Source organism: Chitinophagales bacterium (assembly GCA_016787225.1).
Taxonomy (GTDB): Bacteria; Bacteroidota; Bacteroidia; order Chitinophagales; family JADJOU01; genus CHPMRC01.
On the sequence record JAEUUY010000022.1, the window covers coordinates 1 to 57671 of the forward strand.

Annotated in this window: 36 protein-coding genes (1 of these 36 running past the window's edge); 29 read left to right on the top strand and 7 right to left on the bottom strand. The window is 37.6% G+C overall.

Annotated features, from left to right (window positions below):
* Positions 1–166 precede the first annotated feature (166 nt).
* From pheT to JNL75_07950, 8 genes are all read left to right on the top strand, one after another.
* Positions 167–2587: a phenylalanine--tRNA ligase subunit beta gene (pheT, locus tag JNL75_07915; protein MBL7789733.1), complete on the top strand. Its 2421-nt coding sequence runs from the start codon at positions 167–169 to the stop codon at positions 2585–2587.
* A gap of 116 nt (positions 2588–2703) precedes the next feature.
* Complete coding sequence (locus JNL75_07920) at positions 2704–5007, top strand: OmpA family protein (GenBank protein MBL7789734.1); 2304 nt, start codon at positions 2704–2706, stop codon at positions 5005–5007.
* Entirely contained in the window at positions 5008–5973 is a 966-nt protein-coding gene (locus JNL75_07925) for a Gfo/Idh/MocA family oxidoreductase (protein MBL7789735.1), read from the top strand.
* Between the two features lie 75 nt (positions 5974–6048).
* Positions 6049–7041: a type IX secretion system membrane protein PorP/SprF gene (locus JNL75_07930; protein ID MBL7789736.1), complete on the top strand. Its 993-nt coding sequence runs from the start codon at positions 6049–6051 to the stop codon at positions 7039–7041.
* Between the two features lie 42 nt (positions 7042–7083).
* Positions 7084–9315: an OmpA family protein gene (locus tag JNL75_07935; GenBank protein ID MBL7789737.1), complete on the top strand. Its 2232-nt coding sequence runs from the start codon at positions 7084–7086 to the stop codon at positions 9313–9315.
* Positions 9316–9404: 89 nt separating this feature from the next.
* Entirely contained in the window at positions 9405–10019 is a 615-nt protein-coding gene (gene recR, locus JNL75_07940) for a recombination protein RecR (GenBank protein MBL7789738.1), read from the top strand.
* 59 nt (positions 10020–10078) lie between these two features.
* The gene (locus JNL75_07945; protein MBL7789739.1) at positions 10079–11794 is read left to right on the top strand and encodes a glycosyltransferase; all 1716 of its coding nucleotides are present in this window, start codon (positions 10079–10081) and stop codon (positions 11792–11794) included.
* Between the two features lie 68 nt (positions 11795–11862).
* Positions 11863–14436: a DNA gyrase/topoisomerase IV subunit A gene (locus tag JNL75_07950; protein ID MBL7789740.1), complete on the top strand. Its 2574-nt coding sequence runs from the start codon at positions 11863–11865 to the stop codon at positions 14434–14436.
* 283 nt (positions 14437–14719) lie between these two features.
* Here JNL75_07950 and JNL75_07955 read toward each other — a convergent pair whose 3' ends face one another.
* The gene (locus tag JNL75_07955) at positions 14720–21970 is read right to left on the bottom strand and encodes a T9SS type A sorting domain-containing protein (protein MBL7789741.1); all 7251 of its coding nucleotides are present in this window, start codon (positions 21968–21970) and stop codon (positions 14720–14722) included.
* 270 nt (positions 21971–22240) lie between these two features.
* Entirely contained in the window at positions 22241–24205 is a 1965-nt protein-coding gene (locus JNL75_07960; protein ID MBL7789742.1) for a T9SS type A sorting domain-containing protein, read from the bottom strand.
* A 167-nt stretch (positions 24206–24372) separates the two neighbouring features.
* Here JNL75_07960 and lpdA point away from each other — a divergent pair, with 167 nt between their 5' ends.
* The 8 genes from lpdA to JNL75_08000 all read left to right on the top strand — a co-directional run bounded on the left by lpdA (position 24373) and on the right by JNL75_08000 (position 33648).
* A complete protein-coding gene (gene lpdA, locus JNL75_07965; protein ID MBL7789743.1) occupies positions 24373–25761 on the top strand; it encodes a dihydrolipoyl dehydrogenase in 1389 nt (462 codons plus the stop codon).
* A gap of 118 nt (positions 25762–25879) precedes the next feature.
* On the top strand, positions 25880–26611 hold the full coding sequence (locus JNL75_07970; protein ID MBL7789744.1) for a hypothetical protein: 732 nt from the start codon (positions 25880–25882) through the stop codon (positions 26609–26611).
* A gap of 88 nt (positions 26612–26699) precedes the next feature.
* Positions 26700–30074 (top strand): isoleucine--tRNA ligase, encoded by a 3375-nt coding sequence (locus tag JNL75_07975; protein MBL7789745.1) that lies wholly within the window; start codon positions 26700–26702, stop codon positions 30072–30074.
* An 893-nt stretch (positions 30075–30967) separates the two neighbouring features.
* Positions 30968–31342, top strand: coding sequence for a TraR/DksA family transcriptional regulator (locus JNL75_07980; GenBank protein ID MBL7789746.1), 375 nt, complete (start codon positions 30968–30970; stop codon positions 31340–31342).
* Positions 31343–31422: 80 nt separating this feature from the next.
* Positions 31423–32046, top strand: coding sequence for a lipoprotein signal peptidase (locus tag JNL75_07985; GenBank protein MBL7789747.1), 624 nt, complete (start codon positions 31423–31425; stop codon positions 32044–32046).
* 74 nt (positions 32047–32120) lie between these two features.
* On the top strand, positions 32121–32417 hold the full coding sequence (locus tag JNL75_07990) for a hypothetical protein (protein ID MBL7789748.1): 297 nt from the start codon (positions 32121–32123) through the stop codon (positions 32415–32417).
* A gap of 43 nt (positions 32418–32460) precedes the next feature.
* A complete protein-coding gene (locus tag JNL75_07995; protein MBL7789749.1) occupies positions 32461–32781 on the top strand; it encodes a hypothetical protein in 321 nt (106 codons plus the stop codon).
* A 273-nt stretch (positions 32782–33054) separates the two neighbouring features.
* Positions 33055–33648, top strand: a complete 594-nt coding sequence (locus JNL75_08000; protein ID MBL7789750.1) for a hypothetical protein — start codon at positions 33055–33057, stop codon at positions 33646–33648.
* A 265-nt stretch (positions 33649–33913) separates the two neighbouring features.
* On the opposite strand, the gene JNL75_08005 is transcribed toward JNL75_08000, so the two are convergent.
* From JNL75_08005 to JNL75_08025, 5 genes are read right to left on the bottom strand one after another with little or no spacing between them, the layout of a single operon-like run.
* Positions 33914–40927, bottom strand: coding sequence for a gliding motility-associated C-terminal domain-containing protein (locus JNL75_08005; GenBank protein ID MBL7789751.1), 7014 nt, complete (start codon positions 40925–40927; stop codon positions 33914–33916).
* Positions 40924–41163 (bottom strand): hypothetical protein, encoded by a 240-nt coding sequence (locus JNL75_08010; GenBank protein MBL7789752.1) that lies wholly within the window; start codon positions 41161–41163, stop codon positions 40924–40926. The genes JNL75_08005 and JNL75_08010 overlap by 4 nt, the downstream gene beginning before the upstream one ends.
* Positions 41164–41214: 51 nt before the next feature.
* Complete coding sequence (locus tag JNL75_08015; GenBank protein MBL7789753.1) at positions 41215–41991, bottom strand: (Fe-S)-binding protein; 777 nt, start codon at positions 41989–41991, stop codon at positions 41215–41217.
* A gap of 19 nt (positions 41992–42010) precedes the next feature.
* On the bottom strand, positions 42011–43315 hold the full coding sequence (locus tag JNL75_08020; protein MBL7789754.1) for a (Fe-S)-binding protein: 1305 nt from the start codon (positions 43313–43315) through the stop codon (positions 42011–42013).
* Positions 43316–43317: 2 nt separating this feature from the next.
* On the bottom strand, positions 43318–44352 hold the full coding sequence (locus JNL75_08025) for a fatty acid desaturase (GenBank protein ID MBL7789755.1): 1035 nt from the start codon (positions 44350–44352) through the stop codon (positions 43318–43320).
* A 147-nt stretch (positions 44353–44499) separates the two neighbouring features.
* Here JNL75_08025 and JNL75_08030 point away from each other — a divergent pair, with 147 nt between their 5' ends.
* The 13 genes from JNL75_08030 to JNL75_08090 form a co-directional block, all read left to right on the top strand.
* Entirely contained in the window at positions 44500–47973 is a 3474-nt protein-coding gene (locus JNL75_08030; protein ID MBL7789756.1) for a T9SS type A sorting domain-containing protein, read from the top strand.
* A gap of 47 nt (positions 47974–48020) precedes the next feature.
* On the top strand, positions 48021–48722 hold the full coding sequence (locus tag JNL75_08035; GenBank protein ID MBL7789757.1) for a hypothetical protein: 702 nt from the start codon (positions 48021–48023) through the stop codon (positions 48720–48722).
* Between the two features lie 393 nt (positions 48723–49115).
* On the top strand, positions 49116–50183 hold the full coding sequence (gene queA / locus JNL75_08040; protein ID MBL7789758.1) for a tRNA preQ1(34) S-adenosylmethionine ribosyltransferase-isomerase QueA: 1068 nt from the start codon (positions 49116–49118) through the stop codon (positions 50181–50183).
* A gap of 20 nt (positions 50184–50203) precedes the next feature.
* Positions 50204–50590 (top strand): hypothetical protein, encoded by a 387-nt coding sequence (locus JNL75_08045; protein ID MBL7789759.1) that lies wholly within the window; start codon positions 50204–50206, stop codon positions 50588–50590.
* Between the two features lie 49 nt (positions 50591–50639).
* On the top strand, positions 50640–50948 hold the full coding sequence (locus tag JNL75_08050) for a DUF4286 family protein (GenBank protein MBL7789760.1): 309 nt from the start codon (positions 50640–50642) through the stop codon (positions 50946–50948).
* A gap of 1 nt (position 50949) precedes the next feature.
* Positions 50950–51393 (top strand): YhcH/YjgK/YiaL family protein, encoded by a 444-nt coding sequence (locus tag JNL75_08055; protein MBL7789761.1) that lies wholly within the window; start codon positions 50950–50952, stop codon positions 51391–51393.
* A 167-nt stretch (positions 51394–51560) separates the two neighbouring features.
* Positions 51561–52037: a UpxY family transcription antiterminator gene (locus JNL75_08060; GenBank protein MBL7789762.1), complete on the top strand. Its 477-nt coding sequence runs from the start codon at positions 51561–51563 to the stop codon at positions 52035–52037.
* Between the two features lie 22 nt (positions 52038–52059).
* Positions 52060–53406 (top strand): putative DNA binding domain-containing protein, encoded by a 1347-nt coding sequence (locus tag JNL75_08065; protein MBL7789763.1) that lies wholly within the window; start codon positions 52060–52062, stop codon positions 53404–53406.
* A 39-nt stretch (positions 53407–53445) separates the two neighbouring features.
* Positions 53446–54327 carry an ABC transporter permease gene (locus JNL75_08070; GenBank protein ID MBL7789764.1) on the top strand — a complete coding sequence of 294 codons (882 nt, stop codon included), beginning with the start codon at positions 53446–53448 and terminating at the stop codon, positions 54325–54327.
* 1 nt (position 54328) lies between these two features.
* The gene (locus JNL75_08075) at positions 54329–55576 is read left to right on the top strand and encodes an ABC transporter ATP-binding protein (protein ID MBL7789765.1); all 1248 of its coding nucleotides are present in this window, start codon (positions 54329–54331) and stop codon (positions 55574–55576) included.
* Between the two features lies 1 nt (position 55577).
* A complete protein-coding gene (locus JNL75_08080) occupies positions 55578–56402 on the top strand; it encodes a TylF/MycF family methyltransferase (protein ID MBL7789766.1) in 825 nt (274 codons plus the stop codon).
* A gap of 79 nt (positions 56403–56481) precedes the next feature.
* The gene (locus tag JNL75_08085; protein ID MBL7789767.1) at positions 56482–57183 is read left to right on the top strand and encodes a class I SAM-dependent methyltransferase; all 702 of its coding nucleotides are present in this window, start codon (positions 56482–56484) and stop codon (positions 57181–57183) included.
* Between the two features lie 2 nt (positions 57184–57185).
* On the top strand, positions 57186–57671 hold the 5' portion of the coding sequence (locus JNL75_08090) for a glycosyltransferase (GenBank protein ID MBL7789768.1). It continues 438 nt past the right edge of the window; only the first 486 of its 924 coding nucleotides appear in the window; it begins with the start codon at positions 57186–57188; its stop codon lies off the right edge, out of view.

Here is a 57671-nt window from a genome sequence, read left to right on the forward strand (position 1 = left end):
ATGGTGTTTACTACTACTTACTAGAGCTAGAAGATGAGTTCAAGACGACCAAGACAGGTTTCATTGAAATCATGAGACAGTAAAACAAGTTTAAAATTAAACAAAATAAAGAAAGACCTCCATTTGGAGGTCTTTTTTTTACATTTGCCATTTATATATAAGGATCATGAAAATATCATGGAATTGGCTCAATGAATATATTGACTGTTCAAGTTTATCTGTGCAACAGGCTGCTGAAGTATTGACCTCTATAGGTTTGGAAGTAGAAGGTATAGAGAAATTTGAATCTATTCGAGGGGGACTAGCTAATTTTTTTGTAGGGGAAGTGATTTCATGCAGCAAACATCCTAATGCAGACAAGCTGAGCCTTACGCAAGTAAATTTAGGAGAAACTCTAGGTATTAAAAAAATAGTGTGTGGAGCACCCAATGTAGCAGCAGGCCAGAAAGTGGTAGTAGCCACTGAAGGTGCTGTAGTTTATTTACCTAACGGAGAATCATTTACCATTAAAAATTCTAAGATACGTGGAGAAGAAAGTCAAGGCATGATATGTGCAGAAGACGAATTGAGCTTAGGGCATAATCACGATGGAATATTAGTGCTTGAAAGTAGCGCACAAATAGGTACACCAGCAGCTGATTATTTTCACATATCGAATGATTTCATTTTTGAAATTGGCTTGACCCCAAATAGAACAGATGCCATGTGTCATAGGGGAGTAGCTAGAGATTTAGCTGCTGCTATGAATGCGAGAGGTGGTCAATGTATCTTTCATTCGGACGGGAAGACGACTATGCCAACTCATTGTACTCCAATTGATGAAAAATTAAAAATAAATATTCTTACGGAGAAATCTCCTAAGTTCGGAGGCATAGTTATCCGTGATATAGAGAATTTGACTTCACCAGCTTGGTTAAAAAATCGCTTAAGTGCCATCGGAGAGTCTTCGAAAAATTTATTAGTAGACGTGACCAATTATATTTTACATGATTTAGGTCAGCCTTTACATGCTTATGATTTAGACAAGTTACAAGGGAACGAAATAGTAATAGATGAGCTATCTGATGAACAAAATTTCACAGCCTTGAATGGCAGTGAATTGAAACTAAAGTCAGGAGATATTATCATAAAAAATAGTGGAAATACTATTGGTATAGCTGGCGTTATGGGTTCGATGTCCTCATGCATAGATGAGCGTACAAAGTCTATCTTTTTAGAAGGAGCTTTTTTCCATTCAACTGCTGTCAGACAGACCAGTCAGCGTTTGCTATTGCGGTCAGAAGCTGCTATCAAATTTGAAAAAGGAGTTGATCCAAATGGAACAGAATATGCTTTAGAAAAAGCGAGAAACATAATTATTTCTGCGAGTGAAAAATTAAAAGTGGGGCCTCTGGTTATGGAATCTAAATCGGACTTTCCATTTTGGCAGGTTTCTTTGACTAGGGCCAAACTCGATTTGTACAGCAATACTTCGATAGAAAAGAGCAAGGTAGATTTTATATTAAAGGCACTGGGCATTGAGATAGTAAGCAGCGATAACCAAAGTTGGCAACTCAGTATCCCCCGATTTAAAGAGGATGTAAAAAGGGAAGAAGATGTGATAGAAGAGGTATTGCGTATTTATGGGTATAACTTATTGCCTTACCCTAAATTTTTAAAATCAAATCTGAGTTTCAGTGAAGGTCTCATTTATGCGCAGTTTGAAGAGAATATTTCAGGATTATTGACAGGTCAGGGTTATCAAGAGATATTAACCAATTCAATTTCGCAATCGAAATATTTTAAAGATTCTACACCGGTACGGCTACTTAATTCTATGACCAGTGAGCTGGATTGTTTGCGATCGTCAATGATTCCTGGTTTCCTAGAAGTCATCGAATATAATCTCAATAGAGATCAAAAAGACTTGAATCTTTATGAATTCGGACATGAATACTTCATGGATAAGTCAGGAAAATTTAGACAAAGAAAGAGGCTTATTTTAGCATGTACAGGTATGCATACTAGTCCTAATTGGCAACAAATAAAAGGAAGTCCGAATGATTATTATCAATTAAAGGCCGCAGTAGAGAACCTTTTTAAAGTATTGAAATTAGAATTAAAATTCAAGGAAGCAGAGCATCCTCATTTTTCCTTTGGATTAAACCTACTTATAGGGCAGCGTGACATTGGATATTTAGGTGAGCTCAAATGGAATAAAAAGATGTTTGATATCAAACAAAGAATATTTTTAGCAGATTTAGATATTGAATATTTATATACTCTGAAGGCTAAAGAAAAAATTGAATACAAAGAAGTTTCAAAGTTTCCCACAGTTCGCAGGGATTTAGCGCTTATTCTTACTAGTGAAGTGCGATTTGATCAGATTGAAGTTATTGCAAGGAAAACTTTAGGTAAATTATTGACAGATATTATTCTATTCGATGTTTTCAAAGACAAGTCGCTAGGTGAAGACAAAAAATCCTATGCGGTAAGGTTTATTTTAAATAGTACAGATAAGACCCTTTCAGATAAGGAAATAGATGAAATGATTCAAAAACTCATCAAAGTGTATCAGAAGGAGTTATCTGCCGAGATACGTTCATAGCTGCATTTAAGTAAAGATAATGAGTTATTCAAATACAGCGCAAGTTAAAAAAAAGGCATACAAACATTTCTTTTACATAAATTTGTGCTTCTTTATTAAGAATTATTCAACATAATATGCGATTAGCAATTGCTTTAATTTTTCTCACCTTAGTTTCTAAACTATCGTCGCAGATGAATTTTGGGGAGTTTAATACTCCATATTCAGGTGTGCATGGGCTAAGTTTTAATCCAGCAGAAATCGTAGATAGTAGATATCGTTTTCATATGAACTTAATGGGATTCGGATTGAGAACGGCAAATAATTTTATCGGTGCTAGTTCGGATATGATTTCATTTTCCCCTCCGAATTTAAATGATAGCACAAAAAAAATATTCTTACCTAGGAATCTCAATGGCTCTCCCAAACATATTTTTTTGCAAGCAGATTTGATAGGACCAAGTTTTATGCTCTCTGTTGGGAGGAAAAATAAATTTAGTATCGGATTAAGTAGTAATTTTAAGACCCTCATTACGGCGAATAATGTAAGTGAGCGGTTGGCAAATTATATGTTTGATAATAAGGATACGAATAACTGGAAAGAATCTACTAGCAAGGATCTCATGGCTAATGCTTCTATGTGGGTAAATTTCGGATTAACAGTAGGAGCAGTCATTCTAGATAAACCAGGATATTCTTTGAAGGGTGCAGTTACACCTAAAATAAATGTGGGACTGATAAACACCTATCTGCAGTCCCGAGAATTGAAGGTGGAATTTGCGGGTCAAAATGCAATAAGAAATGCTAACGGTATTCTAGATAATCAAATATCTGTACCTTTTATTGTGAACAATGAATACCGAGGTGATAGCGTAAAATTCTTTGAAAATATGGGTTTCGGTGCTGATATAGGAATTATTTTCGAAAAGAAGAAAAAGCAGGATTTTACCTATGAAATGGATTGTCGGACGGATAATGTGAGACGGGATTTAAATAAATATGTTTATAGAATCGGTCTGAGCTTGATAGATTATGGATTTATTCAGTGGAAAGGAAAAGCACCTATAAGACGAATGGCTATAGATGAGAATGCTTTTACGACGGATATAGAAAACAATCAATTTAGTAAGTTTCCAGATGTCCAAGAACATACCCAACGGGTATCAGGATTGAGCGGCAATGGTGTTACTTTAGATACCTCTCGAGCAGATTATTTCATGTGGACACCTACCAAGTTAAATGCATTTATAGATGTCAATCTTTATAAAGGGATAAGTCTAGCTGCCAATGGCACTTACGGATTTGTTATCAATAATTTTGCTTCATCTATGACACAAAACATTCAATTTTCTATTATCCCAAGAGTGGAAAATAAATTGTTTGGATTATATCTACCGGTAACTTACAGTATGCTGGCTCAGGAGGTCAATTCTGGTATCGGATTTAGACTGTTATTTTTCAATTTTGCACTCTATGATTGGATGGGTATTGCGGGTGTAAAATCTCAGACAAGGAATGCTGCATTTAATTTCAGTTTCAATATTCCTTTCCATCAAAAGGCAAAACCAAAAGATAATGATGGCGACCTCATGTCTAATAAGAAGGATAAATGTCCTAATGACGCTGGAGACTGCAATGGCGATGGTTGTCCTGAGGCTGACGATGATGGTGATGGAATAGGAAATTCTATCGATAAATGTCCTAATCAGAAAGGAGTAAAGGCATTTGATGGCTGTCCTGATACGGATGAAGATGGTGTGCCTGATCAGCTAGATCGATGCCCTAAGAAGAAAGGCCTGAAAGAATTAGGTGGCTGTCCTGACAAGGATGGTGATGGTCTACCGGATCATGAAGATAAGTGTCCAAACGATAGAGGATTGAAAAAGTTTGATGGTTGCCCAGATTCGGATAATGATGGTGTACCAGATATTGCAGATGACTGTCCTACTGTCGTGGGAGTTTATGAAAATAGAGGTTGTCCGCCTATAATACCTCCAAAAGATACAGATGAAGATGGGTTGATTGACTCATTAGATAAGTGTCCATTTGAAAAAGGTCCAAAATCTAATAAAGGTTGCCCTATTACAGCAGAGGCCATCTCTATCGTCAAGGTAGCTATGGAAAAATTGGAATTTGAAACTGGAAGTGCTGTCATAAAGAAGGAATCTCATCAATCCCTTACGACCTTGGCATATTACTTGGTTCGAAATCCGGATTTGAAAGTGAACTTAAAAGGTCATACAGATAATGTAGGCGCCTCAGAAAAGAATTTGAAATTGTCCATTGACAGAGCTAATGCAGTCAAAAAATTCCTGGAAGATAAGGGCGTGGCGGTCACACGCATGGAGTCCGAAGGCTTTGGTATGCAATACCCAATAGCAGACAATAGAACACCCGCAGGTAGAGCAGCCAATAGACGCGTAGATATTCTTATCAAGTAAATGCATACATTAGGCATTGTAGGCTTAGGGCATTTAGGTGAGATTCACCTCAAGCAGTGGCTCGAGATCTTACCCAAAACATCGATTAGCTGTTTTGATAATGATGAGGAAAAACTCAAAGTAATTTCTGAGAAGTATCAAGTAAATTCTACAGTGAGTTACGATGAGTTGCTCCGACAAAGCACAATTATTGACGTAGTGACCCCTACTGATTCGCACCATTATTATGCTGCATTAGCTTTAAAACATCAGAAACATGTGTTTATAGAAAAACCTGTCTGCACTAATATGGCTGAAGTTGAAGATTTGATAGCATTGCAAAATGAATCAAAAACCATCGTGCAAATAGGTCATGTAGAACGATACAATCCAGCATTTCAATCGGTGAAGGATGTGATAAAAAACCCAAAGTTTTTCGAGGTCCATCGTTTAGCTCCTTTTGTTGCTAGAGGAACAGAGGTTTCTGTCATTATGGATCTCATGATTCATGATCTCGATATAATTTTAAGTTTAGTGGATTCTCCCATCAAAGATATTGCAGCCAAAGGTGTAGCTATTTTGAGCCGGACCCCAGATATAGCCAATGTACGATTAGAATTCGAGAATGGTTGTGTCGCTAATCTGACGGCAAGTCGTATTTCCATGAAAAAAATGCGCAAGATGAGAGTATTTTCAGATGATGGTTATACCGCAATCGATTTTTTAGATAAAAGTGCGGAGAAAATGATTATTAGCGAGCTAGGTGAGGGCATTCCTTTCATTACCAATGAGGGTAAAGAAAAGCGATTAGAACTAAAATCGTATGATAAATTGGACAAAAATGCCATCTTTGAAGAGTTAGATGAATTTTACAAAATCATAAAACAAGGGGCTACTAGCCCTACGATTGACCTGTTAAGTGCTTCAAAAACAATGAATTTAGCAATTAGAATCCAAGAATCCTTAGGCTTAACGGATAGTAATTAAAAAAAATACTAAAAAATATTCAAACATTATTCCAAACTCCATTAGATTTGCCCTCGAATTTTAATAAACTTATATATGAAGAAAAGGTTTTTACTATTTATGATTATGATTGCGCTAGGTAAGTCCGCTCAGGCACAGCAAGATTTATCGTTTAGTATGTACAATTTTAATCCGCTTTTTGCGAATCCAGCGACTGCTGGCTACCAAGATAAACAGTGGTTGTCTGCATTGGGCAGATATCAGTGGGTAGGAATTGAAGGAGCTCCGAAGTCTGCGGTCGTTTCTTTTCAGACCCCATTTAAAAATGAAAATTTAGCTATTGGTGCTTTATTCAAGTACGATGCTATAGGGCTAATGAAAAACATGGGTTTAGACCTTAGTTTTGCCTATAGAATTCGTTTAGACGAAAAAACTAGGTTGAGTCTGGGTTTAATGGCTTCTATGTTTCACTACAATGACCAAAGAAGAGATGCCCAGGGAGTCGCATTAAACGATCCTACCCTTAGCAATGTGACTGCATGGATTCCAAATTTCGGTGGTGGTTTATATTTATATAGCGATAGATATTTCATTGGAGCTTCAGCTCCGCATTTATTGAATTTAAGAATAACTGATCCTCAAGCTAACGTTGTAGGTGCAACTTTAAGCAGAATATACAATCACTATTTTGCTAGTGCGGGTTATGTTTTCGGTAAGGAAGGCGGGGTTAAATTTAAGCCTACCACTTTTGTAAAGTTTTCTGAAAACTCATCTCTTAATGTAGATATCAATGGAAACATTTTATTACAAGATCGTTTTTGGTTTGGTCTAGGGTATAGAAGTGGAGGAGACGTTATCAGCGAAGCTGGTGAGTTTAAACAATTCCAAGGTCTGCGCGGAGAATCTGTCATAGCTACTTTTAAAATGATGGCCACTAATTTCTTAGAGGTTGGTTATTCCTACGATTATCCTTTATCCAGATTAAACGTCAACACCTCAGGTTCTCATGAGATTTATATCGGTATGGAGCTAGGTAAGAGATCTGGTGGAATGAGATACGTATCTCCACGATATGTAAATTACTTCTAAATTTTAAATAACCTAAAATCTAAAAACTTAAAGAAGAACGATATGAAAAAGTTTCAGATATTAATTGTAGCGGTTTTGTTTGCCTTTTCAGCAATCGCCCAAGGAACGGATGTTACAGAAATGCTAAAGAAAGGAGAATCAGCCTTAGCAGGTTATGATTTAGATAAAGCAATAAAAATTTATACAGAGGTACTAACCGCCAATGCAGATAATACCGAAGCCAAGGAAAAATTGGGATATATTTATTCAGCACCAGGACCTAAGCAAGATCTTAATAGTGCAGATAAGTATTTCGGAGAAGCTTTTGCCTCAGGCTTCATGTCCCCATCTGCCATGCTGCGTTATGCTAACCTATTGCAAATGCAGAACAATTATGATAAAGCACGCTCAGTATATAACTTCTATTCTAATAGAGGTTATTCATCTAACTCATTAATTCGTAGTATCAATCCAGGGTATTTCTCCAAATTAGCAGAGCCGAATACTGGTATTGTCGTAAAAAATGTTGAGGACATAAATACTGCCAATTCAGATTTCTCTCCTTCTTATTATAGAAATGGTATTACCTATGTATCTACCAGAAAAAATAGAACTAAGACTGGATATAGATCAGATGATGAAATTGTAAAAAGTTTTACAGATATTTTTAAAGCGACACAAAAAGAGAAAGTAAAGGGTACCTTCAATGAGTCAGAACTATTGCTTAAGTCAAATGAGAAATATATGCAAGGTCCAATGACATTCTCAGAGGATTTTGGTGTTGCATATATTACAAGGTCAACAACTAAGGATGGTCGTTCCTTTGCCAAGGATGACAAAAGAACAGTATTGATGGAAATCTGCAAGGTAAATTATTCTAATGGCGATGTAGAAAATTGGGATGATGTAACTTCTGTAGTTCTAAATAGAGGAGAAGGATATCAGAATTTTTCTTATGCTCACCCTGCTTTTATTAATGGAAAAGGAGATGAAATGATTTTTGCAAGTAATATGCCAGGTGGCCTTGGTGGTAATGATTTATGGTATTCAAAATTAGTAGGATCGGAATGGTCTACCCCTGTGAACCTAGGTCCTGAGGTGAATACTTCTGGAGATGAGCTCTTCCCTTTTGTATCTAAAGATGGCAGTTTATTTTATGCATCAAACGGACTTCCAGGTATGGGTGGTTTAGATTTATACAGAGCTGCTAAATTAGAGGATATGAAATACGGACAAGTAGAAAATATGGGTGCACCATATAACTCAAAATATGATGATTTTGGCTACATAGCAAATGAAACAGGTAGAGAGGGTTACTTTACTTCTAATCGAATGGGTGGCAAAGGTCTTGATGATATCTATTCTTGGAGAACAGATGAGACTCAACTATGTATTAAAGTTTACGAACTAGTGTCAAAAAATCCTATTAAGAATTCAGCAGTTAAGATTCCATGTTTAGGTAGTAAGACATATTACACAGATGCTAATGGCCTAGCTTGTGTTACTGTTACCGCATTGAAAAATTGTGATGTAAAAGCTAGTGCAGATGGTTATAAAAATAATTCTATTACCATCAAAAATCTTCAATCAAACAAAATAGTTGAGATTCCTTTAGACAAGGATTTAGAAGACCGTTGCAAGTTTGTAATTGTAGTTTTAGACAAAGAGACTAACCAACCGATATCTGGAGCTAATGTAAATATCCGTCAAACTTCAACTAATGAGGAAATTGAGGGATCAACAAAGGCGGATGGCTCTATTAGAGTAAAAGGCATCAGTATGAATGAATTCTATGAGGTAAATGCCTCAAAGACATTACCTGATGGTACTCGTTATATCGGACTACCTGAAAGTGCTATCTGTAAAGGATTACGAAATGGCGATTCAATAGTAAAGACAGTTTATGTAAGAAAAATGGGAGCTGGTCTAGCTTTTGAAATTGAAAATATTCTATATGACCTTAATAAGTGGAATATACGTCCTGACGCAGCAGCGGAATTAGATAAAGTAGTTTCTTTACTACGCCAATATCCTTCTATGGAAATAGAAATGGGTTCGCATACAGACTGTAGAGCTACAGTGAAGTATAATGAGTCACTTTCATCTAAGAGGGCTGCAGCTTGTGTAGAATATTTGATAAGCAAAGGTATAGCACCTTCCAGACTGACATCAAGAGGTTATGGCGAGTCACAATTAAAAAATGGTTGCGCTTGTGAAGGTAAGGTAAAATCTAACTGCTCCGACAAAGACCATCAAGCTAATAGAAGAACTGAAATTAAGATCGTTAAGTTTTAATTTTTCTTTCCTATATTTATAAAAGGTCGAGGTTTTTCTCGACCTTTTTTTTTGGTTTCGCATCATTAGAATTGATTTATTTTTGATGCATGTATTTATCAAAATCTATCGAGGAATTAGTCAATGAATTTTCAAAACTACCAGGGGTAGGTAAAAAGACTGCATTTAGATACGCACTTCATTTTTTAAATGCTACAAGGGAAGAAAACGATCGGTTTTCAAAAACCCTGACTCAACTGAAAGAGAATATAAAATTCTGCAAAGTATGCCATACTCCAAATGACGATGAAGTATGTACTATTTGCTCCAATCCAGTAAGAATAAAAAATCTTATCTGTGTGGTAGAGACCTACAAAGATCTAGTCGCTATAGAAAATACCAATCAATTTTTTGGACAATATCACGTTTTAGGTGGCGTTATTAGTCCAATTGACGGTATTGGTCCTGATAAGCTGACGATTCATTCGCTTGTGAAACGAGTAAGCGAACTGGGTGAGGCAGAACTTATAATGGCACTAAATCCTACCATAGAAGGGGATACCACCATTTACTATATGACCAATTTGATAAAGCAATATCCGGTAAAGATAACAACGATTTCACGTGGGATATCTTTCGGTGGAGAGTTAGAGTATACGGATGATCTCACATTGGGTAGAAGTATACAGGCTAGACAACCTTATGAATTACTAATAAATAAATAAGCATTCATATCAAACCTATACTCAGTGTCATTATTGTTAGTTATAATGCTAAATATTATTTGCATTTGACACTATCTACCTTACAGAAGATAAAAGCGAAAATGAACATAGAAGTTATTGTCGTAGATAATAACTCTAGTGCAGATACGCTTGCTTATGTTAAACCACGTTTCCCTGAAGTTATTTTTATATCCAGTGACATCAATCTTGGTTTTTCAAAGGCTAATAATTTAGGAGTTAATCATGCCAACTCAGATAATATTCTTATTCTAAATCCCGATACCATCATCTCAGAAGAAGTTATTCAAAGAGCATTAGAATTATTAAAAGCGGATAACGATACTGGTGCTGTCGCAGTGAAAATGTTAGATGGTCAAGGAAATTTTTTGCCTGAGAGTGCAAGAGGTTTCCCAGACTTAAAGTCTAGTTTTTTTAAAATACTTGGCTTTAAAAAATGGTCGAGTTATTATAAGACTCAAGATAGCAATGACAAAATAGAAGTCATGTCAGGGGCATGTATGTTTTTTCAAAAAGAAATCTATCAAAAATTAGGTGGACTCGACGAACGTTATTTTATGTATGGTGAAGATATCGACATCTCCTATCAGTTACATAAAAATGGATTACATATTAAGTATATCCATGACCTGGAAATCGTGCATTTTAAAGGAAGAAGCTCCGTGAAATCAAATTGGCGGTATCAAACGGCTTTTTATAATGCGATGAAACTCTATTGGCAGAAAAATTTTCAATGGGGTCAGCACTCCGTCTTAAATTTTTTTCTTAGCCTAGCCTTATGGGGATTGAAATTTATCTCAGCTATGCGCCATGGACTAAAGCAAGTATTTTTCCCATTAGCTGATTTTATTGGTATCATGGCAGTATCTTCTATGTTTACCTATTTCTGGTCAATATGGATTAAAAACGATCTAGGTTTTTTACCTCCATTTTTCTACTATTTGGTTCTACCTATTTATACCTTAGTAGCTATTGTATCTATGCTTTTTGCCAAATTTTATTTGAATGAAATCGATATCTCTAAACTTGTAAAAGCATCTATTGCTAATCTCGCTTTGTTTCTAACGATATATTTTATCCTACCTATAGACTTTAAATACTCAAGGGCGGTAATTATCATCTTATGGTTCATTAGTTTTTTCGTCCCCTTAGTTTTTCGTTGGAGCTATTCTAAATATAGACAGATACCGCTTTTATTTAATGACGCCCGATATCTAGAATCAGAAATAGTCCCAGATAACCGCAATGAAACAAGCATAGCAAAGTTATTATCCAACTATTCCAATTACCGACTATTGAAGAGTCAAAAGCCTGCAGTTTCCTTTATTGTAGATATGGATAATTCGACGAATTCAGAAACTATTCAGTGGATAGGAAATTCGAATCACAAGTATCATGTTTGGATATATTCGGAAAGTGGTGATTACCTCATAAAATCTCATGGCAAGGATGAAAATGGATACATTATAGCTGCAGACGAGAACTTTACGTTTTTTGAATGGACAAATATGTTAAGAAAGCGAATTTTAGATGTGGGGCTGACTTGTCTAGCCTTACCGCTGTCGATATTCTCCAAACAAACTGTATCTGAAATATTTAGTGCTAGTAAGCGGGTGCTTTTCAACGGCTACTCATGGGTTCATTTCAATGAAAATGCAATCTATCGCCTACCTGACGACATCGTAGAGGATTATAAGAGAAATTATAGCCTTAAAGCGGATGTTTATTATTTTTTTAGGTATATGTTTATATCCTAATACTCATTTTTAATTCAAATTGAGTTTATTTGTCTTTTATAATTTTCAGAAGAGAATAGAATCTATTTATGTCCGATCCGAATAAAACCCTTCATGTCGACGACCTTTATGAAAAATGGTTTCTCGAGTATGCCTCCTATGTCAATCTGGACAGGGCTATTCCGCATATACAGGATGGGTTAAAACCTGTGCAGCGCAGAATTCTGCATGCTATGAAGGAGCAGGATGATGGACGATATACCAAAGTAGCCAACCTCATAGGTCAAACCATGCAGTACCACCCTCATGGTGATGCTAGTATAGGCGATGCTTTGGTCAAAATAGGTCAGAAGGAGTTGATGATCGATACACAGGGAAACTGGGGAGATGTGCGCACAGGTGATGTGGCGGCTGCCCCTCGATATATCGAAGCTCGATTGACACCGTTTGCTCTTTTCACAGCATTTCACGACGAAAATACAGAATGGCAACTGAGCTATGACGGTCGAAAGCGAGAACCTGTGAAATTGCCGATAAAGTTTCCATTATTGCTAGCTCATGGCGCAGAAGGTATAGGTGTGGGCTTGCGTTCTTATATTCTACCGCATAATTATATCGAACTCTGCAATGCCTCTATTGCGGCTATCAAAGGAAAAAAATTCGAATTGTATCCCGATTTTCAAACGGGCGGTTATATCGATGTAAGCAATTACCAGCAAGGTCTCCAAGGGGGCAAAGTGAAGTGTAGAGCCAAAATTGAAAAAGATGGCAAAAATCTCGTTATTACATCCGTTCCATTTTCTGAAACCACGGGAAGTCTTATAGATAGTATTTTAGCAGAGAATGAAAAAGGAAGAATCAAGATAAAAAAAGTAATAGACAATACCTCGAGTGAAGTAGAAATCTTGCTCGAATTGCAGCCAGGAGTATCGCCTGACCTTACTATAGATGCTCTCTATGCTTTTACGAAATGTGAAATTTCACTCAGCCCACTAGGCTGCTGTATAGTAGGAGATAAGCCTACCTTTCTCGGAGTAGATGAAATGCTGCGCCTATCTACTGAAAATACGGTGCAATTATTACTCCAAGAATTACAAATAAAAAAGCAAGAGCTAGAGAATAGGTGGCATTACCTTTCCTTAGAGAAAATATTTTTTGAAGAAAAAATCTATAAAGAGTTAGAGAAAAAACATAGTGATTGGGAGACTGTTCTCAAAGCTATAGAGAGAGCATTCAAGCCATTTTTGAAGAACCTTAAGCGTGAAGTAACAAATGAAGACTATGAAAAGTTAACCGAAAAACCTGTACGCAGAATCTACAAACTAGATATTGATGAGCTTCAGGATAAAATTAAAAAACTTGAGGGCGAACTCAAAGAGGTCAAGCATCATATTGCGAATATCGATGACTATGCGGTAGAATATTTTAAGACATTGATTTCTAAATTCGGCAAAGGAAAAGAGCGAAAATCAGAGATTCGAAAGTTCGAACAAATCGAAGTGAAAAATGTAGCTGTCAATAATCAAAAGCTCTACGCTAATTTCAAAGAAGGATTCATCGGACATGGATTGAAAAAAGAAGAATTTATCTGTGACTGCACGGATATGGATGATATTATCGTGATACGCAAAGACGGCAAAATGCTGGTCACTAGAATATCAGATAAAAAGTTTGTAGGTAAAGATATCCTTCATGTCGGAGTCTGGAAAAAAGATGATGAGCGCACGATATACAATTTAATCTATGCAGAAGCGAAGTCCAATAAAAACTTCGTGAAGCGGTTTAATGTTACTGGAATTACGCGTGACAAAGAGTACGAGATAGCCAAAGGAGAAAAGTGCAAGGTCATTTACCTAACTGTCAATCCTAATGGTGAGGCGGAAGTCGTTACGATTAAACTAAAAGATGATAGCAAAGCGCGTATCAAGATTTTTGATTTTGACTTTGCAAGTGTGATTGTCAAAGGTAGAAGCAGTCTAGGCAATATTCTTTCTACCTATCCTATTCACAAGATAGAATTGAAAAAAGCGGGAACATCTACCCTAGGAGGTGTCAAACTATGGCTAGATAAAGATGTAGGACGTATCAATAAAAATAGATATGGACAGTACCTTGGCGAATTTTTCGCAGAGGATTTGATATTGACCTTGCAGAAAAATGGAACATATGCCTTACAGAGTTATGAAAACATTGTGAGGGTAGATATGGATTTATTATTGGCTATCGAAAAATTCGACGCAGATAAACCTATATCAGCAGTCTATTATGATGGCAATAGCAAGAATTACTATGTCAAAAGATTCTTAATAGAAACCAAAGAGGATGGTAAAGTGCATAGCTTCATATCTGATCATAAAGATAGCAAATTAGTGTTTGCCTCTACTTCTGCCAATCCTTTGATACAAGTCGAAATTTTTAAAGGTAAAGCCAAGGTCAAGGAAATACTCGATATAGATCTTGTAGAGTTTATAGATATAAAGGGTTGGAAAGCATTAGGCAATAGACTCACACAGTTCGATTTCAAAGGAAAGCTTAAGGACTTTAGCACTTACGAGACACCAGTAGAGACTGAAATTATCGAAGAAAAAAAAGATGAAAAAACAAACTTCGACAATTTGCCTAAGCCCACTTTTAAAGATGGTGTGCAGGGAACCTTGTTTTAGTAGCTGGTTACAAGTTACTAGTTATACCAATAGCGGTTTTAAAATGGTCCAACCCATTTTAAAACCTTGCTATGGTTAATGCCGTAGCTGTATTTGTTTAGTGTAATGAGCCATGCGACATTGGACTATTACTAATACGCTAACGGTATTACTAGCGACTGACTTCTGCCCACTGACAAATGCTTACTGACAACTGCCCACTCTCAATTTATTGCCACAAAGGCGCTAAGGAAAGTAATTCTGAGCCAACAGTAGCTAGTCACTGGTTACTAGTTACTAGTAACTAGTACCTATTCACCCTAAACACTTCCTTACCTTGTCCGTTTTGGACTTCGATAAAGTAAACTCCTGGCGCAAGAGGACTCATATCAAAAGATTCTTCAATATACTCTGTGCTAGGTGTGAAGTTTAGATTTCGTATCACCTTACCAGTAATATCCGACATAGATATATGCATAGAGCTTTTATCAATTCCTTTCACCGATACATTTACGATATTATCATTCTCCATAGGGATAGGGTACACCTTAACGACAAAGCTAGGTCCTTCACTGCGCTTGGCTAGTTTTATCACAGAATACTCAAACTGCCCATCGAGATCCACCTGCTTGATACGATAATAAATGAAAGGTGTAAAATCACTATGCGTATAAGTATAGGTTCTTAAATCCGCACTATTTCCTGCTGCTGGTATCTGACCACTAATGATTGACCACTGTAGTGCATCGTAGCTATATTCTACTTGAAAATAGTCTGTATTTTTCTCGGAGGCAGTCTTCCATGTGAGTTCATTTCCTATCTCCTTGGTCTCTATCTCAAAGCCTGCCCAGGTTACAGGGAGACCTACGCCACCTCCTCCTGCGCCACTAGGGCCGAAACCAGCACCACCTGTACCGCCAGAGAAGGAAGATACAGCAAATTCAACATAGCGTATTCCGTTCTGATTACCATAGCCCAGCGGAGTCAATATATCATAAGTACCCGCAGTAAATTGATTACCTCTTACATTGGTAGAACGCCATGCGGTATAAGCTGTGTTTTTTGACTTAAACCATGTAAATGGTGTATTTCTTAACAAGGAATTCGGGTTTGACCCTTTGAGAGTGACGGAGTCCGCATCACGCGCTGCCACGACATCAGAGCTATCGGTAGCATCGTAGAAAAAGCGCACATTTACAGGAGGAGTAAACCCTGGTGTAGCCGTAACATCCCAGCTGCGTTTCATAAATATACTCTTATGCTCCTGATTAGCACCATTCGATGAGGAATTACTAAAATTAGTGCCATCTACAGTTATAGAAACGGATTCACCCGTCAAGCCTGAAGAACCCTTTTGAATAGCAAAAATCAATTTATCAGGATTTGCCGCTGTACCATAATAGGTCCAGCCCCCATCGGTGCACTGCGCTATCGCACTAGATGTGGTTGCACCTACCAAGGTCACCATATTCGCAGCCGTATTCGCACTGTCTATGATGCTGTCTCTGACGATACAGTTACCTAGCTGCGACTGTGCATAATACTTGGTAGTAGATGTATTTTTGGTATAAAGTTTAGCAGCATGACCAGATGAATATGGAACCGTGGCAGCACTATTGGTAAATAGGCCTGAAGTAGGAGACCAAGTAACATTCGGCACAGAATATGTTAATCGCAGATTCGGTCTGTTTGTGGTTGTTGTAGGTGCTGTAGTATTGGTACATACGGTTGCATTGTTATCTTGTGACAAGTAAAGATTTAATCCACTCGCTACAGTAGTTGACTCTACGGAAATATTATTAGAACTAACACCTCCGCCATCATTATTATTAAAGCACGAAGCTACAAGAAGATGGGAGCTACCATCCCATGTGAGTGGTGTCGAAAGAGCAAAGTCTAAATTGCCTATTCCAGTGGAAGGAACATAACTAGAAGCTGAAAAAACAGTATTGTTATCTCCTGTAATAAATGCCGCTCCAAGAGTAGCAGCAGTTACAAATCCTGCTGTTATGCTAAAATTAGTGGTGCTACCCATAGCAGCAGGTGTACCTGAAAGTGCTACCCAACCTATCGAAGAAATTATGCTGCCATTTACTAACCCTAGCGCAGTCAATTCAGCAGGTGTATATAATGCTTGAGACCTACTTCCACCAAACCATCTCCTAAAAGGTGTAGACGAAGTATTAGTGGCGGTTCCTGAACCGATTTTACCAGACTGAGTTACAAACCCCCCACTCACCATCAAACTATCAATTCGCTCACTACAATTTGTCTTAGACATGCCTTGTGAAAGTGTAAGGCGACTAGGAGTATCTGCTGAGGTTATGGTAATAGAAGCCGTTCTGCTACAGGTGCCATCTGTACCGCTTAAGGTATAAGCTGTAGTGGCCGTAGGAGTGAATGTCGTACTCGATGAATTCGGACTAGTAACACCAGTAGTAGGGCTCCATGAGTAGGTCGTATAATTACCTACAGTAGTAGATGTAGCACTAACTGTCGCAGAGGTAGCTCCTTTACAGACTGAGAAATTAGGAGAATCTAAAGCCAAAGCAGGTGGGGTGTTTAAGGTAGCGGTAACTGGCACACGAGTGCCAGTACACCCAGTTTGGATACTTAAATTGTGAAAATAATTATATGAGGTATTCACTGCTCCATCGTATCCCGCCACTATCTGACCTACAGACCCTAAAGCAAATGGATAAGTAACTACACCTGTTCCATGTCTGCTGACAGAAATAGTCGAAAATGCAGCCAATAGTCTATAACTACCGACAGGAATATTCCAATCTAGATTCATCGTGTACCATGCTGAGGCGGCACCATGGGTCATATTAATTGTTTTGGTATATATCTGTGTTCCTGTGGTACTATCTAATAGGCGAACCGTTACTGACCCAGATGTACTCGTGACTGTGGAATAGTATTGAGCGGAAACTAATCGAAATGCAGATGTTGCGCGTATGATTATACCTCTTTCCGCAGATGCACCTGTCGTAACAGGAGTTGAGGTGTTCCCTAATCCTGCTGTTAAACCCGATCTTTCTTCTACATAATAAGTCGTTGTAGAGCTAATACTTGGTGTTGTATAGTTAGCTCCTGTGGCCAAAATTGTATCTGAAGTATTTGACGCATACCATAGCAGAGAGTCACCTGCCGTAGCCACCGTTGCTCCTAGAGTAAATGTCGTTGCACCCGAGCACTTTGTCTGCGGAGTTACACTAGGGGTAGGATTATTCACAGTAATGGCTATGCTCTGGGTAATAGAGGTGCCTGCATTATCTGTTACGGTCACATTATAAGTGCCTGTGACACTGGCAGATAGTGTAGCACTAGTGCCCGAAGCTCCACCTGGTCCTGACCAACTATAGGTGTAAGGAGTACAACCTCCACTAGCATTGGTCGATAATGTTGTAGGTGCATCGCTGGCACAGAAGCTAGCCCCTTTGCTCGAACTCACTGTAGTAAATGCAAAAGCAGGTACACTATTATTTATGGTCACTGTGTTTGATACCACTGGGCAATTATTGATAATGACCGAATCTTTGTAACCATTAGAACCAGCTGCTACAGAGAATGTATATGGATGTGCAGTAGATACCACTGTCGTATTATTCTGAATCCAGTTGTGAGAGGTAGGGGTAGGTAATAATCGTATCATAAGACTATCTATTAGCCAACCATAGTAATTACTGCTTCCATCTGTCGTCATTCTGAATCTAATTTTAAACTGTGAGCTAGATAGTGCAGCGGCTGGTATATTGATAGTTTCCTTCTTCCAAAGGGAAGTAGCCGGCCCTGTCCCTGGCGTGGAAGCAACTGCTGTAAACTGAGTATTCCAATCTGCGTAACTAGACTTGTCAAAGCTAACCACAGAATTCTTTAACGTACCAGTGCCAGCATAGCTCGTGGTTGGGAATGAGGTCCAGCTACTACCATTATTCGTAGAATACTGCACATATCCATAATCCCAGCCTGCTTCAGTAGCACAGATATGATAAAAAGTTAACTGCGCACTTGCTGGACTACCCATATTGATACTATTAGTCTGAGTGAATTGAACATCTGCGCTTGTACTCGCTGTATTAAACAATACTGAACTAGCTCCCTCGGAAAAGTAGGTACTATTCTGTGTCGCACTTCCAGTGCCAGCAGTATTGATTAGAGAAAATTGAGTGGTAGGGGAACTATTAAAAAGATCTGTAAAAGGTATGGAAACTAATACCACTCTCAACGTATCTGGACTACCCGCACAAGCCGAAGTAGCCGTAGCAGATGCGGTGGCGGTAATGCCTGTATTGGGTTCATCCGAATAAGATGTACCCGAAAATGTAGTGCTAAGGCTAGCAGAATTTACAGCCTTGACCGACCATGCTACAATAGCAGTGGTAGGCGAGGCTACAGGGATGGTATATTGGAAAGTATCCGGCGATATGAAAGTGCCGGCAGGAACTGCTGTAGTAGCTCCTCCATTATAGCTATAAAATAGTGTATCTGCAGTGATAGTTGTAGGGGATGGCGTGGTAATTCGTACTTTGATCGTACGCGCCGTTGCAGCGCACTGACTAGTCAGCGACGGTGATGCTGTGGCGAAACTAATAGAAGGTGCCGGTGATATACCATTAAATTCGATAGCGCCGACATCGTAGGCTGTACCTGGTGAAACTGGGCGTGTAGCTCCACTATAATCCGATGAGGTAAGCGCGATCGTTTCTCCCCCACTCTCTGCTTGGGTGGTCGTACCAAAAGCAGGTTTTAAAAATGTATCGTGCGCTCCTGTAGTAGATGCAAAATAGGTAGCAGGAGTCACCGTAGCTACAAATGAATTTGCCTCTCTTGTACTACCCACAGCTGTAAAGTAGGTACCATAGGTTTGATAAAAGTTTGTGCCATCAGTCATGATAGTCCTGTTAGCAGCCGCAGTTCCAGCGAAATACATATTTCGGTTGGAGGTTGTAGCAAAATTGGTTAATGCAGTGGAACTTCTCCTCAGTGTCGTGACAACTCCTGTCGATCCTGGAGAGGAGGTATTGATTACCATATTATTTCTCAGGTCTAGAGCGGCTGTAGTAGCTGTACCACTAGTTGCATGAAAAATACCCGTAGTGCCGAATGCAGAACCAGAAGAAGAAGCATTTAGATATACTGTATTGTTATATAATCGATAGTTCGATGTAGTTCCTGTAGCTGTAACAGATAAACCTCGTATAGCATCTGCTGAGTTGGCTGCGGCAGCTCGTAAATCTCCAATAACATTGTTATATACCTGCGCAGTAACTGATGATGTAGTTCCTGATAAAACAATACCATTCACGCCTGGTGTAGTAGTAAATGCCCCAGTAGTAGATAAATCATATATTTTATTTCTATAAATATTAACTGCAGTACCTCCAGTCACCATTATCCCATTCGTGACTCCAGAGGTAGTTCCCGTGCAGGAAAGTGTATTAATCGTATTCTGAAAAATATTGGCGGATGCACTTGTAGAGATTCCTGCTACTGTAGCTGTGGTACTGGTAGAGGACAAATTATTAATCGTATTGGCATTGATATTTGTAGTGGTGGCTGGTGAGGTATTACTGATACCAGTTACTGCCCCTCCAGAGCCAGTTGAAGATAAACCTGTAATTGTATTGGATCCAATAGTGAGAGTTGTTATTGTTCCACTTGACCCTTGTAAATAACCTGTAATAGAGCCAGTTCCTGATATATTCGTTATTGTATTGGAAGAAGCATTGGTAGTTCCACCAAAATTACTCTGCAGAACATTCACAGCACTTGAACCACAAGTCCAGTTATTAAAAGTATTTCCCGTTATAGTTTTTTGTGGAGTCGACCCTGTACCATCATTATTAAACCAACCTGTAATTGTAGTAGCACCTGTCACAGTAATATTTGAAAAGTCATTATTGTTGTTTTGGACAGGTGTGGTGCATGTAGAAATTCCTCCATCGGTATATAAAGCAACAGTTCCACCTGCTCCCGCTTTATTAAATGCAGTCATTATCCTATTGTTATTAATAATTTTTGAACCTGCTGCAGGCGCATTTACACTATTTGATATAAAAGTAACAGAACCCGTAGTATTTACATTCAGGTTCGTAAAAGTATCGAAGCTAATATTTTGAGATAAAGTTGTAGCTGTATTTCTAAAATATGTATGAGATGATGAGCCTGCCACAGAATGGGTAATACCTCTAATGTTATTATTAGAGATTGACAAAGCACAAGTACTAGCCCCTCCATCATTCGTAATGCCTAAAAGAGTACCTGAGGTAGCGGCACTAAAAGTGATAAAATTTCCACTAGAATTACCTAACTGGTTATTGTTCAAATTGATAGCTGTTACTATTGCCCCAGTGTTAGAAATTCCCGTAATACCACCTGTAGTAGCGGTAGAGGTGAGTCCTCGTAAAATGTTATTATTTATATTTAATGTTCCCCATGCTGAAGAGTTTACTATTCCTACTATGGTGGTGCTCGATGAAGCCCCTCCCATTGAAGAATTGAGTATAGTATTATTGTTTAGATTGCACGTAGATGTATTAGCCACAGTTCCTTGAGTACGAATATGTTCAAAAGTGCCGGAAATAAAATTGTCTGTAATCGTGATCGTATTATTAGTTATACTCGTAGTGCCCACAAGTGTTGCTGCTGTTCCATAGTCTTTAAAAATACCTCTCAGTGTGACACTAGTTCCTGAAATTGTGGCACTAGTTATTGTATTGTACGAAACGTTTTCACCCACTTGATGATTGAGGTAGATACAATATGATGTGCCAGAATTAGAAATATAAGAACTACTAGCTGCAGCTCCACCCCAGTTTGTAATCGTGTTTCCAGTAGTGGTAGATGTACCTCCTATATCATTTCCAATATCTTGATTAGCTGCGGTGGAGGTTCCTATGAATGCAATACCCATATTTACATTGCTAATTGTATTCCCATATATTTTGTTACCACTTGCAGGTCCAGTAGTGTTATTTGTTACACTTTCTGTAGTGCCTATGACTGTGGCACTATGATTGTTATTTGAATAGATACCAAAAGTATTCAGATTAGTTTTATTTAGAGTTATTGTATTATTTTGAATCGTATTATTTTGCGATCCATTTGTTGTCGATGCGTGTAGAAGAGCTACTCCCCATTCTACTTGTTGGGTAGAAGTTGTATTGCTCCCAGATTCTTGCATAGTGAAATTTTGAAGTGTAATGTAATCAGCACCTACTAATTTAAATATAGCATCGGTTGTTGTAGAAGTACCTACTCCTGCAGTAATCGTACTACCGCTACCCTGAATTATAATGGTATTCGTACTTGTGCCCTGCGCCGTGATAGAATACCCACCAGCTGGAGCCGTTTCATTGCCAGTCAGGGTGATCACTACAGGAGATGTAATCGACGCCGCATTGAGTGCTGTAATGGCATTGGCTAAGCTGGTATATGTAGCTGCCAATCCAGAGCCACTATTGGTGGTTACCTGCCCCCACACATTCCCCCACATTAGGGTAGTTATAGCAGTAACTGCCAACAAATTTTTGAAGTAAATTTTCTTCATACAAATAATTATTTTTTTGTTTATACCTCTCAGTTTACAGTGTATAATCTACACACGATTTTGTCAAGAGAAAAATCGGCTACCTTATTTTATTGTAAAATGAACAAACAAAGATAACTATTTAGTAATATTTAAAGAAAATTATTTGAATTGTGAAGAAGCTTGAAGAACTAGATTGTTTCTTTTAGCCACAAAGGCACTCTAGCAGTCGCTAGCAACTAGTAACTAGTAACTTGCGACTGTCAACTGACCACAGACATATGACTTCTATTACCTACTCACCTTAAACACTTCTCTACCTTGTCCATTCTGGACTTCGATAAAGTAGATACCTGGTGTGAGAGGGCTCATATCAAAGGATTCTCCGACAATCTCAGAGCTTGGTTTGAAGTTGATATTGCGTATTACCTTGCCTGTCATATCCTTCATAGAAATATTCATTGGACTCTTGTCGATTCCTTTGACCGATACATTTACAATATTATCATTCTCCATAGGAATAGGATATACCTTGACGACAAAGCTAGGTCCTGCGCTGCGCTTGGCTAGTTTTATCCCCGAATAATCAAACTTTCCATCGAGGTCTACCTGCTTGATGCGATAGTAAACAAAAGGCTCAAAATTGCTGTGTGTATAATTATACATTCTCGAGTCGGCACTATTGCCTGCTGCTGCTATCCGATCACTGACCACGGACCATTGTTTACTGTCATAAGAATATTCCACTTGGAAAAAGTCCGTATTTTGCTCAGAAGCAGTTTTCCATATCAATTCATTACCTGCCTCTGTGGTCACTACGTCAAAGCCTGCCCAGGTTACAGGGAGGCCTACACCACTAGAACCACCACCAGCACCAGGTCCAAATCCTACACCGCCAGAACCACCTGAAAATGAGGTAATACCTGAAAATTCTACATATCTCACCCCATTCTGGCTACCATAGGTGGGAGTCAAGATATCATAAGTACCCGCCGTAAAATGATTTCCTCTCACATTGGCGGAGCGCCATGTGGTATAGGCAGCATTTTTTGACTTAAACCATGTAAATGGCGTATTCCTTAGGTGCGAGCTCGGGTTAGCTGTTTTTTTAGCTATAGAATCCGTATTCCTAGCTGCTACGGCATCCGCACTGTCTGTGGACTCATAGTAAAATCTGACCTTAGCAGCACCTGTAAAGGCAGGAGCGGTCACATCCCAGCCGCGTTTCATAAAGAAGCTAGCATGTTCTTGATTCGCACCATTTGAGGAATTGCTGGAAAAAGCTGTACCATCTATCGAGATATCAACTGTTTCTCCAGTTAGACCTGAAACTCCACTGGTATCTATGGCAAAGTATATTCCAGAATTATCACCATAATATTTCCAACTTGCATCTCTACATTTCACAGTAAGTCCAGTTTTTGAAGCCGCATTAATTTCGGGCTCGCATGCCACTTTTATATATACATTATCAAAAAAAGCTGTTTGATTAGCCGCTGTATTTCCTTGCCAATAACCTCCTGTAAAGTTCATGTTAGCAGTGCCTGTATAGGTCGAATTAACTACCTTTCCTTGACTGGTCAGTGTACCAGTTGTAGGGTCAGCAAATGTCGAGGCACCATCATTTCTAATAAATAACTCCCAAGTATCATTGATTGGCTTATATGTAACACGAATACTTAAGTATTCTGCTCCAAAATCTGTTAATCCTGACGTATTACTTGTGATAATATCGGTTAATGTTCCGCTCAATCCATTATTATAATGAGCAAGTCTTAAAGGATCCGTAGTGCCACCTTGGCCTAATACGACAGCATATCCTTGCCCATTTGAATTGGGTATGTCAGAGGTTCCGGCTAGTATAAATGCAACACCATAATTACCAGATACGAATCCTGCGGGATCTGTACGAATTTGTCTCATATTAAATTCCCAGGTCACAGTTCCTGGATTTACATTTAGAGTAGAGTTCCATGGAAAACTTGCATGAGTATTATTGTTGAAGTGCCCAAACCCCCATCCTGTAGTATTAGCTGCACCGCTAGCATCATTTGTTAAATCGAGGATGTTGGCATCAATTTTTGCCCCCCAATCAGCTCCTGATCTTCTTAGACGCCATCTACCATCAGTTCCAATAGGACTATTTGAAGCGTTTGTGTATGTAGAACCAGTGCTTGTGTTAAAGTTATCACTAAATACTGTAGTCTGCCCCCACAATCCTATAGGCAATAACATTAGAATCATCAACTTTTTCATAATCTTCTTAAATTTAAAGTACAAAAATATATAGTTCCATTTCGTTTAATATTAAACGAATGTTAAGCTATACCTTTCAGATGTCGTGCAATCAATAATTATTCCAAAAGGACTAAGCGAATAAGCTTATTTTTGCCTTTTAGTAAATTTAATAATTTTTATAAGATATGAATTTTGATATCATTGTGATAGGATCGGGACCAGGCGGCTATGTGACGGCTATTCGGGCTTCTCAGTTAGGTATGAAAGTAGCTGTAGTAGAAAAGGAAAGTTTGGGCGGGGTTTGCCTCAATTGGGGTTGTATCCCTACCAAGGCTCTCCTAAAAAGTGCACAGGTTTTCGAATATATACATCATGCCGAGGAATATGGCATTACGGTAGGTAAATCTAGCGCCGATTTTACCAAGGTGGTGGGTCGTAGCCGTGGAGTGGCAGATGGTATGAGCAAAGGTGTTCAGTTTCTCATGAAGAAAAATAAAATAGAAGTGATCAATGGCACGGCCAAGCTGAAAAGAGGTAAAGTGGTAGAGGTGACTGCTACAGATGGCTCTAAGAAGGATTATTTGGCTAAAAATATCATCATAGCCACTGGTTCGAGAAGTAGAGAGCTACCTAATTTGAAACAAGATGGGAAAAATGTTATCGGTTACCGAGAGGCTATGACGCTGGATAAAATGCCCAAGTCTATGATAGTTGTGGGCACTGGCGCGATAGGCGTAGAATTCGGCTATTTCTATCATACCATGGGTTGTGAAGTCACCTTGGTAGAATTTTTGCCGAACATCATGCCGAGAGAAGATGTCGATGTGAGTAAAGAATTGGAGAAAATTTACAAGAAAAAAGGTATGAAGATTATGACCAATGCCTCGGTAGAAAAAGTAACTGTGGGTAAAGGTGGATGTGAGGTAGAAATCAAAACTGCAAATGGTCTAGAAAAAATGAATGCCGAAATTGTACTCTCCGCAGTGGGTATTCAGGCGAATATTGAGAATTTAGGCTTGGAAGACTTGGGTATCAAAACAGAAAAAGGAAAAATCACGGTCGATAATTTTTATCAAACCAATGTAGCAGGTATTTTTGCTATAGGTGATGTGATCGATACGCCTGCGCTGGCTCACGTGGCTAGTGCGGAGGGCATCACCTGCGTAGAAAAAATAGCAGGTATGCATGTAGAAGCTATCGATTATGGAAATATTCCGGGTTGCACCTATTGCGTGCCTGAAGTGGCCTCGGTAGGTATGACCGAAAAAGAGGCAAAAGACAAAGGATATGAATTGAAAGTAGGTAAGTTTCCATTCTCTGCGAGTGGCAAGGCGAGTGCAGCTGGAGCCAAGGAAGGCTTTGTGAAGGTCATCTATGATGCGAAATACGGCGAATTATTGGGTGCCCATATGATAGGTATGAATGTCACGGAGATGATAGCCGAAATGGTAGCCGCTAAAAAATTGGAAACTACAGGTCATGAGATATTAAAAGCTATACATCCACACCCTACTATGAGTGAAGCCGTCATGGAAGCTACTGCTGCTGCTTATGGTGAAGTGATACATTTATAGCCGTCAGTCTCGATAGCTATTGAGAGTCGCAGTTGTCAGTAACAGTGGTCATTGAAATGCACTTAGTTATATCTCAACCTGTAAACCTCTCAACCCTTAAACTCTTCAACCATTCTTAATGGAACTAAAAACATACAAAGATATCTTCATGCGAACCATGCATTTTATGCGTTTGAATTATTTGCATTTGATTCCGTTTTCTTTTGTGCTTTTTGTTCTCTTGCTTCTCGTTGGTTTCGTTTCCGTCACGTCAAATAAGCTCTCTCTGATTATCTTAGCTATGGTCAGTCCCTTGCTTTTTTCCTTTGCCTTTTACATGCACCGACTGGAAAAATATGGGGAACATACCTGGAAAAATTTCTTCAATATTTATGGCGATATTGTCCGTTTTTATAAGGTTCAGGGTATTAAATACTTGATGTTTCTCATTGCATTATTGCCTATGATTATTATTCTACAGTTTGAGTTAGCTGCTTTTGGATTTGACCTTGAATTATTTTACCATGCTGAGAAAAGCGGTGCATATTTGCCTTCGCCCTATCTCTATCTCAGTACTTTTTTCAGTGTCACCTTGACTATGCTATGTTATCCTTTTGTCATTTTCCCAGAGTATTTTTATATTTTTGAGAAACTTGATATCAAGACTGCTTACAGAAAATCTTTTGAACTGGCAAAGAGAAATTACTTCACCTTGCTTTTCCTTATGGTCATTCAGATAGTTATTTTTTCATTAGGCACCTTCTTATCGTGTGGCTTCTTATTCGTATTGGCGCTCCCTTTTTTCAGTATTTTGACTTACTACGTCTATGATAGCGACTTAAATCCCAGTAAATCAAGTACAGAGGGATAAAATAGTTTCTAAAAAAAATCTACCAATTTATTTGAAAATCAGTACTTTTGCACCTTTTTTAAGAGAAGGGTTAATTCGCTGATTAGAAATGATATATAAAGAATACAAGGGTTTAAATCTACCTGAGATAGAAAAGGAAGTTCTCCAGTTTTGGGAGCAGAATTCTATTTTTCAGCAGTCGATAGATTCTAGACCAGAAGATAAGTCTTTTGTATTCTATGAGGGTCCGCCATCAGCGAATGGATTACCGGGTATACACCACGTGGTGGGTCGTACGATTAAAGATATATTCTGCAGATATAAGACGCTACAAGGATACCGAGTAGAGCGCAAAGGAGGCTGGGATACGCATGGACTACCTGTAGAGCTGAAAGTAGAACAGGAGCTGGGTATTACCAAAGAAGATATTGGCACTAAAATTTCCATAGAAGAATATAATGTCAAATGCCGTGAGACGGTTATGCAATTTAAGTCTCAATGGGATGACCTTACAAAAATCATGGGATTCTGGTTAGATTTAGAGCACCCATATATCACTTTTGAGAATAGCTATATAGAGTCGGTATGGCACATCATATCAGAAATTTATAAAAAAAATCTGATGTATCAGGGTTATACGATTCAGCCTTATTCGCCAGCTGCAGGCACGGGTCTCAGTACTCATGAACTCAATCAACCAGGTTCCTACAGAGATGTGACCGATACCACTATTGTCGCGTGTTTTGAGGTAAAATCTTGTTGCATAGATAAAATCAACAAAGCATTTCAATCCCAAGTAGAATATGCACACTTCCTAGCATGGACTACGACCCCATGGACTTTGCCATCCAATACAGCGCTATCCCTAGGTGCAAAAATTGAATATGCATTGGTAGCATCGTTCAATCCTTACACCAAAGCTAGACAGAATTTTATTTTGGCAAGGGATTTGGTGTCGAAATGGTTTAAATCAGAGCAAGAAGTTCAGTCAATTGATGAACTGAATATAGATGAAAAGACATTTACTTACTTTATCGAGGGAACAGCTTTAGGCACTGAGCTGAAAGGAATCGAGTACCACCAGCTTTTACCATTTGATGCCAATAGTCCACATGCTATAGATGGCAAATCTTTTCAGGTAATTACAGGAGACTTTGTCACCACGACTGATGGTACTGGTATCGTGCATACTGCACCTTCTTTTGGTGCGGATGATAGTAAGGTCGCCAAGGAAAATGGTATAGGTAGTTTGACTATGGTCGATACTGAAGGTAAGTTAATCGAAGGGATGGGCTTTCTATCAGGAAGATTTGTCAAAAATTATAGAGATGAAAAGGACTACAAAAGTCCAGACGTAGATATAGCTATAGAACTCAAAACAAAAGGTCTTGCATTTAATGTGCAGAAGTATGTGCATAGTTATCCGCATTGCTGGCGTACGGACAAACCTGTGATTTATTATCCTATGGATAGCTGGTTCATCAGCACGACTTCTGTTAAAGATAAATTGATAGCAAACAATAAAAAAATCAATTGGAAGCCAGAGAGCACGGGAAGTGGCAGGTTTGGTCATTGGTTAGAAAATATTCAAGATTGGAATTTGACACGCTCACGATTTTGGGGAATACCTTTACCTATCTGGCGATCAAAAGATGGAGAAGAAATTCTTTGTATTAGTGGTCAACAAGATCTATTGAATCACATCGATATAGCCAATGAAAGTGGACTTCTGACAGAAAGTGCGATATCCGAAAATGAAAAATTTAAATCGGACATTAATGCAGGTAAAGGAGATTTGCACAAGCCTTATATAGACAGAGTTACCTTGGTTCAGAATGGTCAAGTTCTCAAGCGAGAAGAAGACGTGATCGATGTATGGTTCGATAGTGGTTCTATGCCGTATGCGCAGTGGAACTATCCTTTTTCAAATCAGGAAAAATTCAAACAAGCATATCCTGCTGACTTCATAGCCGAAGGCGTGGATCAGACACGCGGTTGGTTTTATACATTGCATACAATTTCTACGATTCTTTTTGACCAACCCGCCTATAAAAATGTGGTGTCTAATGGACTTGTTTTAGATAAGAACGGCGAAAAAATGTCAAAGCGCAAAGGCAATGTCATCAATCCTTTTGACGCTATCCCTAAATATGGAGCCGATGCTATTAGATGGTATATTATTTCGAATTCTGCTCCGTGGGATAATTTGAAATTTGATATCAATGGCGTGGATGAGGTCAAGCGAAAACTTTTCGGAACGCTGTATAATACATATTCGTTTTTTACACTCTATGCCAATATAGATCAATTCATTTTAGATGAAAGGAATGTGACACCTATAGCAGAGCGAACGGAGTTAGATCGATGGATTATTTCCAAATTGAATACGCTGAAAAAAGAGGTACAAGCGTCTTTTGAGAATTATGAACCAACGGAAGCTGCTAGAGCTATTGATACTTTTGTAGACAGGAATTTATCCAACTGGTATGTGAGACTTTGTCGTAGAAGATTCTGGAAAAATGATGTGAGCGCCGATAAGCGCGCAGCATATGAGACGCTATATGAATGTTTGATGATGGTAGCACAATTGATGAGTCCCATAGCTCCATTCTTTAGTGAGTGGCTATATCGGTCTCTTTCGAATCCTTTGCGAGAAAATGCAATAAAGAACAACACTCCTCTTCGACATACCTCAGTGCACTTGACGGCTTGGGGGCCTATTGAAGAGACTTATATAGATTCTAATCTCGAGAGACGTGTCGAGCTAGCTCAGGATGTATCATCAATGATTTTATCATTACGAAAAAAAGAACAAATAAAAGTGCGTCAGCCTTTACAAAAAGTTATTGTTCCCGTTTTGAGCGAACAGGATAAAGCACTATATCAATCTATCGAAGATATCGTAAAGGCAGAAGTCAATATTAAAGACTTCGAATATGTGGATGAAAATTCAGGATTGTTCGTAAAAAGCGCAAGAGCTAATTTCAAGCTACTAGGTAAGAAACTTGGTAAAGATATGGCAGCTATAGCCAAGAAAATAACAGAGTTTGATCAGACTAAAATCAATATCCTAGAGAAGGAAGGAAAAATAGTATTGGAAGAAGGAGGAGCGAACTACGAAATAGTCAAAGAAGAAATCGAGATCAGCACTTCAGATATGCCAGGTTTTTTAGTAGTATCTGAAAATGGAATCACACTAGCACTAGATATAAGTCTAACAGAAGATTTATTGGATGAAGGAGTCGCTCGAGAGTTGATTAATAAAGTTCAAAACTATCGTAAGGATCAAAATTTTAATGTTACAGATCGTATAAAGATTAGTTACGCTCCAGAATCGAATATGGATAGGGTCATAAAGAAATTCGGCACCTTTATTTCTACCGAGGTTTTAGCCAATGAAATAGCGCCTTCGGCCTCTATGGAGCTTCCATTAGAGGTAGAGTTGAACGAATTAAATACAAAAATTGAAATTTCTAAATTGTAATAAACATGGCAAAAAAGGTAAAAAAATCAGCAAAGCCAGTAGCTAAAAAAGCTACAACAAAGAAAACTAATGTGAAGCCCGCTGCTAAGAAAGCAGCTTCCAAACCTGCAGCTAAGAAATTAGTCGCTAAAGCTTTACCGAAAAAAGCAGCACCGAAAAATAACAAGCTCAAAGAAGTTAAAGCAAAGGATGTGAATAAAAAAGCTATTGCAAAAATGGGAAAGGCTAAACCAACACCTAAGAAGGCAGCAGTTATCAAAAAAGCAGCATCAAAGCCAACAGCCAAGAAAGTAGTAGCTAAGAAAGCTGCCCCAAAGAAAACAACAGTAAAACCAGCGACTAAAAAAGTAGCAGCGAAGAAAGCTGTTCCAAAGAAAACAACAGTAAAACCAGTGGCTAAAAAAGTAGCAGCGAATAAAATAGCTGCAAAGCCAGCAGCCAAGAAAGCGGTAGCGAAGAAATCTACAACTGCAAAACCAGTTGCCAAGAAAGTAGTAGCTAAGAAAGCTGCACCAAAAGCTGCTATAAAGAAAACAGTCGTAAAACCAGTGGCTAAAAAGGCAACAGCAAAGAAGGGTACGGAGAAGTCATCGACTAAAAAAACCGCATTAAGAGTGCCTCCTAGTGTGAGAGGCGTAGTGATAGATAAGAAGCTATTAAGCAAGGATAAAAAACAAGCATCGGTAAATCCAAAAGAAAAACCTCAAGCTAAGAAAAAACTTGAGAAAAAAATAGTAAATGAAAAACCAACAAGCGCCAAGTTAAATCTGACTTTAAAAGAAGATAAAACAGCTAAGTTGGCATTGCGTAGAAAGAAAATTATGGAAATAAAGAATAACTACGAGACTCCAAGAAATGCGGAAGATGATGACTATGGAGATGTGCGTCTTCCTATCATTGGTAGAACCAGATTTTCTGATGCAGAATTGAATGAGTTTAAAACCTTAATCAATAAAAAATTAGAAGAAGCTAGAGAAGAATTGAACTTCTATCAGGATCAGATGAAAGAAAGTGAGATGAACGATGATGACATCAAATTTTCAGGCATGGAAGATGGAGGTCATACCAATGACAAAGAACATCTAAGCGCTATGGCTAATAGACAAATAAAATTTATTCAAGGTCTAGAAGCTGCATTAGTGCGCATTGAGAATAAAACGTATGGAATCTGTAGAATGACAGGTAATCTAATCGATAAGAAAAGATTGATGGCCGTACCGCATGCTACCCTGAGTATGGAAGCAAAAGTAGGCGCGAAGAAAAGATAAATATATTAGTTACTAGTTTCTAGTTACAAGTGATATCACAAAACTAGAAACTCGTAACTAGAAACTCGTAACTAGAAAAAATGAATCAAAGTAAAAATAATGCTTGGGTCTACTGGCTATTTGTCGTTTTCCTTATAGCTGTGGATCAAGCTTCTAAGATTTATGTAAAGACCCATTTTCACATGGGTGAAGAGGTTATGGTGATTCCTACTTGGTTTCGTCTCGTATTTACTGAAAATCCTGGTGTAGCCTTCGGAATGGAGTGGGGTGGCACTACAGGTAAGTATTTTCTGTCGCTGTTTAGAATTGTATTCTCTATAGTCATTGCTTTTTTTCTGTATAAAAATATTCAGAAAGGGGAGCATAAAGGGTTGTTAATCGCAGGGGTTTTAATCCTAGCTGGAGCCATTGGCAATGTCATTGATGGTGTATTCTATGGAGCTATATTCTCTGCGAGTAGTTTTCACATGCCTAATTTAGCGCAGTTTGTGCCATTTGGACAGGGATACGCCCCTTTACTACAAGGCAAGGTGGTAGATATGTTCTACTTTCCTTTGTTTGATGGGCAGCTTCCGAGCTGGCTTCCTATTTATGGTGGACAACCGTTCTCCTTTTTCAATGCTATTTTTAATGTAGCAGATGCTTGTATTTCAGTAGGACTCGTTTTACTACTGATATTTATGAGAAAGTATAAAGAAGATTAGCACTTCTGAGAAGTAGAAACGTTTTTCTAGCTAACTTTTACCTATAAACCATTATTTTTGTATAAGCAAATAATATGACGGCCTCACAAAGTTTACAGATTTACGAAATACTTAGTGTTTACTTTAGTAATAAAGAGGATGCTAAACGTGTCATAGAGTCTATCGAGCGTGTAGTTGATGAGAAAGTAGATGCAAGAACAGAAGCATTTGAGAGACTTCTCAATAAAGATTTAGATAATCTAAGAACAGAGATGTATAAGACCTATGCTACCAAAGAAGATTTGTCAAATGCAAAACTCGACATTATAAAGTGGATGGTCGGCATGTGGGTCGCACAAATGGCAGCAATAGTATTTCTTATTATCAAGTAAAAACAGCCTTTCTTCTGCTACTTTCAGAAAGTCCTAGGACTTTATGAAAGCAAATGGAGATTATCTCGAATTCTTAATCGATTCTGCATTTTCTAATGCAGAATTTGTACTAGATAGGTATGATGATATACTCAAAGAAAAGATAACCGAAGCCGTACTGCAGACCTATCGGAATTCAACTATGGAGATAGAGCGTAGGAAACTAGTTGAGCGGGCAGGTCTTTCTTTACCTCGTATAGATTACTACTTGTATACTATCCTAACCTATTCATTTACCAAGCTGCATAAAGGCGATAAAGTTAGAGCCTATGAAATTATAAATGAAATGAAGAACGAAATATTAGAGACAAGACTTGTGAACTGATATGAGTAGAAATAATTGAGTAGTATTTTAACTAGAATTGAGTTTTATAGATATTCTAGGTGTAATTAAATGGTGATCTCACTCAATTTATAAGGATTCATTGAGTAGTGTTATTCTCCGTTACAGTTTTGTAGAAAAAATAATAAAATCTATAGGTTAAAAAGTTTACTTAAGTTATAATAGTTAAGAGTTAGTTCTATCTTCACATAAAAATTTTACTTGAGAATATAGTCATGCAGGAAAACATTCCACCTATTGCCTCTCTAATTATATATGAATAAACAAGAGAAAGAAATAAAAGAAATATTCGATAATTATAATTCACTAATAATAGAAAAACTGATTAGTGAATTGATTGATTCCTATGGTCATGTGCTAAATGAAGTTGAGAGACGGGGCTTAATTAGAAACAAAAAAAATGACTACCCTCGGTTAAATTATTTTCTAAGGAAATTCTTTTTAAAGTTGTTTGAGAAATTGCACAGGGGCGAAGAGCATTTGGCCTCCGATTTGATTCAAGAGTTAAAAATACATTCTCCATTGTTTATGGAGGATAATACGTGTCATGAACTTTCGGATTATGTAAATGATGATCGTGCTTTTGCGAGGTTTGAATATGATATAATTATCAAAAGGCAGGATAAAATTTTAAAAAGTCAAATCAAGGAGATAATTATGGATTGCTTCAATAAAGCGGTCGCTGAGATTAATTCAAAAAATATAGCCAAGAGAAGTGATTGTTCTGAACCTAGATTAGAAGATTTCATCAAGATAGCTTTCTCTTATCTTTTTTCAAAACTACATAAAGGAGAGATATCGAAGGCCCAAGAAATAATAGATATGGAGATGCCAAAGCTAAAAGCATAACTCTAAACTAGAGGTAAACAATAGAAAATTGTCGATTTTTAGTTTGTCCAACCTTTCATTCTTTAAATTATCGGCAATTAGGGCAGACTGGTTCTGCCCTTTTTTTTGGTAGTGTTCACTAAAATGTGAGTTATACCAATAGCGGTTTTAAAATGGTCCAACCCATTTTAAAACCTTGCTATGGTAAATGCCGTAGCTGTATTTGTTAAGTGCAATGAGCCATGCGACATAGGACTACTACTAATACGCTTACGGTATTAAAATCCTAGCGAATCAAATTAACATCACCTTTTCGTATGACTTTTCGCCCATCTATATAAGTGAGGTCAAGATGGTAGTAGAAGATGCCCGAATTCAAAATTTCACCCTTGTATTCTCCGTTCCAGCCTATACGATGTGGCTCGTCTGATTCATACACTTTTTCTCCCCATCGATTATATATAGATAGACTAGCTCGCAGGATATTATTGGAGTATATCTTAAATGTACGATTTTCTAATTTGTCTGAATATGGATAAAATGCTGATGGGATATATAATTCATCTTTTGATTCCACTTTGATTTTGATTTTATCAGAGGTCTGACATTCGACTGCATATTCTACATCTAATGTATAGCTCTCGCTACTATATGGAGAAGCTATTGGCGCTTCACAATCACTACAATTCAGGCCAGCACTAGGACTCCAACGCAGTCGCTCTATAAGATTAGAATCACCTTCTATAACCCTGAACCCAAGTTGAACTTGTTCGCCAAGTTCTATCGTTTTTTCTTGAGGCTCTAGTTTTATTTTGATTAGGCTCTGATATCCTATAGTCACAGAATCTTTAACTAAACATAGATTTCTATCTAGCACACTGAGCGGGAATAAGCCAGTCTTATGTATGCGGAATAGACTATCTTTTTTATAAATATCGCCACCATTGATACTATAGAGATATGGTGGACTACCTTGCGATACCACAAAACGTATTTCTGCATTATCATTACAGTTCAAATCTTTCTTAGGGACAGAGTCTATTCTGAGTTTACGTGGATCTTCTAAATGCACACGGAAACTATCGCTGCAAAGATTTCTATCCTGAATAGTCAGTCGGTAAACTCCTTCTTTTAATTTGTCAATTTCCTGTGTGGCTTTACCATTGCTCCAATAGTAATTATAAGGTTCTGTGCCACCGTTAGCTATCGCCTTAATTTTACCTAGAGAATCACCGAAGCATGGGTTAGGGTATTTAATGGTATCGGAGAGAAAAATTCTCGCTGGTTCTTGGAGTATGACTGGATATTGCTTTGAGCAAAAACTATCATCTCTAATAGTGACTATGTGTTCGCCACTAGCTAGTTTATCTGCTATCGAATCCGTGCTTGAACTTCTATTCCATGAAAATTGATAAGGAGGTGTGCCTCCACTAACTTCTATAGCTATCTTCCCAGAACTATCATTAAAGCATTTAAGATTATCTTTTACTATCGTAGTGATGCGAATAGAATCTGGTTGCGTAATAACAAAAGCTCCAGAAAATAAACAGCCTTTATTGTCTATAATGGTATAAACAGCCGATGGAGTTGCAGATAGATTTCCTATGATATTAGAAGAAATATAATTATTCATCACATTGACTTTGTAGCCATAAGGTTGGTAGCCATTGCTAGCTTGTATATTCAACTGTCCAGAGAAATCATTATAACATCGAAGATTTCTAACTACAGCGCTACCAGTTAGCTTGCTATTGAGCGTATCCACCTCTACCGTATCGCTCGCTTGACAGCCTGTAATGCTATTCGTTACTAGGAGGGCATATCGGGTTTTCACAGTTGCCTTTGAATAAGGATTGGCTAATGTAGGAGATTGAAGAGCGACGTACGGTGTCCACAAATAAGTATAGGATGGTGTAGGAGCTACGCCTAGCTGTACACTATCGCCATCACAGTTCACACGTATTTTGTCTGGACCAGCATTGGCTATCGGCAGCGGGTTGACTATTAAGGTTAGGGTGATAAAACTATCACAGCCATTTTTGTTTATGAGTGTGTCATAATACGTTCCAGAAGTAGTTTCAGATTTTCCTTTGAAGAAATAGGATTGACCTTGACAGATATTGATTGTTCTGGCAGAAGAGGTAGTAGGATGCACGACAAGATTTAGTATGACAAAACTATCGCAGCCAAGATTGTTTGAAAAAGTATCACGATAGATTCCTGATACATTTAAATTTTGATTATTAAAAAAATAAAATTCGTTGCTACATATCGTATCTCTTAAGATTTGTGTACTATTATTATAGACTAATAAGTTTAAATAAACAAAGCTATCACAACCTACTGCATTGACCAAAGTATCGCGATATATTCCTGTGACATCTTTCCATGCTCCATTGAATAGGACAGGTTGATTTTTACAAATAGTATCAGCATATACATATCTGCTAGTGTCTTTAAATGCGAGATTTAGGGTTGCAAAACTATCACAACCTACAGCATTAATCAGCGTATCACGATAAGTACCTGCTAGGCTTCTTGGCTGACCTTTAAAGAAAAATGTCTGCCCTCTGCATAGCGTCGTATCTATCGTGCGAGAGGATAGTGACTTTACCGAAAGATTGAGTGTAATAAAGCTATCGCAACCTCTTGCATTTGGCAGGGTATCTCTGTAGGTTCCAGCTGTAGTTCTAAACTGTCCTCTGAAAAAATAAGATTGATTGGCGCAGATAGCGATATTATTGATTGAACTTGATGTAGATTTGACAAACAAGTTGAGGTAGATTAAACTATCACAGCCTAGTGAATTGACCAATGTGTCGCGATAAACGCCAGACGTCGTTCTATTGATACCGTTGAATGTTTTAAATTGATTGCTGCATATCGTATCGTATAATTGTCTTGAACTAGTGTCTTTTACCAGGAGGTGCAAATATAGGAAACTGTCGCAGCCTTTTGCATTGACTAACGTATCTTTATAAATACCTGTATTATTCAGAAAATTTCCATTAAAAAGTCGTAGAGAATTTTTGCAGATAGTGTCCCTTATAATTCGTGTGCTGGTATCTTTGGTGCTGAGATTTAAAGTTACTACACTGTCGCATCCCACTGTATTCACAAGGGTATCGATGAGTGTCATATTGCTGCTTCTCGGCTGTCCTTTGAAGAAATAAGTTTTCCCCTGACAAATTGCAGTATCTATCGTTCTGAAGGTTTTAGGCAATACCGTTAGATTGAGAATTATAAAACTATCACAACTCTTAGTGGTTAGTAAGGTGTCTCGATAAATTCCATTGGTAGTTCTTGGTGTTCCTTTAAAGTTTACACTTTGTCCCTGACATATTGTGAGATTAATATTCGTCGTAGGGGTTGGATTTACTGTGAGATTAAGCGTTACGACACTATCACAGTTTTTTGAGTTTAAAAATGTATCTCTATAGGTACCCGTTGTGGTTCTATTCTGACCTTTGAAAAACACAGAACGACCCTGACATATTTGGCTATCTATAGTCTTAGAGGAGGTATTATTCACTGTGAGATATAGCACTATGAAGCTATCACAGCCTTTAGAAGTCATAGCAGTTTGGAAATAAGTGCCTGCAGTCGTGCGAGGTGCTCCATTGAAGAAAAAGCTCTGACCAGCGCATATTGCAGGTCTTAGAGTGTCAAATTTTTGAGGATGAATTTGTATAGTTATGGTATCGAGCAGGGAACAAGTATTGCTGCTATCTGTTACATTGAGAATATATTGATAACTACCAGCAGTAGTGGAATTGAAATTAGGATTAGCTATATTCGACGAACTTAACCCTGTAACAGGGTTCCAAGAGTAATTTATCTTGGTTTGGGGTGGCTTGCCTATAGTTAAGTTTGCATTCCTACAAACATTGGTATCTCTGCCTGCTGCGTTTCTAGGAAGTGAATCAATGATCACTAAGCAAGTGTCACGTGCTATGCAGCCTTTATTATCGGTTATTTGCACCACATAAGTATTGCTGCTATGCTGCATGGAGACTAGGCTAGGATTAGCTACAGTATTGCTGCTGAGATAGGTATTCGGTGTCCATAAATAGGTATAAGGACCAGTGCCTCCGCTTGCTGTAGGAGTACCGCCAATGCTTTGACCCGAAGCACCTCTACAAGTGCGAAGATATTTTCGCACAGAGGCATTGACTGTACTCGGAAGTACAGTAACGATAATGGTATCTTTCAGTTTACAACCACTAGACGTAAGGGTTGCTTCTAAGATATAGCTCGTGGTCGATGTAGGCTTAGCCCAAGGCTGGGCTATAGAGCCCGAACTCAATCCAGTATTTGGCGTCCATAGATAGGTTTGCCCTGCTATGGCTACGCTACCCAGTCGCACACTATCTGTGGCACAATTCACTCGCGAAGTATCTAATCCTGCATTGATTGCAGGAATAGCCTTTACGAATAAATTTAAATTTATAAAGCTATCGCAACCTACTGCATTTATGAGTGTATCTCTATAAATTCCTGTTGTAGTTCTTGGAACTCCCTTGAATAGGACACTTTGACCTTGACATATCGTATCAAACAAATTGCGTGTAGATGTATTTTTTACCGTTAGATTGAGTGTGATGATACTGTCGCAGCTCGGCGATGGATTTACAATGGTATCGCGATAGGTGCCTGCAGTGGTTCGATTCTGCCCTTTGAAGAAAACAGATTTTCCTTGACATATCGCACTATCAATAGTTCTATTGAGACTAGGTAAAACACTTAAATTTAAAATGATAAAACTATCACAATTAAAGGCAGTCTTAATAGTATCTCGATATATACCTGTTGTCATTCTATTCTGCCCTTTGAAAAAATAAGAATTACCGGCACAAATCGAGATATTCAAGTTGGTTGTATTAATGGGGTGAACTGTGAGATTAAGAGTCACGAAAGAATCACATCCGACAGCATTCGTCAGCGTATCTCGATATACTCCGCTTGTGGTTCTATTTTGCCCTTTGAAGACTACAAAACTTCCTTGACAAATATTTAATGTAATATTGGTGCTACTCGTATTTTTAATCGTCAAGTTTAGTATCACAATAGAATCACAGCCTTTTGAATTAACTAATGTATCACGATAGGTTCCTGCTGTGGTTCTATTCTGCCCTTTGAAGAGAATTGATTTCCCTTGACAGATGGCGGTGTCTATTGTTTTAGCCGAAGTAGATTTTACATGGAGATTGAGTAGAATAAAACTATCGCAATTTTTAGATGTGAGGAGCGTATCGCGATAAACGCCTGAGGTCGTCCTCAAAATACCATTGAATAGTCGAGAGCCTCCTTGACAAATGGTATCAAAAATATTTGTTGTGGGAGTAGGATTTACAGTTAGGTTTAAGGTTATGAAGCTATCACAACCATTTGCACTTAGGAGGGTATCCAAATACGTGCCAGTGGTAGTTCGCACTATAGAATTAAAAATGATAGATTGTCCAGCACATATCTGGGTATTGAGTGTGGTGAAACTATGCGGCTTCACTGTAAGATTTAAAATGATAATACTATCACAACCGACAGCATTGACTAGGGTATCACGATATGTTCCTGTGGTAGTCCTATTTTGTCCTTTGAATACCACGAAATTTCCTTGGCATATGGATAGATTGATGGTAGTCGTACTCGTATTCTTAATCGTCAAGTTTAGTATCACAAAAGAATCACAGCCTTTAGCGTTGACTAAGGTATCACGATAGGTTCCTGCTGTGGTTCTATTCTGTCCTTTAAAGAAAACAAATTTTCCTTGACAAATGGCAGTATCTATAGTTTTCGAGGAGGATGGCTTTACATGTAGATTTAAAAGAATAAAACTATCGCAGTTTTTAGAAGTTAAAAATGTGTCACGATAGATACCACTGGTCGTTCTCAAAATTCCATTAAAGAGTCGAGAGCCACCTTGGCATATGGTATCAAAAATATTCGTTGTGGCAGTTGGATTAACGGTTAGGTTTAAGGTTAAAAAACTATCACAACCATTAGCACTCGTAAGAGTATCTAAATATGTCCCTGTGGTCGTGCGCAATGCGGAATTAAAAAGAATAGATTGCCCGGAACAAATCTGAGTATTCAGGGTATTGAAGCTATTAGGTTTGATGGATAAATTAAGTATCAATATGCTATCACAGCCATTCGTTTTGACAAGAGTATCTCTATAGGTACCTGCTGTCGTTCTATTCTGCCCCTTGAAGAAAATAGATCTTCCTTGGCATATGCTGGTGTCAATAGTGGTAGTCGATGTGGGACGAATAGTGAGATTGAAAATACGGATAGAATCTATTACTGTGGCAGCACCGCAGGGTTTAAATATAGTATCGCGATAGGTTCCTGCTGTGGTTCTAGGAATGCCCGCAACAATAATACTTTTCCCATTACAGATGGATAAATTTTGGGTAATCGTTTTAGCGATAACTGGGCTATCTGTTCTAATAGTAAAATTACAATTAGAACCAAAATTCCCATTCACAAGAATATAAATGGTTGTTCCTAACGTTTGTCCAACAACAGGATAAGAAGTATTCCCTCCTGTGCCTGATTGGCAGCCATAATATGACAATGAGCTACAATTACCAGTATAATAGAATATATTATATCCGGAAGATGCAATACTTCCGCCTACACAGTTTATATTCCCATAATAGAATCTAGCAAAGGTGTCACAGGTCAGAACATGTTTAAACCATCTAGATTTTTTTAAACTAGTAGCTCCACAAGCATTATTGGGCTCTTTTGTAGCATCATGGGAATAGCATGAAGTGTTATAGCTGGTAGCCACATAGGGCACAGTAGTAGCTCCAAGGCAGGTGTCGTCTGCGGGTCGTGCACTCAATTGTCTGCACATTTGAAATGTACCGGTATCCTTTGTCCAAATGGCAGCTACATAGCAAGTATTAGCTGCTAGTCCTAGCCCCTCTGTGGAGTAGAAGCCTGAAGACCCATTGATGCATTTATATGAATTATTTATATATCCACTTGGACTATTTGTCCAGCAGCTAGAGAATAAAGTAATTTCCATATTCCCAGTATAGGTTCCAGGAGAGACCGTTAAATTGATACAATTGGGAATGCTGTCTGTACATACTTTAACTACCGTATATCGTCCTGAGCCAGTATATCCAGTAGTAGAGCAAAATTGTGCCCAACCCACATATGGACCAATATTATAGGTACTACAGGTATTTGTTAGTGTTGGTTTGAATGAATCTCTATAGGTACAAGGCTGTGCATCCGCCTTATTGAAGAAGAAAATAAAAGAAAGAAAAAGTACATAGTTTTTCATGGCGCAGTATATTCTGTGACGACGCGTATTTTTCTTCCCTCATAATAGGTCTCATGAATCGTGGTTATAGGGAAGCTGTCTCTTTTCTTCTCTACATTGAGATTTGTGTTAGTATTCGTATGCTCTTGCTTATTAATTTTCAAGATAGGGGTGCTGTCTATTATTTTATCTATTTTATTTTGAGAATAGACAGAAACGGCTAAAAATGGAATACAAATGACTAGTAGTAAGCGCATGGGGTGACGCAAATATACTACAAAATAGTTGAAAAAAATAAATTTTTAAGACTAAACGGAGGCGTTCAAAAGCTCTACAATATCGAGAACCTTGACTTCATTTTGTTTTTCGAATGATTTGACACCATCCTCAAGCATGGTAGTGCAGAAAGGGCAATTAGCTATAATGACTTCGGCGCCTGTTTCTAAGGCTTCCTTCGTTCTATTGGTATTGATGCGCTCAGCACCATGTTCTTCTTCTTTAAACATTTGAGCACCTCCAGCTCCACAGCACATACCATTTTTCTTACTTCTGCCCATTTCCGCTAAATCTACATCGAGTGCAGCTAATACAGCTCTTGGAGCTTCATACACATCATTGGCTCTACCCAGATAGCAAGAGTCGTGATAGGTTATGCGCTTACCTTTAAATTCAGAAGCATCTGAGATTTTGATTTTTCCTTGATCTATTAATTCTTGTAGCAATTGAGTATGATGAATCACTTCATAATTCCCCCCTAACTCGGGATATTCATTCTTTAACGTATTGAAGCAATGCGGGCAAGCGGTGACGATTTTTTTGACCTCATAACCATTTAGGATTTGTATATTTTGGTAAGCCATCATTTGGAAGAGAAACTCATTGCCCGCGCGGCGTGCTGGGTCTCCCGTGCAGCTTTCTTCCTGACCGAGAATAGCGAATTTGACTCCGCACTTGGTTAATATTTCTGAAAATGCTTTCGATATGCGCTTGGCTCTATCATCGAAGCTACCTGCACACCCCACCCAGAAGAGGATTTCAGGGTTTTCGCCTGCGGCTAAATACTCCGCCATTGTTTTTATTTGTATCATCTCTTATAACTTAAAATTACTTTGACCAGTTGCCTCTTTCGCTCTGAGCAAATTTCCATGGAGCACCGTTATTCTCGATATTGCCAAACATACCATTCCACTCTTGAGGAGAATTGGATTCTTCCATGATGAGATTTCGGCGCAGCTGAACGATGATATCCAATGGTGAAATATTCACAGGACACTCTTCTACACAGGCGTTACAAGTAGTGCAGCCTCTAAGTTCTTCTACCGAAATATAAGAATGTAATAGTGATTTGCCATCGTCTTTCCATTCGTTATTATTACTATCTAAAATTTTACCGACTTCTTCGAGTCTATCTCGCGTATCCATCATAATCTTTCTAGGCGAAAGTTTTTTCCCAGTTTGATTGGCAGGACAAGCAGATGTGCATCGACCACACTCAGTGCAGGCATAGGCATCTAATAAGTTCTTCTGAGATAAATCAAAGACATCCTTGGCTCCAAATTTAGGAATTACATTCGGGTCAGAAGCCTCGACAGATTCACCCATCATCGACTTTATTTCATGCAATATCTCTGGCATGTAATCCATCTTGCCCTTGGCATTAGGATTAGATAAATATGCGTTAGGGAATGCGAGCAATATATGAAGGTGTTTGGAGTGTGGCAGATAGAGTATAAATCCAAAAATGCCAATAAGATGCATCCACCATCCAGTTTGTGACAGATAATGCAATGTTTCAGAATTCAATCCTATAAATAAATTTCCAAGCATACTGCTTAGAATAAAATGATAACCTTCTTGTGCATTCGTGTTTAGCCAAGCCGATTCCGCACTATTCATTAAGAAAATACCAAATACTAGAAAAATTTCCCCTATCAAAATGATGTTGGCATCTTTCATAGGCCATCCTTTTAGCTCTGCCATGTTGAGACGCGGAAGTTTTAAAAGATTTCTTCTACTGAGAAAAACTAAAGTGGCTATCAATGCTAGTAAGGATAGAATTTCAATTAAATTGATTAATCCTGAATAAACCATCGGACAGCAATTCATCATAGCATGCCCCAGTATTCTATGCGAACCTGTAAATCCGTCTATGAGAATTTCAATAAGCTCTAACTGCGTAAATACAAATGCAACATAAATGAACAAATGAAATATAGCAGCCACAGGGCGTGAAAACATTTTTTTCTGCCCTAGCGCTATAAGGGTCATGTTTTTTAGTTTTTCCGAGGTAGGATTTGGATTGCTATATTCTCTGCCTAATTTAATATTGGCAAAAATTCGCTTGTATTTTTTATACGAAAAAAATAAAACCCCACTAAAAAGCAGACAAAATACTATGATTGTCATCATTCTTATCCTACTTCTACAGCTTCTTTAGAAAGAACTAACTCATTGCGTTCCATGAAATCTTTATCTACACCATATCTACCTTCTTTATTTCTCACAATTCTTGAAAATAAATCGTATTTAGGATTGAATATAAAGTTAAAAAAAAGTTTGACCCATGAAGTGTGGTGGTCTAATTTTAAATAATAGTCTGGCGCTATTTTTCTCAATTCAGGCAGCTTATTCCATGGAATACTAGGAAAATCGTGGTGTTCATTATGCAGTCCAACATTTAAACTCACTAAATTGAGAGGTCCTTCGTAGTTAAAAGATTCTTGCGGATTTCCTTCAGGTGTATAATGTTCCTGAATCCAACGAGCACCTAAAGGATGAAGACCAATAGAAAAGGCAAAGCTAAGAAACAAGTATAATATACCATTCCAGCCAAAAACATAACCTAAAAGCCAAGCAAAGCCAAAGGTTGTAATCACATTCAGTACGACCCATGGATTCCACATTTTAATATTTTTTAATCTAAATGGTCTTAACCCCTGAACTACAGGAAAAAACAAGAGCCAAATCATTTTAAAAATAGGGTTATTACCAATGGTTTTAGCTTCGTGTTTATAAGGTAAATCCGCGTCAAACTCATAGTCGCCTTGATGGGCATGATGGCGAATATGATATACTCTGAACCCCTCTGCAGAAGGAAAAACATTGATTAAATCTACAATACAAGCTGCAAATCTGTTGAGTATCTTTTTATTAAAGACAGCATTGTGTGAGGTTTCATGAATTATGACGAAACTGGCATGATTGAAAAATGCTCCGAAACAATAGGCAGCTATAGCTGAAAGCCACCAATATTCTAATCCAGCCATCCCTAAAAAAATAGCCATAATAGTTTGAGAAATAACAATTTGAAGGATGATAATCATAGTTTTAGGCTCTGCGCCGAAGAGGGATTTTATCTGGGGAAAAGACTGAAGCATAGCCTTTGCTCTTGCTGGATGTGGTTGATTTCTATCAGTATAATAAAATTCTTTTTTAGGCTCAGACATATCTAATTTTTTAATGTTAGGGCAAATATAGTTTAGTATTTTCAAATGCTTTTGGTGAGATTTTAATTAAAAACCAAGTTTTCTTAATTTTTTATAACAAACTCCTTATATTTGAGGTTTCAAAAAAACAATTTAACCTTATTAAATATGAAGCTAAGATATACATATTTATTTTTCGTGGTCGTTGCCGCTTGGGTACTTTTAAAAAGTAACTCATCTGGAAGGGTTAGCACAGGAACCCCTATGCAGGCTTGTGCTGGTGGAGGGTGCCATAGTTCTACAGGTTTTGGTACTACAACCAGTATAGATAGTATTTTAGTCTATGATAGAGCTACCAACCTACCCGTTAGTCAATATATGCCTGGTCAGTCCTATAGAATAGCTATTTTTGGTAGAGTTACTAATTTCATGGCAATGCCGAATTTACCAAAATTTGGATTTGCTGTTGACAATGCAGGTAAGGGTACATTTAGTGGAACCTCATCTGGTTCTACAACAGCCTCAAGTGGAAGATATTGGGGTCATAGTTCGAAAAAAGATAGTATCTTAAGTATCTCTGCCATTCGTACTATTTTTTATTTTGATTCTTGTAATTGGACTGCTCCTTCTGCAGGGGCAGGGTTGGTTACCTACACTGCTAGATTGAATGCGGTAAATAATGACAACGGATCTACTGGTGATTTTTCTAATGCAACTGCATTTACAAGAACATTGCCTGAATTCAATAATACTGCAGGCGTATCAATAACTATGACGCCACCTGCGAATCCATTTTGTGCTGGTACCACTAAAACCTTTATAGCTACGCCCACCAACCCTGGCACTACTCCCGTCTATCAGTGGTTTGTTAATAGCACACCCGTAGGCACTGGGGGTGTATCCTATACCACGTCTTCCTTAGTAAATAATGATAGCGTATGGGTACGAATGACATCAAGTATAGCAGGTATTACGAATAATCCGGCTAACTCTGCGAAAATAGGTGCTAGAGTGAATCCAGCCTTTAATAATAGTGTAACAATTATTGGAAATAAGACTACGGCATGTGCTGGTGATACCGTTATTTTCACGGCCACTCCTGCTGCTGGATCCACTATGCCTCAATATCGTTGGTATAGAAATATGACTCAGATACAAGGACCTGGAGCACCGTTTCCTGCACCTACCACAAACTCTGCAACCTGTCAGGTTATTGGCCTTACTGCAGGGGATTCTTTTTCTTGTCGAGTGCAGGTTACCAATGCCTGCGCCACTCCAGCCAATGACACTTCAAATTATTTAAAAATAACAGTGACGCCTTCTCCCGTAATCACTGGACATATTAATGACACCATTTGTGCTGGGGATAGCTCGAAAGCTACCAATTGGCAGAGCACCATAGCAGGTACTACCTATACTTGGACGAATAGCAATCCTGCAATTGGTTTACCTGCAAGTGGTACAGGACAGATACCTAAATTTAAATCACCAGATGCAATTGCAGGTCCGCAGATAACAGCTACTATTACAATTCGATCTTTTGGTGGGGGTTGTTCGGGATCACCAGTTACTTATAATATTCTAGTGCGAAGAAAGCCTACCATCTCTATTTCGGGTCATCAGCGATCATATTGTGAAGGAGCTTCTCCTAATATTACCATTGGTAGTACCGGCGGGGGCAATACGTTTTCGTGGACGAATGACAACACAGCCATAGGACTTCCTGCTAGTGGCTCTGGAGCCACTATAGCATTTACTGCTAGCAATACGACTACAGATAGTCTTGTAGCTAATGTCACCGCCAGTGTGTTCAATTCAGCAGCTCGATGCACAAAAGATACCAGCATCCGAATTGTAGTTTTTCCAAAACCTAATGTAAATGCAATTTCAAATATAGCACCATGCGAGGGGAATACTGTTCCAGCTTTTAACCTGAACTCCACGGTGCCTGGTACTACCTTTACCTGGGTTAATAGCAATACAGCAATAGGTTTAGGAGCTAGCGGTACTGGGAATATTCCTTCCTTTACTGCTACTAATACCTCTAGTGGACCAATAACTGGCACAGTTACCATAAGTCCAGCCTATAAAACCTGCCTCGGAACAAATAGATCGTTTACTATTACTGTGGAGAAAAATGCAACCCCATCGGTTTCAATCTCTACTAGTGCTATGAACTTATGCTCTGGAGCATCGGCATTGTTTACAGCTACTCCTACCAACGGTGGAACAGCGCCAGTGTACGAATGGACGCGAAATGGAATAACGATTTCTGGTGCAACAAAAGATACTGTGACCATTACCAATGTGCAGAATAACGATAAAATTGTCTGCAAAATAACTTCGAATTCCCCATGTGCAACTACTCCTAATGCAAGCTCTAATGAATACTCAATTACTACAATTACGAACCTTGTACCTAAAGTTACATTAAGTACTATTAGTGATACTACATGTGTGGGAGCTGTATTGGTCATCAATACGTCTATTGTCAATGGTGGAGCTTCACCTACTTATCAGTGGTATCTCAACGGCAATCCGATTTTTGGAGCCAATTCAGATATTTTCTTTTCTAATACATTTGTCATGGATGACGAGATTTATTGTGAAATGACTTCGAGTTCTGGGTGCGCCAATCCAAAAACAGTAGTTTCAAATACTAAAAAGATAAAAGTATTCAAGCCTACTCCTACAACCATTAATTTGACGAAAAGCGCGAATAAAATATGTTCTGATGAATATGTAACCTTTACTACTACATTTACAGGTGGAGGATTAAATCCAAAAGTAAACTGGACGCTCAATGGTCAACAGATGAATACAAATAAAAAATTCATTACCGTGCCTATTAATAGTCAGTTTGATGTCGTGGAGTTGAATGTTAAATCTAGTGAACCTTGTCCAAGCCCGCCATATCCTACCCTGACAATGTCGGTGGATTCTGTTTCTCAAGGCCCCATCGTCATAGTTACTCCTAACCCTTATATTGCATTCTGCGAAGGTGACTCTGCAGAAATTAGAATTCTCAATGGTGCGCCTAATTATAAGTATAATTGGAGTAATGGCTCGAATGCGAGCAACTTCTATTCTAAAGTGACGAATTCATATACGCTGACTGTGACAGAAACAGGCAATGCATGTCCGAGATATTATGGCCCAATAACCACAGTAGCCAATCCTTTACCATTTAAACCAACCATTAGCGCAGATAGAGACGTCTTGGTCTCATCTGCCTCGGATAGATATCAGTGGCAGCTAAATAAACAAGATATTGTATCAGCTGATAGCATGCGTTATAAACCCATTATTACAGGATTATATAGAGTCAAAGTGACTAATAATGCTGGTTGTATTGCCTATTCTGATGAGTTTAATTCTGCAAAATTGGGAGTTTCGAGTTTTTCCGGCTCTAACAAGATTCTTATATATCCAAATCCATCGAATGGTATATTTACTATCAGTTCTAAAGATGTGCGTATTGATGATCTTATTGTTTATGACCTGATGGGCAAGGTCGTATATCAATCAAAGGTCGGAGATATAGAAAAGGAAATAAAATTGAATGAAGTCTCGAAGGGTATATACTTTCTGCATATCAATTTAGATGGTCGACAAGAAGTGCAAAAGTTGGAAATTAAATAAAATGGAATGATAGGGGAGGATGCAAAACATTCTCCCTTTTTTTATATATGAATTACAGAGCCACTCTCATTTACCTGTTAGTGCTTTTTTCAAAGATAGTAGCTGCACAGACAGATTTAAATTCCTATGGTTTTAAAGGAAGAGTAAAGGCTGTCATATACCGTATTCACAACGAAGCAAATTTTGATTCATTTGGTAAATTTATAGACGAGAAACGACAACCTTTCATTGAGAAGGCCATATATTTTGACAAGTTTGGGAATATCGATTCTATTGTAGAAATACTGTCTGAAGGACGTTTTTTTGAAAAGTATATTACCTACCATACTCATGGTGGAAATAGAATACGGTCTACCATTAAGTATCGATATTATACAAATGAAGTAATCGAAGAAGTAAAATATACTTGGACAGAAGGAAACTCGAAGTGTAGTTTTAAAGGTAAAGGTATTACGACAATGACCTCTGGTTATCGAAAACTTACTTATAACCACAGAGAGAGTAAGGGAGAGTATATTCAAGAGACTAAAAAAGGGGTCGTGTTACTCAAAGAATCGTATAAGAATGAATTCGATGGCAATTGGAATTTAGTAAAAACGATCTATACCAATGATAAGACTGGCATATATACGATAGTATATGATTACGATGATATGGATGATAATGGCAATTATACTTTGGTCAAACTCGTCTATGAAGAAACCAAAAAGCTACAACGCCTGGTTCAAAAGGAATTTCATTATTACTAAGTCCTTATTACCTGAACCCAAGAGAACGACTTGATTATTAAATTTGGTATGGTATCGACGAATAAAATTTGAAGCTTAAAGGCTATACCTTCTTTTTAGTTAATTAATTCAAATTTAAGCTATTAATCCCAAATTAATGATTAGAAGCCAAAACGTGGCGAACTATATGATTTAGTTGGGGTTATCCCGATTTAGAATTTATTTCAATCCCGTACGTACGGGATTGCAAATGATTGAAATACAAATTCTTAATCAATTCCGTATCTTCTAGTGTGGAATTCGGGTTTATTGATTTAATATCCCTAGACTACTTGACAAAGCACATAGCCAGCATGTATATTTGCCCGCTCAATATTTAAAAGCTATCAACAGTTAAAAGAAAATCAATTCATTATGTCTGAAGTATATAAGTTAAGTAAGTTTGACTATCCATTGACAGAAGATCATGTAGCATTATATCCACCTAAGGAAAGAGGTAATTGTAAAATGGTTGTCGTTCACAGGGATACAGGCAAAATAGAGCATAAAAAATTTAGAGATATACTCAATTACTTTACGGATGAAGATTTAATTTTAATCAACAATACAAAGGTTATTCCCGCCAGAATGTGGGCTACCAAAGAAAAGACAGGAGCAAAAATCGAAGTATTTTTATTGAGAGAGCTCAATTCTGAGCAGTTGGTATGGGATGTATTGGTAGATCCCGCTAGAAAGATACGTGTAGGCAACAAACTATATTTCGGAGATGACGAAATACTCGTAGCAGAGGTTATAGACAATACTACTTCGCGAGGACGCACGATACGATTTTTGTACGACGGAGATCCATCTGGATTTACAGATTATCTTTTTAGTTTTGGAGAAACGCCTTTACCTAAATGGATACAACAAAAAAGAGGTTTAGACCCTTCGGACAAAGAGCGTTATCAGTCTATATTTGCTAAGGAAATTGGTGCAGTGGCTGCGCCTTCGTCTAGTCTGCATTTTACTAAAGAAATCATGAAAAGATTGGAGATAAAAGGTGCAGAATTTGGAGAAATGACGGTACACACAGGATTGGGTTCATTTCGAACGATTGATGTCGAAGATTTATCGAAACATAGAGTAGATGCAGAGTATGTCAATATCCCTGAAAAGTTAGCCAATAAAATCAATAAAACGAAGGCGAATGGTAGAAAAGTATGTGCTGTAGGAACCTCCATTATGCGCGGTCTCGAAAGCTCAGTTACAAGTACTGGTGAGGTCAAGCCTTATGATGGTTGGACCAATTTGTTTATTTATCCACCCTTCGATTTTAATGTTGCGAATTGTCTGCTAACAAATTTGCATGTACCAAAATCTAGTTTGCAAATCATGGTGAGTTCCTATGCAGGTTATGACCTCATTATGAAAGCTTATGAAGAATGTATGGAAAAGGATTATAAATTCTTTGTCTATGGTGATTGTATGCTAATTTTGTAACCATATATAAATTTTCAATTATGAAATATTTAGGTTTTGGTTTTTTATTAGTCTTAATTATCGGTGGAGGATTTTTCTATTGGAATTATTTCTTCGTATATAGCGATGGCTACAGAGAAGGTGTACTCAATAAGTTTTCTACGAAGGGCACAATTTTCAAAACAAATGAAGGAGAATTGCTTATGCCTGGAGTCGTACCTACCATGAATCAATTGTCCAATAATTTCTTTTATTTTTCTTCTACAGATAGCAAAGTCACTGAGGAGCTCAATGCAGCCATTGGTAAAAAAATCAAGGTTCATTATGTTCAATTTAATTCATCACTCCCTTGGAGAGGGGATAGCTATACCGACAAGAACAAAGAAAAAGGTCAATATATTGTAGATAAGGTTGAGTTGGTACCTTAATTTACATATAAAGAGCAGAGACTTTTCACTTTTCACTTTCATCTGACATATGTCCATAGTATATAGTGTTACCGTTAAGCCCGATAGAGATATAGAACTAGCCTACCTAGATTGGTTGCAGTCAGAACATATAGCCGAAGTAGTATCAACAGGTTGTTTTGACTCTTACCGTTTTTTTAAAGTGCTGGCAGAAGATGAAACCGATGGAGCTTCTTATAATATACAGTACCTTACAACAGATATGAGCCGATACTTTGATTATATCAATAATTTCGCTCCACTTATGCGCTCCAAAGGTCGCGAAAAGTTTGGTGAAAAATTTCATGCATTTCGAACAGTTTTGAAGCAACTGCAATAAAATGATTATAAATCACCTAAAAAATATTGCCAACTATCATTCAACTTATCCTCACATAGGTGAAGCGATAGACTATATATCTACAAATGAATTTCACCTCTTGAAAGAAGGCAAGAATGAATTTTCAGAGAACTTCTATGTAGTCAAAATCATAGGAGATAAAAAGTCAAATTTTGATGGCACCTTGGAGGTTCATCGGGAGTGGATTGACATACATATACCATTAACCGACGATGAAATTATAGCCTTTAAAGAAATCTCAGAATGTCAAAAACTAGATAAAGAATACGACACTGAAAATGACTATGCGTTATACAATGAAAGCGACATATCACAGCTAACTCTAGCCAAAGGTTACTTTTGCATTATAGATACCACTATATGCCATATGGCTAATCTAGGCGAAGGAAAACTTGAAAAACTTGTTTTCAAAATTCGCAAGTAGTTTGATTCTGCTATAAATCAAATAGGAGCTTGAAATCATAGTTAGCCTATTTACATTTATATAATGCCTACAACTCAATTTATTATTATATTTGCCTAATGTAGCACTTACTTATGATTTCCTCTGGGACTCATGTGGCGGAGCTTTGCAAATTATGATATTTTAGAATGACGACAGAAAACTGGAATGCACTTTATCTCAAACCTCGTACGGAAAAAAAAGTCAAAGAGAGACTCATCCAAAAAGGATTTGAGGTGTATCTTCCTATCTGCATAGTCAAAAAGAAATATAGCGATCGTCTAAAAAAGGTAGAAGAACCTCTGCTTAAATCCTACATATTTGTGGTAGCAGAAGGAAATAAAAACCCTGAAATTTTGAGAACGGATGGCGTATTAAATTATGTGCATAGCACCACAACAGGTAAAGTAGCCATCATAAAAAAGAAGGAATTAGATGACATTCAAGAATACTTGAGTCATAAAATTTTCGATGAGAGCGAATGGGATAATTTAAAAATTGGGGACAACACTTTTTTGACCTATTCTGCATTTCAGGGCAAGCAAGCTACCGTCATGGAAATTAAAAAAAATACCATGAAACTGATTATTGAAGATTTAGGATTTGTATGGGAAGTGAAAAGATAATATTAGATTTAACACTAATAGTATGATGAGTCTTGAATCTATAAAAGAATTAAGGGAGAGTCAGACAGTAGAATTTAAGTTAAGTTTTGGTAATGAGACTATAGAAACTTTAGTTGCCTTTGCCAATGCTCAAGGAGGTTCCGTTTATCTGGGGATCACTGATAATGGTGAAATAATGGGATTGCATATCGCAAAAGAAACCGTGGCGGAATGGATCAATGAAATCAAGACCAAAACAGCTCCAGCCATTATTCCAGATGTGGATATTCTTGAACTGGAGAATAAAGTTTTAGTTGTATTAGGGATGAAAGAATATCCCATCAAGCCAGTTTCATTTAAAGGAAGATATTTAAAACGGGTAGCTAATTCGAATCATTTATTATCGGTGGCTGAGGTCGCCAATATGCATTTAAGTGCCTTCAATTCTAGTTGGGATTATTATACGAATAATCATTTCAAAATAGATGATTTAGCCTTAGCAAAAGTTCAATCAGTGATTGATAACTTAAAAACAAATGGTCAAAATATTAATGATGATCCATTGTCATTTCTTTATAAACAAGATCTGATTCGAGATGAAAAGATCACAAATGCAGCTTTTCTACTTTTCACAGAAAGAGATACAAGAATGACTACTATAGAAATGGGGCGCTTTCAAACGGATATTCTCATAAAAGATAGCCTCCGCTCTCAGTCTGACATTATCAGTCAGGTGAATCAGGTGATTGACTTTGTCAAAAAACATATGAATAAAGCCATCATTATAACTGGTCAAGCACAGAATACCCAGCAGTGGCAATATCCTTTGGAGGCTATTCGAGAAATAGTGATGAATATGATTGTGCATAGAGACTATAGAGATACCGCTGATTCGATTATAAAAATTTATGATGATAAGATCGAGTTTTTCAATCCGGGTAAGCTTCCAGATGCTATAACAGAGGACGATTTATTGACGAATAGTTACAAATCTACCCCGAGAAATAAAACGATAGCAGATATATTCCGCACTATGGGCCTAATCGAAAAATATGGGTCAGGAATTCAAAGAATTATCAATTATTTTATGGAGGCGGGTCTTCCGAAGCCCAGCTTTAAAAATCAATCAAGCGGTTTTCTAGTCACTATTTATTCAAATGTTACAGAAAATGTTACAGAAAATGTTACAGAAAATGTTACAGAAAATAGAATTCAAGCCATTATTGACCTTATAAGAAAGAACCCCAAATTGACCACTACCGCCATGTCCAATCAGTTAAACATAACAAGAATGACTCTCCATAGAGAACTTGAAAAGCTGAAAGAAAAAGGAATACTCAAAAGAATAGGTCCTGATAAAGGCGGGCACTGGGAAATTAAAGAAAACTAATGTGGCAATAAAGCTAATTCTTGAAGATTTAGGATTTGTATGGGAAGTGAAAAGATAGAGAAAAAAGATATTTACAGCGATGACTATTGGGATCTCATCATAGAGCCTCGCTCTTCTTTATTTCAGATAGATTTCAAAGAGATATGGAAATTTCGCGATCTCCTGCGCATGTTTGTTAAGCGAGAGATTGTACAATTCTATAAGCAAACTATACTGGGTCCATTGTGGTTTTTTATTCAGCCCTTGCTTACTACCATAGTCTATATGATAGTCTTTGGGCAAATAGCTAAGCTCTCTCCCGCTGGCAAACCGCAGATTTTATTTTATCTCTCTGGTGTGGTGCTATGGAATTATTTCGCAGATGTATTGAATAACACAGCAGCCACCTTCCGCGAGAATGCACAGCTATTCGGCAAAGTATATTTCCCCAGAATCATAGCTCCAGCATCCAAGGCGATATCCAATCTACTAAAACTTTTCATTCAGCTCGGATTGTTTTTTGCTATTTATATTTATATGGGGGTCACAGGGCAGTTTGAATTCTCTATTTCTTGGACTGTTTTATTATTGCCTTTTTTGATTTTAATATTATTCAACCTCGGCATGGGTCTAGGCATGATCGTCACGTCAATGACAGCTAAGTATAAAGATTTAATTTTCCTTATCACCTTCGGGGTGCAGCTACTCATGTACGCTACGCCAGTCATTTATTCGTTGGAGACGATTAGAGATAAGCAGTTCTACACGTGGATAGCCTTTAATCCATTATCACCAGTCATAGAAATTTTTAGAAATAGTCTGTTAGGTGGAAATGTAGATTTTGCAATGCTAGGATATTCACTTATTTCATCATTGTTTGTTCTCATACTTGGATTGATGATCTTTAATAAAATAGAAAAAACATTTATAGATACTGTATAATATGGCTCTTGCAATTCGTGTAGAAAACCTTTCTAAACAATATCGCCTCGGTCAGATAGGTACAGGTACGATTAGCCATGACCTGAATCGATTCTGGGCGCAACTGAGAGGCAAGGAAGACCCTTATTCCCAAATAGGCGTAGCCAATGACCGCTCGCAGAAAGCGACTAGCGACTATGTATGGGCACTCAAAGACATTAACTTCGAGATAGAACAAGGTGATGCCGTAGGTATTATAGGTAGAAATGGGGCTGGTAAATCTACGCTGCTCAAAATATTAAGCAGAACGACGCTACCTACGACTGGCTCGGTCAAGATGAAAGGGCGTATCGCTTCACTTCTCGAAGTAGGCACAGGCTTTCACCCAGAGATGACAGGGCGTGAAAACATCTATCAAAACGGAGCTATCCTCGGTATGACTCGTCATGAAATCACGCGCAAGTTTGACGAAATCGTGGACTTCAGTGGCTGCGAAGCATATATCGATACCCCTGTAAAGCGCTATAGCTCGGGCATGTATGTTCGACTCGCCTTCGCAGTAGCAGCCCACCTTGAGAGCGAAATACTCATAGTAGATGAAGTGCTAGCCGTAGGTGATGCCGAGTTTCAAAAAAAATGCCTAGGCAAAATGAATGATGTAGCCAAGGGTGAAGGGAGGACAGTGCTGTTTGTGAGTCACAATATGGGGGCAGTATCTCAATTATGTAAGCATTCTATCTTGATGGTAAATGGAAAAACACAAGAAATAGATAAAACAAAAAAAGTTTTAGATAAATATACAGAACAGCAAATTATCAATTCTATTTATGAGTCAAAGGTAATCAATAAATTGAATTTTTTAAGAAAAATCCATTTCATCAGCACTAACGATACTATATGTAATTCATTCAATCACGATGAGGAAATTCAAATTAAGTTTGACATTCAGATTGATTTTTGGAAAAATGATTTATTATTGGTCTATGGAATTCAGAATAACTTGAACACAAGAGTTTGCCTTGACTTTATATCTATTGATACGAAAGCTAGAAATGTTATTTATTCAGTAAAACTGCCAAAAGAGTTTTTAACGCCTGGAGTTTATTCAATCGATGTGTCTTTATTGTCTTCAACGGAAGGAGCATTTGATATAATATTCGGGGCATGCACATTTGAAGTAATAAACAATAAATCAAGACTAACTCCTTTCTTAGGAATGGATTATGGTAACGTATTTTTAAATTCAAAATATTTTCACATAAATAAATAAAATGAATAAATTACAACTAAGCTATTTAGAGCTACTAAAAAAAGTATTAATTGATTTAGATCGTGTAAAATATTCCGAGTATTTACCTATCGAAGGTAGAATTGCTAAGGTTATTAACTGGTTTTTAAAGAATACTAGATTTTACCATAAACAAAATGCATATGTATGTAATAAGGTAGAATATAGTTATGAAAAAAGGATGAACGGAGAGGATTGGCCTCTATATGCTGATAGTATGATTGGATATAAACGCATGTCAAATGTACAGAATTGCATGATAGATGTTATTCAAAATAATATTCCTGGAGATTTTATTGAAACAGGGGTTTGGAGAGGTGGAACTGTAATTTTCATGGCTGCAATTTTAAAAGCTTTTGAAATAACTGATAGAAAAGTATGGGTAGCTGATTCATTCGAGGGTCTACCAAAACCTAATGAGGAAAAATATGAAGCAGACAAAGGAGATAAGCATTATGTCTTTAATGAGTTAAAAGTATCGTTAGAAAATGTAATGGATAACTTTAGGAAGTATGATTTATTAGGGGATAATGTTAAATTTTTAAAAGGGTGGTTTAGTGAAACCTTACCAATAGCGCCAATAGAAAAACTCGCAGTTTTACGATTGGATGGTGACATGTATGAGTCTACAATGGACGGATTAGTAAATTTATATCCAAAATTATCTGTTGGTGGTTATTGTATAATAGATGATTGGAATGCAGTTGTTGGATGTAAAAAGGCGGTAAATGATTATATACAACAACATAATATTACCGCTGAAATAATTACAATAGATAACATTGCTGTTTATTGGAAAAAAAGTTAATTGGATTAATTGATAATATCTTTTACTTCTCTATTATAATTTTCAACTAGCCCAGCGATTACAATGTATAATTTCAAAAATGGAAAACGGAATAGTATATAACAGACCATTAGAGAAAGATTTTAACAAGTTGAATTCGGAACATAAAATTGTTTTAGGATTTGTTAAAGAAGGTAGTTCTGTATTAGAAATAGGCTGTCATACTGGGTATTTTTCATTTTGGTTGAAATCTAAACAATGTAAGGTATATGGTGTAGATATATATGGACCAGCAGTGGAAAGAGCGAAACCATATCTTGACTCATTTTATATAGGAGATATTGAGAAAATTCAATTTTATAAGACCCTAAGTGGGTGCAAATTTGACACTATAATTCTTATGCACGTTTTAGAACACTTGAAGAGACCAGATATTGTTTTAGAGGAGCTGATAAAATTTTTAAACCCAGAAGGAAATATTATTATTGCACTTCCAAATATTTCGAATTGGAATTCTAGAATGAATATAATGAAAGGAAACTTTAGCTATACTGACACAGGTTTAATGGATAAGACACATCTGAGATTTTTCAATTACTATACATCGATAGAATTAATTGAAAATGCGGGCATTAAGGTTAAAGATTTTGTAGGCAATGGAGAGTCAGATTTTCATTTTTTACCAAATTTAAAATTGATATGGAGAGCCAATAGTTTAATGACTAAAGTGGGTCGTTGGATTTTTAGGAATTATCCAAACGCACTTTTTCACACATTAATTTTTAATACACAGAAAAACTAACTTTGATTGCAATATTACTTTCTGTATATAATGGAGAGCAATTTCTTTGCGAACAATTAGATTCTATAGTATCCCAATCTTTTCAAGACTTTATTGTTTGGGTTAGAGATGATGGAAGTCATGACTCTAGCAAGGAGATTATTGAGAAGTATAAAACACTATATCCTAGTAAATTTGAATTAGTAGATTGGAATTCACATCAGAACTTAGGATTTGGTTCTTCATTTCTTAGACTTCTAGAGGTAGCAGCTGGTGAACTCTATTTTTTTTGTGATCAAGATGATGTATGGCACTATACAAAATTAGCGGATTATCTTGAATGTTACGAAGCTTGCAAGACTAAAAATTTACCCTTATTGCTAATTTCAGATTTCAGCATTTTCAAAAAAGAAATAAATTTTAAAAGCTTTTATAAAAGTTTAGGAATAAGAACTTCACAAGATGTTTCAATTCAATTTTCTTTTTTATTCTCTGGGTGTACTTATTGT

Excerpts from the sequence above, each read along its gene's own strand:
- pheT (MBL7789733.1), top strand. The coding sequence starts at position 167 with ATGAAAATATCATGGAATTGGCTCAATGAATATATTGACTGTTCAAGT.
- JNL75_07920 (MBL7789734.1), top strand. The coding sequence starts at position 2,704 with ATGCGATTAGCAATTGCTTTAATTTTTCTCACCTTAGTTTCTAAACTA.
- JNL75_07925 (MBL7789735.1), top strand. The coding sequence starts at position 5,008 with ATGCATACATTAGGCATTGTAGGCTTAGGGCATTTAGGTGAGATTCAC.
- JNL75_07930 (MBL7789736.1), top strand. The coding sequence starts at position 6,049 with ATGAAGAAAAGGTTTTTACTATTTATGATTATGATTGCGCTAGGTAAG.
- JNL75_07935 (MBL7789737.1), top strand. The coding sequence starts at position 7,084 with ATGAAAAAGTTTCAGATATTAATTGTAGCGGTTTTGTTTGCCTTTTCA.
- recR (MBL7789738.1), top strand. The coding sequence starts at position 9,405 with ATGTATTTATCAAAATCTATCGAGGAATTAGTCAATGAATTTTCAAAA.
- JNL75_07950 (MBL7789740.1), top strand. The coding sequence starts at position 11,863 with ATGTCCGATCCGAATAAAACCCTTCATGTCGACGACCTTTATGAAAAA.
- JNL75_07955 (MBL7789741.1), bottom strand. The coding sequence starts at position 21,970 with ATGAAGAAAATTTACTTCAAAAATTTGTTGGCAGTTACTGCTATAACT.
- JNL75_07960 (MBL7789742.1), bottom strand. The coding sequence starts at position 24,205 with ATGAAAAAGTTGATGATTCTAATGTTATTGCCTATAGGATTGTGGGGG.
- lpdA (MBL7789743.1), top strand. The coding sequence starts at position 24,373 with ATGAATTTTGATATCATTGTGATAGGATCGGGACCAGGCGGCTATGTG.
- JNL75_07970 (MBL7789744.1), top strand. The coding sequence starts at position 25,880 with ATGGAACTAAAAACATACAAAGATATCTTCATGCGAACCATGCATTTT.
- JNL75_07975 (MBL7789745.1), top strand. The coding sequence starts at position 26,700 with ATGATATATAAAGAATACAAGGGTTTAAATCTACCTGAGATAGAAAAG.
- JNL75_07985 (MBL7789747.1), top strand. The coding sequence starts at position 31,423 with ATGAATCAAAGTAAAAATAATGCTTGGGTCTACTGGCTATTTGTCGTT.
- JNL75_07990 (MBL7789748.1), top strand. The coding sequence starts at position 32,121 with ATGACGGCCTCACAAAGTTTACAGATTTACGAAATACTTAGTGTTTAC.
- JNL75_07995 (MBL7789749.1), top strand. The coding sequence starts at position 32,461 with ATGAAAGCAAATGGAGATTATCTCGAATTCTTAATCGATTCTGCATTT.
- JNL75_08000 (MBL7789750.1), top strand. The coding sequence starts at position 33,055 with ATGAATAAACAAGAGAAAGAAATAAAAGAAATATTCGATAATTATAAT.
- JNL75_08005 (MBL7789751.1), bottom strand. The coding sequence starts at position 40,927 with ATGAAAAACTATGTACTTTTTCTTTCTTTTATTTTCTTCTTCAATAAG.
- JNL75_08010 (MBL7789752.1), bottom strand. The coding sequence starts at position 41,163 with ATGCGCTTACTACTAGTCATTTGTATTCCATTTTTAGCCGTTTCTGTC.
- JNL75_08020 (MBL7789754.1), bottom strand. The coding sequence starts at position 43,315 with ATGATGACAATCATAGTATTTTGTCTGCTTTTTAGTGGGGTTTTATTT.
- JNL75_08025 (MBL7789755.1), bottom strand. The coding sequence starts at position 44,352 with ATGTCTGAGCCTAAAAAAGAATTTTATTATACTGATAGAAATCAACCA.
- JNL75_08030 (MBL7789756.1), top strand. The coding sequence starts at position 44,500 with ATGAAGCTAAGATATACATATTTATTTTTCGTGGTCGTTGCCGCTTGG.
- JNL75_08035 (MBL7789757.1), top strand. The coding sequence starts at position 48,021 with ATGAATTACAGAGCCACTCTCATTTACCTGTTAGTGCTTTTTTCAAAG.
- queA (MBL7789758.1), top strand. The coding sequence starts at position 49,116 with ATGTCTGAAGTATATAAGTTAAGTAAGTTTGACTATCCATTGACAGAA.
- JNL75_08045 (MBL7789759.1), top strand. The coding sequence starts at position 50,204 with ATGAAATATTTAGGTTTTGGTTTTTTATTAGTCTTAATTATCGGTGGA.
- JNL75_08050 (MBL7789760.1), top strand. The coding sequence starts at position 50,640 with ATGTCCATAGTATATAGTGTTACCGTTAAGCCCGATAGAGATATAGAA.
- JNL75_08055 (MBL7789761.1), top strand. The coding sequence starts at position 50,950 with ATGATTATAAATCACCTAAAAAATATTGCCAACTATCATTCAACTTAT.
- JNL75_08060 (MBL7789762.1), top strand. The coding sequence starts at position 51,561 with ATGACGACAGAAAACTGGAATGCACTTTATCTCAAACCTCGTACGGAA.
- JNL75_08065 (MBL7789763.1), top strand. The coding sequence starts at position 52,060 with ATGATGAGTCTTGAATCTATAAAAGAATTAAGGGAGAGTCAGACAGTA.
- JNL75_08070 (MBL7789764.1), top strand. The coding sequence starts at position 53,446 with ATGGGAAGTGAAAAGATAGAGAAAAAAGATATTTACAGCGATGACTAT.
- JNL75_08075 (MBL7789765.1), top strand. The coding sequence starts at position 54,329 with ATGGCTCTTGCAATTCGTGTAGAAAACCTTTCTAAACAATATCGCCTC.
- JNL75_08080 (MBL7789766.1), top strand. The coding sequence starts at position 55,578 with ATGAATAAATTACAACTAAGCTATTTAGAGCTACTAAAAAAAGTATTA.
- JNL75_08085 (MBL7789767.1), top strand. The coding sequence starts at position 56,482 with ATGGAAAACGGAATAGTATATAACAGACCATTAGAGAAAGATTTTAAC.